This is a genomic window from Peribacillus sp. Hz7, from assembly GCF_042136355.1.
Taxonomy (GTDB): domain Bacteria; phylum Bacillota; class Bacilli; order Bacillales; family DSM-1321; genus Peribacillus; species Peribacillus asahii_A.
This window is the reverse complement of record NZ_JBHHJV010000021.1, coordinates 1-55,818: the sequence shown is the minus strand read 5'-3', so window position 1 is coordinate 55,818 and position 55,818 is coordinate 1. Positions and strand designations below refer to the sequence as shown.

General features: G+C 37.0%; 60 protein-coding genes. 27 read left to right on the top strand and 33 right to left on the bottom strand.

Annotated elements, in window-relative coordinates; all coding sequences use genetic code 11:
- Positions 1-296 precede the first annotated feature (296 nt).
- A complete protein-coding gene (locus ACE199_RS19765) occupies positions 297-2,042 on the top strand; it encodes a multicopper oxidase family protein (protein WP_375351282.1) in 1,746 nt (581 codons plus the stop codon).
- Between the two features lie 333 nt (positions 2,043-2,375).
- On the opposite strand, the gene ACE199_RS19760 is transcribed toward ACE199_RS19765, so the two are convergent.
- On the bottom strand, positions 2,376-3,371 hold the full coding sequence (locus tag ACE199_RS19760) for an LLM class flavin-dependent oxidoreductase (RefSeq protein WP_375351278.1): 996 nt from the start codon (positions 3,369-3,371) through the stop codon (positions 2,376-2,378).
- Positions 3,372-3,510: 139 nt separating this feature from the next.
- Here ACE199_RS19760 and ACE199_RS19755 point away from each other — a divergent pair, with 139 nt between their 5' ends.
- On the top strand, positions 3,511-3,669 hold the full coding sequence (locus ACE199_RS19755) for a hypothetical protein (protein ID WP_375351277.1): 159 nt from the start codon (positions 3,511-3,513) through the stop codon (positions 3,667-3,669).
- A 168-nt stretch (positions 3,670-3,837) separates the two neighbouring features.
- Here the strand turns inward: ACE199_RS19755 and ACE199_RS19750 are convergent, their stop codons facing one another.
- The 5 genes from ACE199_RS19750 to ACE199_RS19730 form a co-directional block, all read right to left on the bottom strand.
- Positions 3,838-4,158: an AMP-binding enzyme gene (locus tag ACE199_RS19750; RefSeq protein ID WP_252282635.1), complete on the bottom strand. Its 321-nt coding sequence runs from the start codon at positions 4,156-4,158 to the stop codon at positions 3,838-3,840.
- 280 nt (positions 4,159-4,438) lie between these two features.
- The gene (locus tag ACE199_RS19745) at positions 4,439-5,221 is read right to left on the bottom strand and encodes a dioxygenase family protein (RefSeq protein WP_375351276.1); all 783 of its coding nucleotides are present in this window, start codon (positions 5,219-5,221) and stop codon (positions 4,439-4,441) included.
- Between the two features lie 2 nt (positions 5,222-5,223).
- Positions 5,224-5,877 carry an alpha/beta hydrolase gene (locus ACE199_RS19740; protein WP_375351275.1) on the bottom strand — a complete coding sequence of 218 codons (654 nt, stop codon included), beginning with the start codon at positions 5,875-5,877 and terminating at the stop codon, positions 5,224-5,226.
- A gap of 209 nt (positions 5,878-6,086) precedes the next feature.
- Positions 6,087-7,298, bottom strand: coding sequence for an L-2-hydroxyglutarate oxidase (lhgO, locus tag ACE199_RS19735; RefSeq protein WP_375351274.1), 1,212 nt, complete (start codon positions 7,296-7,298; stop codon positions 6,087-6,089).
- A 15-nt stretch (positions 7,299-7,313) separates the two neighbouring features.
- Positions 7,314-7,985 (bottom strand): GntR family transcriptional regulator, encoded by a 672-nt coding sequence (locus ACE199_RS19730; RefSeq protein ID WP_375351273.1) that lies wholly within the window; start codon positions 7,983-7,985, stop codon positions 7,314-7,316.
- Positions 7,986-8,236: 251 nt separating this feature from the next.
- Between ACE199_RS19730 and ACE199_RS19725 the strand changes: the two genes are divergently transcribed.
- The 7 genes from ACE199_RS19725 to ACE199_RS19695 all read left to right on the top strand — a co-directional run bounded on the left by ACE199_RS19725 (position 8,237) and on the right by ACE199_RS19695 (position 14,195).
- Positions 8,237-8,731, top strand: a complete 495-nt coding sequence (locus ACE199_RS19725) for a MogA/MoaB family molybdenum cofactor biosynthesis protein (RefSeq protein WP_375351272.1) — start codon at positions 8,237-8,239, stop codon at positions 8,729-8,731.
- On the top strand, positions 8,728-9,342 hold the full coding sequence (gene mobA / locus ACE199_RS19720; protein ID WP_375351271.1) for a molybdenum cofactor guanylyltransferase: 615 nt from the start codon (positions 8,728-8,730) through the stop codon (positions 9,340-9,342). Before ACE199_RS19725 ends, mobA begins: the two co-directional genes overlap by 4 nt.
- Positions 9,339-10,136 (top strand): molybdate ABC transporter substrate-binding protein, encoded by a 798-nt coding sequence (gene modA, locus ACE199_RS19715; protein WP_375351270.1) that lies wholly within the window; start codon positions 9,339-9,341, stop codon positions 10,134-10,136. The genes mobA and modA overlap by 4 nt, the downstream gene beginning before the upstream one ends.
- 5 nt (positions 10,137-10,141) lie before the next feature.
- Complete coding sequence (gene modB / locus ACE199_RS19710) at positions 10,142-10,798, top strand: molybdate ABC transporter permease subunit (RefSeq protein WP_375351269.1); 657 nt, start codon at positions 10,142-10,144, stop codon at positions 10,796-10,798.
- A gap of 28 nt (positions 10,799-10,826) precedes the next feature.
- Entirely contained in the window at positions 10,827-11,945 is a 1,119-nt protein-coding gene (locus ACE199_RS19705) for an ABC transporter ATP-binding protein (RefSeq protein ID WP_375351268.1), read from the top strand.
- A gap of 246 nt (positions 11,946-12,191) precedes the next feature.
- On the top strand, positions 12,192-13,316 hold the full coding sequence (locus tag ACE199_RS19700) for a histidine kinase N-terminal domain-containing protein (RefSeq protein ID WP_252291387.1): 1,125 nt from the start codon (positions 12,192-12,194) through the stop codon (positions 13,314-13,316).
- 36 nt (positions 13,317-13,352) lie between these two features.
- Positions 13,353-14,195: a sulfurtransferase gene (locus tag ACE199_RS19695; RefSeq protein ID WP_375351267.1), complete on the top strand. Its 843-nt coding sequence runs from the start codon at positions 13,353-13,355 to the stop codon at positions 14,193-14,195.
- A 77-nt stretch (positions 14,196-14,272) separates the two neighbouring features.
- Here the strand turns inward: ACE199_RS19695 and moaD are convergent, their stop codons facing one another.
- The 5 genes from moaD to ACE199_RS19670 are packed head-to-tail and all read right to left on the bottom strand — an operon-like array spanning position 14,273 to position 17,774.
- Positions 14,273-14,506, bottom strand: coding sequence for a molybdopterin converting factor subunit 1 (gene moaD / locus ACE199_RS19690; protein WP_127761795.1), 234 nt, complete (start codon positions 14,504-14,506; stop codon positions 14,273-14,275).
- Complete coding sequence (locus ACE199_RS19685; RefSeq protein ID WP_252295527.1) at positions 14,503-14,973, bottom strand: molybdenum cofactor biosynthesis protein MoaE; 471 nt, start codon at positions 14,971-14,973, stop codon at positions 14,503-14,505. The genes moaD and ACE199_RS19685 overlap by 4 nt, the downstream gene beginning before the upstream one ends.
- A complete protein-coding gene (gene mobB / locus ACE199_RS19680; protein WP_375351266.1) occupies positions 14,954-15,487 on the bottom strand; it encodes a molybdopterin-guanine dinucleotide biosynthesis protein B in 534 nt (177 codons plus the stop codon). Before mobB ends, ACE199_RS19685 begins: the two co-directional genes overlap by 20 nt.
- Positions 15,448-16,740: a molybdopterin molybdotransferase MoeA gene (locus ACE199_RS19675; protein ID WP_375351265.1), complete on the bottom strand. Its 1,293-nt coding sequence runs from the start codon at positions 16,738-16,740 to the stop codon at positions 15,448-15,450. The genes mobB and ACE199_RS19675 overlap by 40 nt, the downstream gene beginning before the upstream one ends.
- A gap of 17 nt (positions 16,741-16,757) precedes the next feature.
- The gene (locus ACE199_RS19670) at positions 16,758-17,774 is read right to left on the bottom strand and encodes a molybdopterin-synthase adenylyltransferase MoeB (protein ID WP_375351264.1); all 1,017 of its coding nucleotides are present in this window, start codon (positions 17,772-17,774) and stop codon (positions 16,758-16,760) included.
- Positions 17,775-17,911: 137 nt separating this feature from the next.
- Between ACE199_RS19670 and moaC the strand changes: the two genes are divergently transcribed.
- On the top strand, positions 17,912-18,397 hold the full coding sequence (moaC, locus tag ACE199_RS19665; protein WP_375351263.1) for a cyclic pyranopterin monophosphate synthase MoaC: 486 nt from the start codon (positions 17,912-17,914) through the stop codon (positions 18,395-18,397).
- Between the two features lie 198 nt (positions 18,398-18,595).
- Here moaC and moaA read toward each other — a convergent pair whose 3' ends face one another.
- The 3 genes from moaA to ACE199_RS19650 form a co-directional block, all read right to left on the bottom strand.
- Positions 18,596-19,606, bottom strand: coding sequence for a GTP 3',8-cyclase MoaA (gene moaA / locus ACE199_RS19660; protein WP_375351262.1), 1,011 nt, complete (start codon positions 19,604-19,606; stop codon positions 18,596-18,598).
- A 67-nt stretch (positions 19,607-19,673) separates the two neighbouring features.
- Complete coding sequence (gene fdhD, locus ACE199_RS19655) at positions 19,674-20,480, bottom strand: formate dehydrogenase accessory sulfurtransferase FdhD (protein ID WP_375351261.1); 807 nt, start codon at positions 20,478-20,480, stop codon at positions 19,674-19,676.
- Positions 20,481-20,493: 13 nt separating this feature from the next.
- The gene (locus ACE199_RS19650; RefSeq protein ID WP_127761803.1) at positions 20,494-20,838 is read right to left on the bottom strand and encodes a Na-translocating system protein MpsC family protein; all 345 of its coding nucleotides are present in this window, start codon (positions 20,836-20,838) and stop codon (positions 20,494-20,496) included.
- Positions 20,839-21,158: 320 nt separating this feature from the next.
- Between ACE199_RS19650 and fdhF the strand changes: the two genes are divergently transcribed.
- Positions 21,159-24,098, top strand: a complete 2,940-nt coding sequence (gene fdhF, locus ACE199_RS19645; RefSeq protein ID WP_375351260.1) for a formate dehydrogenase subunit alpha — start codon at positions 21,159-21,161, stop codon at positions 24,096-24,098.
- Positions 24,099-24,113: 15 nt separating this feature from the next.
- Positions 24,114-24,593 (top strand): helical membrane plugin domain-containing protein, encoded by a 480-nt coding sequence (locus ACE199_RS19640; RefSeq protein WP_127761805.1) that lies wholly within the window; start codon positions 24,114-24,116, stop codon positions 24,591-24,593.
- Positions 24,594-24,916: 323 nt separating this feature from the next.
- On the opposite strand, the gene ACE199_RS19635 is transcribed toward ACE199_RS19640, so the two are convergent.
- On the bottom strand, positions 24,917-25,330 hold the full coding sequence (locus ACE199_RS19635) for a hypothetical protein (RefSeq protein WP_375351259.1): 414 nt from the start codon (positions 25,328-25,330) through the stop codon (positions 24,917-24,919).
- A gap of 196 nt (positions 25,331-25,526) precedes the next feature.
- Between ACE199_RS19635 and ACE199_RS19630 the strand changes: the two genes are divergently transcribed.
- Positions 25,527-25,877: an ASCH domain-containing protein gene (locus ACE199_RS19630; RefSeq protein ID WP_375351258.1), complete on the top strand. Its 351-nt coding sequence runs from the start codon at positions 25,527-25,529 to the stop codon at positions 25,875-25,877.
- 12 nt (positions 25,878-25,889) lie between these two features.
- Entirely contained in the window at positions 25,890-26,333 is a 444-nt protein-coding gene (locus ACE199_RS19625) for a hypothetical protein (RefSeq protein WP_375351257.1), read from the top strand.
- Positions 26,334-26,526: 193 nt separating this feature from the next.
- Here the strand turns inward: ACE199_RS19625 and ACE199_RS19620 are convergent, their stop codons facing one another.
- The 5 genes from ACE199_RS19620 to ACE199_RS19600 form a co-directional block, all read right to left on the bottom strand.
- Positions 26,527-26,910, bottom strand: coding sequence for a hotdog domain-containing protein (locus ACE199_RS19620; protein WP_127761808.1), 384 nt, complete (start codon positions 26,908-26,910; stop codon positions 26,527-26,529).
- 93 nt (positions 26,911-27,003) lie between these two features.
- Complete coding sequence (locus ACE199_RS19615) at positions 27,004-27,987, bottom strand: MBL fold metallo-hydrolase (protein ID WP_375351256.1); 984 nt, start codon at positions 27,985-27,987, stop codon at positions 27,004-27,006.
- Positions 27,988-28,292: 305 nt separating this feature from the next.
- Positions 28,293-29,069, bottom strand: a complete 777-nt coding sequence (locus tag ACE199_RS19610; RefSeq protein ID WP_375351255.1) for an AraC family transcriptional regulator — start codon at positions 29,067-29,069, stop codon at positions 28,293-28,295.
- 25 nt (positions 29,070-29,094) lie between these two features.
- Positions 29,095-29,670: a LysE family translocator gene (locus ACE199_RS19605; RefSeq protein ID WP_375351254.1), complete on the bottom strand. Its 576-nt coding sequence runs from the start codon at positions 29,668-29,670 to the stop codon at positions 29,095-29,097.
- Between the two features lie 223 nt (positions 29,671-29,893).
- The gene (locus ACE199_RS19600; protein WP_375351253.1) at positions 29,894-30,010 is read right to left on the bottom strand and encodes a peptide-methionine (R)-S-oxide reductase; all 117 of its coding nucleotides are present in this window, start codon (positions 30,008-30,010) and stop codon (positions 29,894-29,896) included.
- 110 nt (positions 30,011-30,120) lie between these two features.
- Between ACE199_RS19600 and ACE199_RS19595 the strand changes: the two genes are divergently transcribed.
- Entirely contained in the window at positions 30,121-32,247 is a 2,127-nt protein-coding gene (locus ACE199_RS19595; protein WP_375351252.1) for an RNA degradosome polyphosphate kinase, read from the top strand.
- A 119-nt stretch (positions 32,248-32,366) separates the two neighbouring features.
- Here ACE199_RS19595 and ACE199_RS19590 read toward each other — a convergent pair whose 3' ends face one another.
- Together ACE199_RS19590 and ACE199_RS19585 are read right to left on the bottom strand one after the other, a co-directional pair.
- A complete protein-coding gene (locus ACE199_RS19590) occupies positions 32,367-33,101 on the bottom strand; it encodes a polysaccharide deacetylase family protein (protein WP_375351251.1) in 735 nt (244 codons plus the stop codon).
- Between the two features lie 20 nt (positions 33,102-33,121).
- On the bottom strand, positions 33,122-33,304 hold the full coding sequence (locus ACE199_RS19585) for a hypothetical protein (protein WP_127761811.1): 183 nt from the start codon (positions 33,302-33,304) through the stop codon (positions 33,122-33,124).
- A 110-nt stretch (positions 33,305-33,414) separates the two neighbouring features.
- Between ACE199_RS19585 and ACE199_RS19580 the strand changes: the two genes are divergently transcribed.
- Positions 33,415-34,230, top strand: coding sequence for a hypothetical protein (locus tag ACE199_RS19580; protein ID WP_375351250.1), 816 nt, complete (start codon positions 33,415-33,417; stop codon positions 34,228-34,230).
- Between the two features lie 129 nt (positions 34,231-34,359).
- On the opposite strand, the gene ACE199_RS19575 is transcribed toward ACE199_RS19580, so the two are convergent.
- From ACE199_RS19575 to ACE199_RS19565, 3 genes are all read right to left on the bottom strand, one after another.
- A complete protein-coding gene (locus ACE199_RS19575; protein WP_252291420.1) occupies positions 34,360-35,157 on the bottom strand; it encodes an enoyl-CoA hydratase/isomerase family protein in 798 nt (265 codons plus the stop codon).
- Between the two features lie 255 nt (positions 35,158-35,412).
- Entirely contained in the window at positions 35,413-36,729 is a 1,317-nt protein-coding gene (nagZ, locus tag ACE199_RS19570) for a beta-N-acetylhexosaminidase (protein WP_375351249.1), read from the bottom strand.
- On the bottom strand, positions 36,726-38,120 hold the full coding sequence (locus ACE199_RS19565; RefSeq protein WP_375351248.1) for a zinc ribbon domain-containing protein: 1,395 nt from the start codon (positions 38,118-38,120) through the stop codon (positions 36,726-36,728). The genes nagZ and ACE199_RS19565 overlap by 4 nt, the downstream gene beginning before the upstream one ends.
- Before the next feature lie 194 nt (positions 38,121-38,314).
- Here ACE199_RS19565 and ACE199_RS19560 point away from each other — a divergent pair, with 194 nt between their 5' ends.
- The 3 genes from ACE199_RS19560 to ACE199_RS19550 all read left to right on the top strand — a co-directional run bounded on the left by ACE199_RS19560 (position 38,315) and on the right by ACE199_RS19550 (position 42,616).
- Positions 38,315-38,803: a zinc ribbon domain-containing protein gene (locus ACE199_RS19560; protein WP_252291426.1), complete on the top strand. Its 489-nt coding sequence runs from the start codon at positions 38,315-38,317 to the stop codon at positions 38,801-38,803.
- Positions 38,804-38,826: 23 nt separating this feature from the next.
- Complete coding sequence (locus ACE199_RS19555; RefSeq protein WP_375351247.1) at positions 38,827-40,470, top strand: zinc ribbon domain-containing protein; 1,644 nt, start codon at positions 38,827-38,829, stop codon at positions 40,468-40,470.
- A gap of 175 nt (positions 40,471-40,645) precedes the next feature.
- Positions 40,646-42,616: a methyl-accepting chemotaxis protein gene (locus ACE199_RS19550; RefSeq protein WP_375351246.1), complete on the top strand. Its 1,971-nt coding sequence runs from the start codon at positions 40,646-40,648 to the stop codon at positions 42,614-42,616.
- Positions 42,617-42,681: 65 nt separating this feature from the next.
- Here ACE199_RS19550 and ACE199_RS19545 read toward each other — a convergent pair whose 3' ends face one another.
- The 4 genes from ACE199_RS19545 to ACE199_RS19530 form a co-directional block, all read right to left on the bottom strand.
- Positions 42,682-43,092, bottom strand: a complete 411-nt coding sequence (locus ACE199_RS19545) for a VOC family protein (RefSeq protein ID WP_375351245.1) — start codon at positions 43,090-43,092, stop codon at positions 42,682-42,684.
- A gap of 123 nt (positions 43,093-43,215) precedes the next feature.
- Positions 43,216-43,845 carry a LysE family translocator gene (locus ACE199_RS19540; RefSeq protein ID WP_375351244.1) on the bottom strand — a complete coding sequence of 210 codons (630 nt, stop codon included), beginning with the start codon at positions 43,843-43,845 and terminating at the stop codon, positions 43,216-43,218.
- Between the two features lie 74 nt (positions 43,846-43,919).
- Positions 43,920-44,867, bottom strand: a complete 948-nt coding sequence (gene lipA / locus ACE199_RS19535) for a lipoyl synthase (protein WP_119117320.1) — start codon at positions 44,865-44,867, stop codon at positions 43,920-43,922.
- Between the two features lie 12 nt (positions 44,868-44,879).
- Positions 44,880-45,698: a lipoate--protein ligase family protein gene (locus tag ACE199_RS19530; RefSeq protein ID WP_375351243.1), complete on the bottom strand. Its 819-nt coding sequence runs from the start codon at positions 45,696-45,698 to the stop codon at positions 44,880-44,882.
- Positions 45,699-46,031: 333 nt separating this feature from the next.
- Here ACE199_RS19530 and ACE199_RS19525 point away from each other — a divergent pair, with 333 nt between their 5' ends.
- Positions 46,032-46,544 carry a GNAT family N-acetyltransferase gene (locus tag ACE199_RS19525; RefSeq protein ID WP_375351242.1) on the top strand — a complete coding sequence of 171 codons (513 nt, stop codon included), beginning with the start codon at positions 46,032-46,034 and terminating at the stop codon, positions 46,542-46,544.
- 92 nt (positions 46,545-46,636) lie between these two features.
- Here the strand turns inward: ACE199_RS19525 and ACE199_RS19520 are convergent, their stop codons facing one another.
- A complete protein-coding gene (locus ACE199_RS19520) occupies positions 46,637-47,515 on the bottom strand; it encodes a LysR family transcriptional regulator (RefSeq protein ID WP_375351241.1) in 879 nt (292 codons plus the stop codon).
- Between the two features lie 171 nt (positions 47,516-47,686).
- On the opposite strand from ACE199_RS19520, the gene ACE199_RS19515 reads away from it, so the two are divergent.
- Positions 47,687-47,866 (top strand): hypothetical protein, encoded by a 180-nt coding sequence (locus tag ACE199_RS19515; RefSeq protein WP_375351240.1) that lies wholly within the window; start codon positions 47,687-47,689, stop codon positions 47,864-47,866.
- 154 nt (positions 47,867-48,020) lie between these two features.
- Here the strand turns inward: ACE199_RS19515 and ACE199_RS19510 are convergent, their stop codons facing one another.
- Both ACE199_RS19510 and ACE199_RS19505 read right to left on the bottom strand, forming a co-directional pair.
- Positions 48,021-48,887 (bottom strand): DMT family transporter, encoded by an 867-nt coding sequence (locus ACE199_RS19510; RefSeq protein WP_375351281.1) that lies wholly within the window; start codon positions 48,885-48,887, stop codon positions 48,021-48,023.
- A gap of 381 nt (positions 48,888-49,268) precedes the next feature.
- Complete coding sequence (locus ACE199_RS19505) at positions 49,269-49,535, bottom strand: DUF1292 domain-containing protein (protein WP_127761824.1); 267 nt, start codon at positions 49,533-49,535, stop codon at positions 49,269-49,271.
- Between the two features lie 334 nt (positions 49,536-49,869).
- Between ACE199_RS19505 and ACE199_RS19500 the strand changes: the two genes are divergently transcribed.
- The 6 genes from ACE199_RS19500 (at position 49,870) to bioB (ending at position 55,353) form a co-directional block, all read left to right on the top strand.
- Positions 49,870-50,880, top strand: a complete 1,011-nt coding sequence (locus ACE199_RS19500) for a sulfate ABC transporter substrate-binding protein (RefSeq protein WP_375351280.1) — start codon at positions 49,870-49,872, stop codon at positions 50,878-50,880.
- Positions 50,881-50,969: 89 nt separating this feature from the next.
- Positions 50,970-51,803, top strand: coding sequence for a sulfate ABC transporter permease subunit CysT (gene cysT, locus ACE199_RS19495; RefSeq protein WP_375351279.1), 834 nt, complete (start codon positions 50,970-50,972; stop codon positions 51,801-51,803).
- Between the two features lie 12 nt (positions 51,804-51,815).
- On the top strand, positions 51,816-52,679 hold the full coding sequence (gene cysW, locus ACE199_RS19490) for a sulfate ABC transporter permease subunit CysW (protein WP_375351239.1): 864 nt from the start codon (positions 51,816-51,818) through the stop codon (positions 52,677-52,679).
- Between the two features lie 20 nt (positions 52,680-52,699).
- The gene (locus ACE199_RS19485; protein WP_127761827.1) at positions 52,700-53,773 is read left to right on the top strand and encodes a sulfate/molybdate ABC transporter ATP-binding protein; all 1,074 of its coding nucleotides are present in this window, start codon (positions 52,700-52,702) and stop codon (positions 53,771-53,773) included.
- A gap of 167 nt (positions 53,774-53,940) precedes the next feature.
- Entirely contained in the window at positions 53,941-54,171 is a 231-nt protein-coding gene (locus tag ACE199_RS19480; protein ID WP_252291454.1) for a hypothetical protein, read from the top strand.
- A gap of 186 nt (positions 54,172-54,357) precedes the next feature.
- Positions 54,358-55,353 (top strand): biotin synthase BioB, encoded by a 996-nt coding sequence (bioB, locus tag ACE199_RS19475; RefSeq protein ID WP_375351238.1) that lies wholly within the window; start codon positions 54,358-54,360, stop codon positions 55,351-55,353.
- 274 nt (positions 55,354-55,627) lie between these two features.
- Here the strand turns inward: bioB and ACE199_RS19470 are convergent.
- Positions 55,628-55,818 (bottom strand): hypothetical protein (locus ACE199_RS19470; protein WP_375351237.1); only part of this gene is annotated, 191 nt, incomplete at its 5' end.

The window sequence follows — 55,818 nt, the reverse complement described above, 5'->3', positions numbered from 1 at the left end:
TTTCAAATAAAGCAAAAACCTTCCAAACTAAGTTCAGAGGGTTATTTGAGTTGTGCATTTTTAGTATAGCATGAAGTTATTTTTAATTTAAAAGATTTTTATTGACAAACTATTAGCTGGTTTTGTTTAAGTACATCTCTTCACAATCTTGCATTCAGATCATACGCCTGCCAATGCTCGACTTTTTTATTCCTTTTATACTCTTGCCTCTTACATATCCCTTTTCTCCCCCATATACTGCTAGTACAACTTAATATAAATTGCTCCATAAAAAAAGGAGGAATTAATTGAATATTATGGTATTAACTAAGTTTGTTGATGCTTTACCTCTCCCTTCAGTGATACAACCTGTTGGACATCGAAATGGAATTCCATACTATGAGGTGACGATGAAGCAGGTGAAACAACAGCTACACAGAGACTTACCGCCCACAACTGTTTGGGGGTACAATGGAACCTATCCTGGTCCAACTTTTGAAACAAGACGGGACCATCCTATCTTGGTTAAATGGATAAACAAGCTGCCATTTGAACACCTTTTACCTATTGATCGAACGATTGAAGGGGCGGAACCAAACCAGCCTTCCGTTCGAACGGTTGTGCATTTACATGGAGGACGTGTTCGTCCAGAAAATGATGGTTTTCCAGAAGCTTGGTTCACACGAAATTTTGAAAAAAGAGGTCCCAAATTCCTTCATGAAGTATATTATTATCCCAACTGTCAACGCCCAGCCCCGCTTTGGTACCATGACCATGCTTTAGGTATCACAAGACTGAATGTATACGCAGGTCTTGCTGGATTATATTTTATTCGTGATTCACAAGAAGAGAGCTTGAACCTTCCGAGTGGCAAGTTTGAAATTCCTTTGGTAATTCAAGACCGTTCATTTTACCCGAATGGGGAGTTGTTCTATCCGTCACAGCCTGATCCAGTACCCCCTCCAACACCAGAAGTCCCATTTTTACCAAATCCTTCCATTGTACCAGAATTTTTCGGTGACACCATCTTGGTGAATGGTAAAGTCTGGCCATTCCTTGAAGTAGAACCTCGTAAGTATCGTTTTAGGATTTATAATGGATCTAATGCAAGGTTCTATAAAATCCGCTTAAGCTCAGGCCAGCCATTTATCCAAATAGGTGCAGAAGGTGGTTTATTTGATCATCCTGTAGTCATCGAAGAGATTCTCCTTGCCCCTGCGGAAAGGGCTGATGTAATTGTTGACTTTTCACAACATAAAGGCGAAAGAATTATTATGACCAATAGTGCTAACTCACCATTCCCAGGTGGGACCCCACCTACACCAGATACCGCCCAAATTATGGAGTTTCGAGTTAAAAAACATCTCTCTCATCAAGATAAGAGCGTAATACCAACTACATTAAGCTGTTTAGAACGATTGAGCTCAGGTGAAGCTGCTGTGACACGCACAAACACTTTGGATGAATCAGTGGACGAGTTTGGACGTCTGCTTCTTTTACTAAACAATATGGGATTTAGAGACTTACCTATTACAGAAACACCTAAAAACGGGACAATTGAAATATGGCAATTATTTAATAGAACAAATGACACACATCCTATTCACTTGCATCTTGTTCAATTCCAAATCCTTGATCGGGCACCTTTCACTGGAGATCCTTTGGATCCTGACAATCCAAACAATCCACTTATTATTGGTCCTGCTATTCCTCCTGATGAAAATGAAAGAGGCTGGAAGGACACAGTACGTGCTAACCCAGGTGAAGTCACCCGAATCATCGCACGTTTTGGACCGTTTACTGGAATCTATCCATGGCATTGCCATATCCTTGAACACGAGGACCATGATATGATGCGACCGTTCGAAGTTCTCCAAAACCACGATTTTAACCCATGCATCCCGATTCCAGACGTATGCCCAGATGATTCATTTGCCCAATGCTGTCATGAGGACAACGAACATTGTGGATGCAAAGAAGACCATGACCATGATGAGTCTAGCTCTCATCACCATGATGAATCCAGTTCTTATCACCATCCTCCTCATCCTCACCGTCCTTAAAATTAAGGAAATGGTAAAAAGAAAGACTAGCTTAAAATCAAAAGCTAGTCTTTTAATATTTCTTATTCTGTTAACCTGTCCTTTAGCTTAAGTACATTTATTCACAATATCCATTTACCCCATTAAGCATTACTAAACAATCTGGCCCTTTTGTTGAATAAGAGGTCTACTAAATAAAAAAATACACCACTAATATATAAGTGATGTAATAATTATCATATAATGTGTGACATTAAAGACAAGTTACTATTCTTATAATAAAAATATACATTCACTTATCTTTAATTTTACAAAGTAGAGCTGCTCTTTTTACAACATTCTAGTTCATTAGATTTAAAATAAAATCGCTTCAGCTAATAACCGATAGGAATTAATTTTGTCTTCAAAACGATGTGTTGTCGTAGTAATCATTATTTCATCTGTTTCATATTCGTTTTGCAGAGCTTGAAACCTTTCTTGTATTTGTTCTGGAGTGCCAATTAACATTTTTTGTTCCATTTGCTTTTTAACTTGTTTTTCTTCGGAAGATAATATTTCTTTCTTTGCTTCTTCACCAGATGGAATGTATGCTCCTTTTCCTTTGGCGCTCCGAATTTTCCAAATAGACGAACTTAAAGCTAGCTCCCTTGCTCTCTCTTCTGTTTCCGCACAAATAGCTGTCACTGTGAGCAATGTTTTCGGAGAGGCCAACATACGCGACTTTTTAAAATTCTCTCTGTAGCTTTTCATACTCGCTTTACCATCCGCTTCACTCATAAATTCCCCAAACGCATACGCCACTCCATTTTCAGCTGCAAGCATGGCACTTTTTTTACTCGTTCCAAGCATCCATATTTCAGGCGGGACATCTGGAACTGGTGCTGGTTTGACGTTGGAAAATGCATGCGAGTCAGGAAAATCATCATGGAGAAATTGAATTAATTCAGCAACTAGCTCCGGCATTTTCCATACATTTTCAAGAAAGTTATTCGCTAGCGCCATTGATGCTTCTGCTGCTCCTCCAGGTGCTCGTCCAATTCCAAGGTCAATTCGATTCGGAAAAAGCGTAGCTAATGTATTAAACGTTTCTGCCACTTTATACGGCCTATAGTAAGGTAATAAAAGCGCTCCGCTGCCAAGCTTTATTTTTTCAGTATGAGCACCAATCACTCCTAACAAAATCTCTGGGGCAGAACTCGCGAGCCCGCCTAAATCATGATGCTCTGTCAACCAATAACGAGTGTAACCAAATGCTTCACCTGCTTTGGCTAATTGAATCGATTGCTGCAAAGCTTCTTTCGCAGAAAGTCCTTCAGAAATTGGGGATTGATCAAGAATACTGAGCTTCAAACTACATCCCTTCCTTCATCATTATGTAATAACTATGCTATAGTATTCGGACCCATCTGTCGCTTGATTCGCTTGAACATGCATGAAAAATGCTTTTCGAGAAAAACTAGAGAGGAATTATAGAAAGGAGCGAAGAAATATGAGTCGAGGTCAGCATTATAATCATAAGAAAAAAGGGCACCCTGGAAATCTTCCTAAAAATAGTGTAACCGAAGGAAAAGATCATATCCAATACGGTAAACCGATTGAAAATATTATTCCGGAAGAAGTATTTAAAAATCGAGTGAATGAAGAGTAGCCCGTTCTGTTTTCACAGGGAGCATCAGAAATCGCAAAAAGCTTGAGGAAATTTCACTCAAGCTTTTTAAACATTTTTCAAATAGAAAATTCACGAATTTATGCTTCCAATTTCAGTAACAGCTGCTGCTACCATCGGAATCCAGCTCATCCTTATTCTTATGTCCCTTTAAAAAAAGTCTCTATATTCTTCTACATGCATTTGTTGTAAAGCATGCTTTTGAACTTCTCCAATTGAAGTACGAGGAAATTCATCAATAATTTCAATAATATCTGGAACTTTAAATTTAGCTAATCGTAAACGGCAGTAGTGCATAAGCTCTTCTTTTAATACCTCATGATTCTGCTGCAAAACAACATAGGCTTTCATCCCTTCATCACGAATCTTATCAGGAATACCAACTACTGCAGCTTCATATACACTTGGATGTTCTTCAATAACACTTTCTACCTCGCTTGCAGAAACATTTTGTCCAGAACGTTTAATCATGTCTTTTTCCTCCTTCATATAGTTTCACCTTCACTAAATAAAGTGCTTATATTTTTAAACTAAGCCTCTTTAATAAACTGAAAATTCCAAAAATAAGTCCTTTAAACTATTTTAATTCACATATAAATAACAGTCAATTTTTGGATTCCATGTATGTATGTATCTATACTATTTCAAGAAGAAGATTAGAATAACTCGTTCTGTGTATTAAAAGTACAAATAGCTTAAAAAGACTGTCGAGAAACTCGACAGTCCAAAATTCATATAACATTCTCTTCAATTACTCACCAAACTGCCACACACTATGACTCAAATTTCCATAACGATAGCTTCGATGGAGTAATGTAGCTTTTTGTTGATTATGAGCGGCCCCCATGGCATAAAAAAGCGGAATAAAGTGTTCACTGCCATACAACGGCACAGCAAGCTTTGTTGCCGGAGCTAACGAACGATACTGAAAAAGAGACTCAACATCCCAATTATTCAAATGCTCTTCCAGCCACTTGTCGAAATCGAGGGCCCATTGATCAATTTGACCTTCTCCCGCCATATTAACCATTCCTAAATTATGTACGGTACCTCCACTCCCAATAATTAAAATATCTTTTTCTCTCAATGCAGACAGAGAATGACCAATTTTATATTGCTCCTCTGGTGAAAGATGTGGATTAACAGACATAGAAATAACCGGTATATCAGCATCTGGATAAAGCATTCTAAGGACAACCCAAGCCCCATGATCTAATCCACGGCTTGTTTCTACTTCATAAGATATACCATGGTCCGTAAACAGTTCTTTAATTTCCTCTGAAAGCTGCTCGTTCCCTTTTGCAGGATATTTAATACGATATAGCGCTTCAGGAAAGCCGCCGAAATCATAGATTGTTTCATATTCGCCTACTTGGCTTACCTGTTGTATCGAAGCCTCCCAATGAGCTGAAAATAAAACAACGGCTTTTGGCCTTGGTAATGTACGACCTAGTTGTGTTAAAAATTGTGTATACTCATTATCCTCAATCGCTAACAACGGTGCCCCGTGAGCGATAAAAAAAGCTGGGAACATATTTATTCCTCCTTATTTCCTAATTCATGATGTAACCATTGCATAAAGTCTTGATAATTTTGCTGAGATACAGTATGACCTTCTGGATAAGCATAAAAAGCTACATTTGCACCTAACTGTTTAAAATACTCATCATTCGCTTTTCCCCATTCAAATGGTAACACTTGATCAAATTCACCATGCGAAATAAAAATAGATAACTGCTTAACAGACTGAATTGAATACTCATTCTTTACGAATTCAGGAATGTATCCACTAAGTGCCACAATCCCTTTAATGTGATCTCCAAGTGTCAAACCTAATGTCATGGAAAGAATGGCTCCTTGACTAAAGCCTAATAAGTACAATTGACTTCGATCTATCGGGTACTTGTCACAGGCATAATCAATGAAATTGGTAATGCGCTTAACTGCGTCATCAAAAACAGATCGATGCGGTCTGCCAAATCCCTCAATTGTAAAAAATGCATAACCTGGCGGCTGTGTTAGATGACCTCGAATACTAAAGATATAACATGAGTTTTCCAAGCCACCCGTAAGTGACAGTAAATCTTGTTCATTACTTCCCATTCCATGCATTAAAAATAAAGCAGGATATCTTTTGCCTGGCTCAACCTGTTTTGGTTTACGAAGTTCATATATTATTGACGTTTGCATAACTTTATCATTCCTTTATTATATTTTTTCTATTATATATTGTCTCATTATACTACTATTTATTTTCAACTTAATATATAAAAGTTAGTTAATTAACAAATAAAATAAAGTAACTGAATATATTTTCGAAAACATAACCAATAAAAAAACCCATCCAATCGGCTAGTAATTGGGATGGATTCAATGGGAAATTGTACACAATTATTACATTATAAAATAGCTTGAAGTAAATGAGACTGATTTGGAATATGACTAGCTACTTCTTTTCCAATTTCAATTGAAGCTGTCGCAGCAGGTGATGGTGCATTACATACGTGAATCGTACGTTTCCCCACAATAATATGGAAGTCGTCTACCATATTGCCGTCATCTCTTAAAGCCTGGGCACGAACGCCTGCGGGTGCTGGAATTAAATCCTCTTCTTGAATTTCAGGAATCAATTCTTGCAAGCTCTTTGTAAATTGCTTTTTGCTAAAGGAGCGGACATATTCATCTAATCCTTCTTTCATGAACTTACCAGCTAACTTCCAAAAGCCTCCGTAACGAAGTACCTCAGCTAAATCTCTTACATTAAAATCTGTTTTTTTATAGCCTTCACGTTTAAAACTAAGCACTGCATTGGGTCCAGCGTCTACTTCCCCACTAATCATCCTTGTAAAATGCACACCTAGAAACGGAAATTTAGGGTTGGGTACAGGATAAATTAAATTTTTGACAAGATATCGTTTTTCTGGCTTTAATTTATAATATTCTCCACGAAACGGTACAATTTTCATATCTGTTTTGTAGCCAGCTGACGCTGCCACGCGATCACTGTGGAGACCAGCGCAGTTAATCACCATTCGCGCTTTAAATGTGCCGCGACTCGTTTCAATCGTTACATTATCCGATTCCTCATGGATTTTTTCTACTTTTGTATTAAGTTGAATCTCTCCCCCTTGTTCACGAATAATATCAGCAAATTTTTCGCTGACTTGTCGATAATTCACAATACCTGCCTGGGGAACACGAATCGCACTCAGTCCATTTACATGCGGTTCAATTTCTTTTAATTCATCGATAGAAATTTTTTGGATGTTTAATTTATTTTCCAGACCACGTTTATATAAGTTATCAAGAAGAGGTAATTCCTCCTCTTTTGTCGCAACAATCACTTTTCCACAAATATCATGTTGAATTCCATGAGTCTGGCAAAACTTCGTCATGGATTGACTTCCCTGTTTCGCAAATCTTGCTTTAAAACTTCCTGGTTGATAATAGATGCCAGAGTGAATGACACCACTATTATGACCTGTTTGATGTTCTGCTACAGCTGATTCCTTCTCAATAACCATCACCTTCGAATTTGGAAACCTCTCATAAATAGCCATTCCTGTTGATAAACCAACAATACCGCCACCTACAATTGCAAAATCATACATAGTCAATACCCCCATTTATTCTGGCTTTGTACTATTCAACCTCTCCATATATTCAATTAAATTATTTTTTGTTCGTAAAATATGATACTCAACTGCAGCCCGTAGCTCTTTTGGGTCTCCGCGTCGTACAGCTTCGTAAATCAATCGATGTTCACGTTGTGTTTCCTTGTGATAATCGATTAACAGATTGGGTGCAATCGGTGAAATGCCAAGCGTTTCAACCATTTTATGAACCCGTAACCACGGACACCCCTTCCTAAGGGTCTCATGAAACAATGCATTCAATTGAATGTACTGATCATTTGTTTCATCGCATAATTCAATTCCTTCCATTTGCAATAGAATCTCTTCCAACTCATTTTTATCCTGTTCAGTTAAAAATGACAATGACTTCTCAATGGCTAATCCCTCTAGCATGGCACGAGTATCATAGATTTCTTCAATATGATCTCGCGTAATAGGCGTGACCACTGCTCCTTTATGCGGGACCATTTCAACAAGTCCTTCCATTTGTAACCGTGTTAACGCTTCTCGAATCGGCATCCGGCTGACATTTAGCCGCTCTGCCCACTCTTCCTGAATAAGCCGGTCCCCTTCTTTCAGTGTTCCTACTAAAATAGCTTGCCTCAGCTTTTTGGTTACTTCATTAACAACTGTGGACTTATCTTTCTTTTTACTTTCTAACAAAGAAATCCACCTCGCATTAAATTGGATACAATTTACATATTATCATGTTTATTACATCACGTAAACCTCAAAAAATCCAAAAATTGGATACAAATCAATTTGAATTGGATACAACCAATTAGAAAAATCCGACATTGATGCTCCCCCTCTTGCCTATCTATTAGTAAGTTCACTAACAAGTTACACCGTACTGTGTTACTATATTGATACAAAACTTCCTATCTTCCTTATAAAGGAGAGTGTAAAAAACAATGCATCGTCATAATCCATCTATATCTGTTTGTACAGCGATATTAACGGTTAGCGATACAAGAACAAAAGAAAATGATACAAGCGGAAAAGAAATTTCTAACCTTTTAACAGAGCAACAGCATACTGTACATGACTATCAAATTGTAAAAGATGAATTGTCATTGATTACTTCTACCATTCAAGACTGGTGTAAAAATCCACTGATTCAGATGATTATTATTACTGGGGGAACAGGCTTTACGCCTCGCGATGTTACATATGAAGCTGTTTCCAGTCTTCTTGATAAAGAAATGCAAGGGTTTGGAGAACTGTTTCGCTCTTTAAGTTACATAGAAATCGGTCCTAAATCGATGTTCAGCAGAGCCGTGGCTGGAAGTCTAGACGGGAAAGCCATTTATGCTCTTCCCGGCTCTACAAATGCGGTTAAGCTCGCCTTGAACAAGTTAATTTTACCGACATGTCAACATTTCGTGGAGGAATTAAACCGACAATGAAAATAGCAGGTGTCATTTTAGCTGGCGGTAAGTCCTCACGTTATGGTAAGCCGAAAATGTTTGAAACCTATAAAGGCAAATGTTTTTATGAACATAGTGTCGATGCGCTCAAAGCCCATTCTCTTTCTCCCATTGTTATTGTCACTAATGACGCTCTATTTCCTTCTTTCAAACAAGATGATGTGGAGTTTATCATTGAACATGATACAAACGCTTATCAAGGCCCATTATTCGCTATGTATCAGGCCTTATCTAGCATAGCTGATGCTGACTGGTTTTTTGTCCTATCATGTGATATTCCTTTTGTAAATGCTGCTTTTGTTGAATATATGATTCATTTAACTAAGGATAGTGAGTATGACGCCATTGTCCCTGCTCAAGCTGATCGAATCCATCCGCTTTTGGCTTTATACCATCGCCGAAGCCTCGTTACGATGAAACAATTAGTAGATCAAAATGAAAGAAAAATCCGCTTATTTCTAGACCAAATTCGGGTACAAACGATCCCCTTCTCTAAGGAAGATCCAGTGTTTACTAATATTAATCACCGGGAAGATTGGCTTACATATAAACGAGTTTCTCAACATAGCAAGGAGGAAAAGGACAGATGAAAAAATTATGTTTCTTATTTTTCTCAATTTTGTTGTTATCGCTCGTTATGTCTGGCTGTTCGAACAACGAGCCAAGTAAACAAACACAAGAAGCCGCTAATGAAGAAGTCACATTAACAATTTCAGCAGCTGCAAGTTTACAAGACGCATTAACTGATATAACAGCTACTTTTGAGAAGGAACATCCCAATGTGCACATTACCTATAATTTCGGAGCTTCTGGGTCTCTTCAACAACAAATTTCTCAAGGAGCACCTGTTGATCTTTTCTTCTCTGCTGCTGAGGACAAATTCGATACGTTAGTAGAAGAAGGGCTCATAGAAAAGGATAAAGGAATCGACCTTGTTGGAAATGAAATTGTGTTGGTCGTTCCAAAGGAGTCAGATAAAGAAATTAAAGCATTCGAAGATCTCACCAAAGCTGAGAAAGTTTCCATCGGTACCCCTGAGACTGTACCGGCAGGGAAATATGCTCAAGAAACATTAGAACATTTAAAGATCTGGACAGCTGTTGAAAAGAAAGTTGTATATGCCAAAGATGTTCGCCAAGTGCTTACATATATTGAAACAAACAATGTAGATGCAGGAATCGTCTATAAAACGGATGCCTTAATTTCTCCAAAAGTTGAAATTGTTGCAACGGCTAAAGAAAATACTCACGCACCTATTATTTATCCAGTCGGTGTGATTAAGAATAGTTCCCACCCAAAAGAAGCCCAACTTTTCTATGAATATCTTCAAAATGAACAATCTATAATAACATTTAAAAAATATGGCTTTAAAGGTCTACAGTAACTAAAATGGCTTCAGATTTTTGGTCACCAGTCAGACTCTCCCTTGAGGTAGCGTCTGTATCTAGTGTAATAGTTGTCATTTTAGGAGTAATATGTGGGAGCGTAATGGCTAAGGCTGCATTCAAAGGGAAAGCCATCGTTGAAACGGTTTTCCTTTTACCTTTAGTTTTACCTCCTACTGTTGTGGGCTTTTTATTGATTGTACTATTTGGAAGGAATAGTCCAGTCGGACAATTGATTGAGTGGATTTTTAAACAACCGGTTATGTTTACATGGTGGGCGGCCGTTATTGCCGCTGTTGTTGTATCCTTTCCACTTATGTATCAATCGGCTAAGGCGGGCTTTGAAGCAATTGATCAAGATATTGAAAATGCAGCTCGTGTCGATGGAGCAAATGAATATAAAATATTTCTTTTTATTTCTATTCCTCTTGCACTTAAATCGATTATTTCCGGTGCAATCTTGAGTTTTACACGAGCGTTAGGGGAATTCGGAGCGACTTTAATGTTTGCTGGAAATCTCCCTGGACAAACACAAACAACTTCTACAGCGATTTATATCGCTATTGACTCAGGGAATATGGGAATGGCTTGGTTATGGGTTACAAGTATGATTGTGATTTCATTTTTTATGTTAATCTGCGTACGCTTAGTGAAACCTTAATCAGAAAATATAGGAGATGTCGCCTCTGATGGCTGAATTAAAATTAGTCAATGTTTATAAAATGTATGATCAGACCGTAACAGCTGTAGAAAATTTTAATCTGCATGTGAAAGATAAGGAGTTCATCGTTTTTGTTGGCCCTTCCGGTTGTGGAAAATCAACAACTCTTCGTATGATTGCCGGCCTAGAAGAACTATCACAAGGTGATTTTTATATCGATGAAAAGAAAGTAAATGATGTGCCATCTAAAGATCGTGATATCGCAATGGTTTTTCAAAACTATGCCTTATATCCGCATATGTCTGTATATGACAATATAGCGTTTGGTCTGAAGCTTCGTAAACTTCCTAAAAACGAAATCAATCGTCGGGTAAACGAAATAGCTGCCATACTCGGAGTTCAATCCTGTCTAAATCGTAAACCTAAAGCTTTATCCGGAGGTCAGCGTCAGCGTGTAGCTTTAGGACGTGCGATTGTCCGTGACGCAAAGGTGTTCTTGATGGATGAACCTTTATCAAACCTTGATGCGAAGCTCCGTGTACAAATGCGTACAGAAATTATTAAACTCCATCAACGTTTACAGACAACTACCATTTATGTCACGCATGATCAGACGGAAGCAATGACAATGGCTACTCGCCTTGTTGTGATGAAAGATGGCAGGATTCAACAGGTCGGAGTTCCAAAAGACGTCTATGAAAAGCCTGAAAATGTGTTTGTAGGCGGTTTTATCGGTTCACCAGCCATGAATTTCTTAAATGGAAAGCTAGAAGAAAACAAATTTATAATCGGCAGTATACAGATAACGGTCCCAGAACACAAAATGAACATGCTGCGTGACCAAGGGTATGTTGGAAAAGAGATTATTCTTGGTATTAGACCGGAAGATATTCATCATGAATCTACGTTTACCAACGCTGCAAAAGGGACTGCAATCCATACCAAAGTGGAAGTCTCTGAATTCACAGGCGCTGAAACGATTATCTATTTTCAGATTGAGGGGCAAAATTTTGCAGCTCGTGTCCATTCACATATAAGCATTTCCTCTGGACAAATATGTAATCTTGTATTCGATATGGATAAAGCCCATTTCTTTGATTGTCATACAGAATTAAGAATTCGTTTCAATCATGATTTTACGATATAATGCGTAAGCCCCTTCTATACTTCATCTTGTATACACCTGTAGCTGCTCTGTTATTTCGTCTTCCACAATTGGATACTTTTATATCTTTTATCTTAATAATCATAGACGATAATGACAGCTTTTAACGCGTCTGCTGTATAATATAATGACATAGTCAGATAAGTAGATGAAATTGAAGCATTTTGGCGTATAATTTTATTAATATAAGAACCTAAAATATCGCAGTAGGAAGAGGTGATCAATAAAATGGAATCGACAACGGAACAAATGAGGTATAAAAAAGTATTTTTAAAATATATGGTAGAGCAACAATCTTTGTTTTTAAATGAATGGTATGAGACCAAAATAATGGATGAAAACGACCTCTACAAAGAAAAGATAAAAGAAAACGGAATTATGTTGTATTCATTCATCCTGAATGCCATTAAAGGCTCTTTGTCCGACGACGAGCTGAAGCAATTGGCTTATGAGGTTGCAAATGAACGTATTGAAGCAAATATTAATATTGGTGATTTTATATACAATATTAACTTAGGAAGAAATATCATTGTCAGGAATGTTTTTGGAGCAAATATCCCCTTAAATGATATACAACTGATAATCAATGACATCATCAATCTATTCGATACATTTAGCTTCCATGCCGTGACGAGATATACACATCTAAAAAATAAAGTGATAGAAGAAAAGAACACTTTCATAAGTGAAAATCACAGAGATAAATTGGCAGTACTAGGACAAATATCATCCAGTTTTGTTCACGAATTCAGAAATCCCCTAACCGCAGTTATGGGCTTTAATAAACTCTTGAAAAAGGAAAATCCCAATCTGAAATATCTAGATATCATGGATTATGAACTAAATCAGCTGAATTTCAGGATAACGCAATTCCTTCACACTTCCAAAGCTGATTTTAACGAGGGAAAAAGGGAAAAGTTTTTCATCCGGGACCTATTTGATGAAATTCAACAACTAACTTATGCAAGTATAGTCGATGAAAGCATAAATGTAGATATAGAAATCCCCCCTGATTTTTCTATAATAGCGAGCAGAGATGCGCTAAAACAAGTATTACTAAACCTTTTTATAAATTCCATTGATGCATTAAAGCATAAAGATCAGCCTAGGACTTTGAAAGTACTTTCTTTCACTGAGTCAGATGAACAGATAATCAGCATATCAAACAACGGACCTGCCATTGCAAGTGAATACATCGAATCAATTTTCGAGCCTTTTTTCACAACGAAAGAATTAGGAACAGGTATCGGCTTGTACGTTTGTAAGAAGATTGTAGAATGTTATGGCGGTTATATGAGTTGTGTATCTAACGATAATTTAACAACATTCAATATACATTTCCCAAATAGTTGAGTGTTTATCGACTAACTGTCCAAAGGAGTGAAAATCATGTCTTATCTGAAAAGTGTAGATTGGTTAAAAAATCTAATGGATCAAAAGGTCATTCATTTTGTAATCGTGGATGTCCGATTTAGCTTAGGTGATCCAAATGCAGGCAGAAAATCTTATCTGAACGGGCATATCCCAGGCGCAGTTTATTTGGATTTGGATCAAGATTTATCTAGCGTAGTAGGCAAACATGGCGGGAGGCACCCATTACCCAATATAGATGAACTATGTATTAAATTAGGAGAGATAGGGATTGATCAATCCACTTATGTGATTATTTATGATGATCAAGATGGGATGTTTGCCGCTCGTTTATGGTGGCAATTGCGTTATCTAGGCCATACAAATACATACATCTTAAATGGAGGTTACTCTAAATGGGTGCAAGCTGGATTGGATCAAACAATAGACATTCCGCAATATGAGACAAGAGCATTTCATCCCGCTTTGCTTTCAGATGAGATTATGTATATGGAAGATGTAAAAAACAGACTTCACCATGAAAATGTTCTTTTAATCGACTCACGAGAAAGAGCGAGATACCTTGGAGAAGAAGAACCGATAGATAAAAAAGCTGGGCATATTCCTGGTGCCATCAACTATTTCTGGAAAGAGGTCATTACTGAATCCGGAGAATGGAAGACAAAGAATGATTTACAGAAGCACTTTTCTTCTGTACCCAAAGAAAAAGAAATTATCGTGTATTGCGGTTCTGGCGTTTCTGCCTGTCCTAATATCTTGGCATTACATGAGGCTGGCTATCAAAATGTAAAACTGTATGCTGGTAGCTGGAGTGACTGGATTAGCTATCCTGAAAATGCAATCGCTTTGGGAGAAGAATAAACCTCCTTATAATGAAAAACGGATTAAGGGAATCGAGCAGCTCATGATTGCTCTCGATTCCCTCATTTCAATATCTCTTACCCACCACTGACTGGAGGAATGAATGCAACCGTATCTTGATCCTTTAGCGTTTCATCCTCTGTCACGAAGCTTTCATTAACAGCGACCATCACTTGCTGAAGCGAAGAAAGCTGATATTCCGTTTGAAGATACTCTTTTAATTGTGAAACGGTGATATCTTGTTTCTCTACTTGCAGCTGGTCCATTCCAACTTCTTCACGTATTCCTGCAAAAAATAAAACCGTGATCACATCGATTCCCCCTTGCTTGGTTTTCCTTCAGGATATTCAACCGTCTCTAGTTGATCTCCTATCCACTTCGTTCCATCTTCCCAAAACTCTTTTTTCCAAATAGGGACAATTTGTTTAATCCGTTCAATGGCATACTCATTTGCTTCATATGCCGTTTTTCGATGCGGGGAGGAGACCGCAATAACTACAGCAACTTCTGTTATATCTAATTTACCTACACGATGAGTAATAGCTGTTAAGGCATCTGGCCATTTTTGCTGAATTTCATCTCCAATTTGACTAAGCATTTTAACAGCCATTGGTTCATACGCTTGATATTCAAGAGATAATGTCTTTTTCCCTTTTGTAAATTCTCTAACCGTCCCAATAAAAGTCGTAATCGCACCTGCCTCTCTTCGGGAAACCTTGCTGATTAATGCTTCTACCGAAATGGGACTATGCGTAATTTCAAATAACTCCATCCTTATTCACCACTTCCATTATGAAATCTATATATAAGTGATCTTCATTTAATTGAAACACTTTATAGTTCTGAACTAGTTTTTGATTTACCTGCACATGGCTAATGATGCACTGTACATTAGTTAAAGAATCCAGAATGGAAAGATCCTGTTCATCTCGAATCAAGGCTACTTTCGGATAACTTTCCCTTTTATATCCTTCAACGAAGATGACATCTATTGAAAAAAATTGGTAAAATCGTAACATTTCCTCCAGACTCAAATCATCCACCTTAGCGCGCAGCTGTAAGGTGCCTCCCCCTTCTACACTAGACACAACAGCCCCTGCCTCATAATGACGGATACTATCTTTAGACGGTGATTCATAAGAGGGTGCTCCGCCATGCCCATGATGCTTAATGGATGCTGCTCTTAATCCGACTTGTGCCGCTCTGCTAATTAATTTTTCCATCAATGTCGTCTTACCGCTATTTTGATACCCTACGACCTGTAAGATGGGACAATATTTTCCCAAGGCCACTCACTTCCTTGAACATCTTCTAATAAGAGAACATCAACCATCATTCCTTGTTTATATCCTCGTGTTCCTCCAGGAAGAACAATGAAAACATCCGCTGCCGCTAAAGAGGAGACAGCACTAGATTTATTGAAGCCAGAAGGAGAAGCAATCATCTTACCTTCCTCAAAAGAAATATGCCCTCTAATAAAACGAGTAAATGGATTCGGTTTAGAAAAATCCTCTCCTAACCACGCACTTTCTCTTTTCAAATGGGGCTTGTCGTTAAATAAATACGTACGAATAATAGGTCGTACCAATAATTCAAAACCCACATAGCAAGCAGAAGGATTCCCAGACAACCCAAATAGAAGCTTGCCATTCAGCTCTGCAACCGTTGTGACACTTCCTGGTCTCATTGCCACTTTATTAAACAGAACCGATGCGCCTAATTTCTCATAAATCGCTGGTAAATAATCATAATCGCCTACAGAAACACCGCCCGTTGTAATTAATATATCTACTTCTGATAAGGCTTGCTTAACAGCTAGGAAGCACTGTTCTAAATCATCACTTAGCTTGCCAAAGTATTTAACCTGTCCACCCGCTCTTTCAATTTGAGCCAAAATCATATATGCATTACTATTGCGGATTTTTCCAGGTTCAAGCGGTTCTTCTACTTCAAGAAGTTCACTTCCAGTTGCAATTACTCCAACGATCGGCTTTTTAGCAACAGGCACCTCTTTGTATCCAAAAGTTGCAAGCAATGCTGAAACTCCAGGATTGATATATGTACCTTCTTGTACTAAAACCGTGCCCTTTTGTGTATCCTCACCTTGAAAGGAGATATTATCACCCTTTTTATAAGAGCGTTTAATTTCAATGAACTTTTGATCATTGTCTGTATATTCTCGCGTTAATTCCAGCATGACAACAGCATTGCATCCTTCAGGAATTTGCGCTCCCGTCATAATTCGAACAGCTTCAAACGCTTGAACAGTTCCACCAAAGACAGAACCCGCACCAATTTCCCCTACTACTTTTAATGATAAAGGATGATTGGAAGAAGCAGATTTTGTATCTTCTGCTCTAATAGCAAATCCATCATACGGTGATCGGTCAAAGAAAGGTACATCATGATCAGCTTTTAAATCCTGTGCCAAAAAACGGCCGTGAGCCTGTTCAATGGCTACTGTTTCTATTACTCCCCTTTGGGCAAATTCCATCACTTTGCGAACACAATTTTCTACTGAAATAGGGGTTCGTTTCTCTACCATAATGCTCACTCCTTCTACTATCCTAATAAACGATAATAAAGATTTTTGGCCGCTTGGATATCATTTGTTCCATGAATAAAAACGCGACCATCACGAAAAACAACCATACGATAATCCTGAAGCTGACAAGACAACAGGTAAGGGTTTTGCTCAACTGTTCCATGATTTTGCAATTGTTTTTGCAACTGATCGAAATTAGGCTGACTACGTCTATTCGGCCTAATTTGAACTGTGTTTCTTCCGCATAATACTTCCGTCTTTGTTTGGTTTTCATAAGACAAATAAGGATACGTTCTAATCGTTCCACAGGATGGACAGTCCGCCGTTTCTATTTTGTCTAATTTAATAGAATAATGCTGATTGCTCCATACATCGAAAGTCAAAAAAGTATTTCGAAGTGATGAAAAATCCTCTACAAGAATTTTAAATGCTTCAGCCACTTGATAAGCCGCTACGATTTGTACTGATGGGCTAATAATTCCGACAGTATCGCACGTAGCTCCACCGACTGGAACGTACTTTAATAGACAATGTAGACATGGTGTTTTTCCTGGAAGAATCGTATGAGTCGCTCCATAGCTTCCAACGCAAGACCCATAAATCCAAGGTATATTATGTTTATGAGATAAGTCATTTAAAATAAAACGAATATCAAAATTGTCTGTAGCATCGATGATTACGTTCACATTATGCAGCAAACGCTCTAAATTCGTTGCACTTGCATCCATCACAAGCGCTTCAATTTCAACCTCTGAATTAATCTTGTGTAAATGTTCTTTAGCAGCAATTGCTTTTGGCGTCTTCAATCTAGCATCTTGTTCATTGTATAATTGTTGACGCTGTAAATTACTCCATTCAACATAATCGCGGTCAATCAGAGTAAGCTTGCCAATGCCTGCTCGGACAAATGCTTCAGCACTGGCACTTCCTAATGCCCCTGCTCCAACAATTAATACATGCTTTTGGGTGATTTTCTCTTGCCCTTCCATACCAATCTGGTTGAATAGCTGCTGCCTTGAATAGCGATTTGACATTGACATTCCCTCCTTTCGTACTCTATTGTAAGTTCATAAATCAAGCTGCTAAAGGTTGATTAGAACAAGGTAACAAGCCCTCTAATTCGCTTGAGCTACCTACAGAAACATGTTAAAAAACAGCAAGGAGGCAAAGAATGAGTAATTTCTCACACTGGAATGAAGAAGGAAGACCTAAAATGGTAGATATCTCTCAAAAAGATGTCACAACACGTACAGCAATCGCTCAAAGTACAATCTCTTTTTCTAATGAATTATATGAAGCCATTCAAAATGGATTAATTAAAAAAGGAGATCCCCTTCAAGTAGCCCAAATTGCTGGAATTATGGGTGCCAAAAAAACGGCTGACATCATTCCGATGTGTCATCCCATTATGTTACAAGGAGTAGATTTCACCTTTGATTATCAACAACAAGCGGCTGGATATGATTTAATCATCCAAGCTACTGTTAAATGCAGTGGAAAAACAGGAGTCGAAATGGAAGCATTAACTGCCGCATCCATCGCTGCTCTCACGTTTTACGATATGTGTAAAGCCGTTGATAAAACAATGGTTATTAAAGAAACCTTGCTCGTCCAAAAAACAGGAGGAAAAAGCGGCGACTTCTTTCATGAAAAGTAATGACCTATTTTAAGAAAAGCGCTTAACTAGACTATAGAGCCAATGACGCCTGAGACTAGACACCGAAACGTGTTGAAAATTTTATAGTTTCTTATTTTCCAAAAACAATCCATGAAACAAGGGACTAGCTACTAAGAGCAGATGCTTTGAAGTGCAGTCCCTTTTTCATAGACAACTTGTTTCATACTCTTCGGGATACTAACCACCAATATGAGACATTTCTACTTTTGAACGTTTCTTCTTTCCATTTCCTCTTTCATCTGAATACCGATCGCCACGATGATTCCAAATATCTGTAATAACCTTAGCAACCTCTTCGTCCGCTTTATCTGAACGTAATAAATCACGCAAATCAAAGCCCTTCGATGCAAATAAGCACGTATATAGCTTTCCTTCAGCTGAAACACGCACTCTTGAACAGCTTGAGCAAAAAGAATCGGTAACTGATGAAATAATTCCAATTTCTTGATTACTGTCTACATATCGATATCTAGTTGCTACTTCACCTGGATAATTCGGCTGAATCTGTTCTAGAGGCATTACTTCGCCAATTTTATTTAGAATCTGCTGTTTCGTAACGACATCATTCATTCTCCAGCCATTTGAATTTCCTACATCCATATATTCAATAAAACGAAGCGTATGCTTTTTTTCCTTAAAATATTCAGCCATTGAAACAATATCTTGATCATTCTGTCCTTTCTGAACAACCATGTTTACTTTCACTTCTAATCCTGCATTAGATGCGGCTTCAATACCTTCTAAAACACTTGCTACCGTACCTCTATGACCATTTAATTGATGAAATCGTTCCTCATCCAATGAATCAAGACTGACGGTTACTCGTGATAATCCTGCATTAAATAGCTTAGATGCAAATTTTTTCAACAGGGATCCATTCGTTGTCACTGCAATATCTTTTATTCCCTTTATTGATTTCAACCGATAAATCAGCTCAGGAAGATTCTTTCTTAATAATGGCTCTCCTCCTGTAATACGCACTTTCTGGACGCCTAAAGAAGCAAATATAGAGGTTAATCGTTCCATTTCATCAAAGGATAAAATTTTTTCCGAAGATAAAAATGGATAATCACTTCCGAATATTTCTTCCGGCATGCAATATCGACAGCGAAAGTTGCAACGATCTGTCACAGATAAACGCAAATCTCTTAGGGGGCGCTGCAATGTATCAGCTATACTAGCTTGCATGTTTTCTCACCTCTCATCTCTGATAGCGAACCTTACTTATCATGTTATATATAATAACATGTTTTATTTATAATTTCTTACTATTTGAGCAAATCCTTTTCGGACAAGTATATATATTCAAAGATTGATTTCTAATAAACCCTACCGTTGTGATTCCTAATTCTTCTGCTAGATTTAATGCCAATTCGGTAGGTGCAGATTTAGAAAGGACAATCTCACATCCTATTTTCGCTACTTTTAATAAAATCTCTGAAGATATTCGCCCGCTAAACACAATGATTTTATCTTCAATCGGAATATTATTTTTCAAACAATACCCATATATTTTATCTAATGCATTATGTCTCCCAATATCCATACGACTTAATAAAAATCCATTTTTATTACATAATGCTGCGTTATGGACTCCCCCTGTCTCATGAAAAGTAGTCGCTGAATTTTGCATATTATTCATGAGACGGAAACAATCATCAGGAGAGATTGTCACTCGAATGTCATTCATTTTCTTAGCGGTAAGAGCATCATTAGCGAAAACAAAGCCTTGTCTGCTCATTCCACAACACGAAGTGATATACCGTTTATTTTGAAGGTTTTGATAATACGGATTCAACTTATCAATCTTCACATGCGCATACCCTTCTTTTTCTTGAATCCAAATATCTTTAATGTCTTCATACTTTCGAATAATACCTTCAGATGCTAAATAACCAATTACCATATCTTCAATGTACTCGGGAGTACAAACCATCGTAACAAATTCTTGTTCATTGATTTTAACCGTAATAGGAAATTCGGTCACAATTGTATCTTCAGCATCAATTAGTTGTCCATCGCTGAACTTGAGAATTTCCCTTTTCTTCACGATCGTCTTCATTTCAACTTCCCCTTCAAGTGATATTTTTATCAAAAACAAAGACGGAAACTGCAATATTCTCTTCAATTTTGATATCTGAAAACAGATGGACAAATTTGGCTCCTACTAGTTCCTCCAGTCCTTCAGGAGGGCCCTCACTATACACATCTTGAATCATTTTTGTTCTAGCTAAATGAACCATTTCACGTCCTTCTGAAGTTTTTGCTATAAAAGTTTCTGTAGGAGTGAGGTTTCCGTATAACGTTGAAATAGCCATATTTTCAACAAAAACCGTATGAATTCTTTCTGGTCCTTTTCCAAAAAGATCTTTACGAAGCTTTCGGATGATATCATTAAATTCATGAACTTTTTTTGACATAAATAAACATCCTCCTATAGTTTTCTAATCATAAAGCAACAAATAAAAAAATAAAAGTGGAAAAGCATTTACAGCATTTTTTAAATCTTGTATATTTCTAAAGTCAACGATATAATCATAATAAGATTTGATGGAACGATAATAATGAGTTTGTTACCGCTCTATCAATTATTAAACTACATTTTAAATGGATCGGATTGGTCTATTAGTAAGTTCTGCTAATACTCTATTCCACCATGATTACACATCATTTTTTCTGAAAATCAAGATGTGTATTCGTGGTGGTTTTTTTTGTTTAACAGGCAAGAGGGGGGAAGAAAATGACACATTCTAAAATTAATATAAAAATCAATGATGTCGAATATGAAGCAGGCTTCGGCTCAACCATATTGGAAATTATTAATCAAGAAAAAATCGCTCATCCGCAAATTTGTTATGTACCTGAAGTTGATCCTATCCAAACATGTGATACTTGTATTGTAGAGGTTGACGGGAAACTTGTACGCTCCTGTTCAACGGTCGCTTTAGACGGAATGAACATAGAATTAGATTCAACTAGTGCAAAAGCTGCACAAACAGAAGCAATGGATCGCCTACTAGAAAACCATCTGCTGTATTGTACTGTTTGCGATAATAATAATGGCAACTGTAAATTACATAATACTGCCGAATTGATGGAAATCGAACATCAAAAATATCCTTACACACCTAAAGTGGACGTAAATGCTGTCGACATGTCCCATCCGTTCTACCGTTATGATCCAAACCAATGTATTGCCTGCGGACAATGTGTAGAAGTTTGTCAAAACCTTCAAGTAAACGAGACAATATCTATCGACTGGGAAGCTAAGCGCCCTCGTGTTATTTGGGATGATGGGGTCTCTATTAACGACTCATCTTGTGTAGGCTGTGGTCAATGTGTAACGATTTGTCCTTGCAACGCTTTGATGGAAAAGTCTATGCTTGGCGAAGCTGGATTTATGACAGGTCTCCAAAACGAGATGCTTAGTCCGATGATTGATTTAGTAAAAGAAGTAGAACCAGGGTATAGCGGTATTTTTGCTATTTCGGAAGTAGAAGCAGCTATGCGTGACACACGTACGAAAAAGACGAAAACCGTTTGTACCTTCTGCGGCGTAGGCTGTTCATTTGAAGTATGGACAAAAGGAAGAAAGATTCTTAAAGTTCAACCTGTCTCCGATGCTCCAGTTAACGCAATATCTACTTGTGTAAAAGGAAAGTTCGGCTGGGATTTTGTTAACTCGGAGGAACGAATTACAAAACCATTGATCCGTAAAGATGGTGCATTCGTAGAATCAACTTGGGAAGAAGCACTTGATTTAGTTGCTAGTAAACTAGGCTCCATTAAGCAGCAATACGGAAAAGGTTCTGTAGGATTTATTTCGTCTTCAAAAATTACAAATGAAGAAAACTATGTGATACAAAAACTCGCACGACAAGTATTTGAAACAAACAATGTCGATAACTGTTCTCGTTACTGTCAATCTCCTGCAACTGACGGCTTGTTCCGTACAGTTGGAATGGGTGGAGATGCCGGTACAATCAAAGATATTGCTCAAGCGGGACTTGTTATTATCGTTGGAGCAAATCCAGCAGAAGGACATCCCGTATTAGCCACTCGTGTTAAACGAGCACATAAACTTCATGGTCAAAAACTTATCGTAGCAGACCTTCGTAAAAATGAAATGGCTGAGCGTTCCGACATCTTTATTAGCCCCAAACAAGGAACGGACCAAGTGTGGTTGATGGCTGTGACAAAGTATATCATCGACCAAGGGTGGCATGATCAAACATTTATCGAAGAAAACGTAAACTTCTTTGAAGATTTCAAAACAGTACTTGAGAAATACACACTTAACTACGCAGAACAAGTGACAGGTATTTCAAAAGAAACGCTTATTCAAATCGCTGAAATGATTCGTGATGCTGATGGGACTTGTGTTCTATGGGGAATGGGCGTTACACAAAATACCGGTGGTTCTGATACTTCCGCAGCCATTTCTAATTTACTTCTTGCTACAGGAAACTACCGTCGTCCAGGTGCAGGTGCTTATCCTCTTCGTGGTCATAACAATGTACAAGGTGCTTGTGATATGGGAACTCTTCCTGGCTGGCTTCCAGGATATCAACATATTACCGATGATACCGCACGTGCAAAATTTGAAAAGGCTTATGGTGTAGAAATTGACGGAAAACCAGGCCTCGATAACATTCAAATGCTTCATGCTATTGAAGAAGGAAAGATCAAGGCGATGTACCTTGTTGGTGAAGATATGGCTCTCGTAGACTCCGACGCAAATCATGTTCACGAAGTTTTATCACAACTTGATTTCTTTGTTGTCCAAGATATCTTCTTATCGAGAACGGCTCAATATGCGGACGTCGTATTACCGGGAGCTCCATCTCTTGAGAAAGATGGTACATTTACAAACACAGAGCGTCGTGTTCAACGATTATATCAAGCACTCCCAACACTCGGTGATGCTAAGCCGGACTGGTGGATTACTCAAGAAATTGCAAACCGTCTAGGCGCAAATTGGAATTACAATCATCCAAGTGACATCTATGATGAAATGGCCAGCCTATCTCCATTATTCAGCGGAGCCAATTATGAAGTACTAGAAGGTTGGAACAGCTTCCTATGGGGCAGCTTCGAAGGAGTAAGCACACCACTTCTCTATGTGGATGGATTTAACTTTCCAGATAAGAAAGCACGCTTTGCCTTATCGGACTGGGTAGAGCCTGCAGAATTCCCTGAAGAATATGATTTGCATATTAACAATGGACGTATGCTAGAGCATTTCCATGAAGGGAATATGACAAACAAATCCAAAGGTATCCAATCGAAAGTGCCAGAGATTTTTGTTGAAGTTTCACCAGAACTTGCCGAAGAGCGCGGAATTAATGATGGTGCAATTGTACGATTAGTCTCTCCTTTTGGAGCCGTTAAATTAAATGCACTTGTTACAGATCGTGTCAAAGCAAACGAGCTTTTCCTTCCGATGAACTCGGTAGATAAAGAGTCCGCTATTAACTTTTTAACAGGTCCTATATTCGATCAACGAACAAATACACCTGCTTATAAACAAACAAAAGTTCGTATGGAAGTGCTCAGTGAAGGCGGAACAGTTCCACTGCCATCTACGAATCCACGGAATAAAAAACGTTATCCTCAAAATGGAGTTGAGGTTAATCGGAAATGGGCTCGTCCGGGCTATGTCCATCTAACAAATCAATAGGAAGGAGAAATAAATATGGCTCAACCTATTACAGAAATCAAAAAAAACCTTCTCACCGAGGAGGAACAGAAACAAAAAAAGCTAGAAGCCTTAACAACACTTCTTGCCAATAACGATGAAGCCTTAAACAAAGTACTGACCATTGTGGGCGAGCTAAACGATATTGGTGTTCTAGAGGCAGCTGATTCCATGCTTCAAGCTAAAGAAAAGATTGCCCAAATTGCGCTTCACCAAGTCTCTCGAGAACCGGTGACCAATTTAATTAACACACTTATGGGGGCAACAGGTGCCCTCATGAAGACTGATCCTGAATTAATAACAAAGCTTGTAAATAGTGCCATGAAAGGTATGGATGAAGCCAATGACTATTTGCAAACTGATAAAAAAGTTAAAGTAATGGACCTAGTTAAACTATTAAATGATCCTGATATTAATCGAGCACTTGGCTTTGGTATCCATTTCCTAAAAGGAATGGGTAAAGAATTAAAGCATTAAGATAACCTCTTTTATAATAGGAAAAAACTCGTACTGGAATAATCTTATCCCCATAAGAAACCAGAAGTTCTATTTAAAATTGAACATATTCTTGATTGACCTCCAGAATCTTGATTTCACCATTCTGGAGGTGTTCTTTTCTTCCGATAATAGCTCTGTTATACAGTGTGGCCCTATGCTAAACAAATGGACTCGAAACTTTCAAGCTACATCCTTTTTTAAATTTTAGATATAAAAAATGCCCTAAAGAGAAATTATTTTCTCTTTAGGGCGTTCATGATTGACAATCCCTATCAATATTAGGTACAACTGGCACACACTTTCTATGAATCTATTTGTTTAACATATATCGCCTGTGAAGAACTTGTAATCACACAGCCTTCTAAATCATTCTCTTTTAATAGCCCTAAATTTAGTGCTGACTTTATCTTCTCCTCATCAGGCTTTTTTTGAATTAAATCCTTTAAATTCAATTCTTCTAATCGATTGACCGTTATCTCTCGATCAAATTTCTCCATTTTCCTTACTTGTCTTTGCAATTTATAATCACTAATAGTTACTTCACCCTTGCTATGCTTTCCAACTAAATAATCGAAATATTTATTAAAGTCCTTCTTTAAAGCCTCCAATTGCATTTCTACTTCTTTTTTCTTGCGACTTAGCTCAACATATTGTACCAACTTGTCCCTTGTAATCAAAGAATCATCCATTTGCAATCCAATCGCCCCATTTCTCATATAGATATTCCATCATATTATGAGATTAAATGAGATATTCCCTTTACTTAAACAAGCCTGGAATTTTGGAAAATTCCACATAATACTTCGAGATAAAGAGAAGATAAAAGAATCCGAAGCAACAAAGATTAGTCTTTTCTCACATCAAAAATATGGTACATTTAAAGGGAAACTAGATATGAAGGGAGATTTTTCAATGTCAAATCATGAAGAACTGAATACACTGCCTCCAAAAACATGTACAATTGAAAGACTTGTCACTATGCCTGAAGATGTTAATAAAGTAATCGAAGGCCGCAAAACAGCAACGCGCCGAAATGGAAGATATGCTGATGTAGGTGAAATAATGGTGCTAAACGATAAAAAGTTCATCGTAAATCGTGTATATTCTCAATCATTAGGTGAATTAACAGATGAACATGCGCGTCAGGAGGGATATAAGACGGTAGAAGAATACAAACAATCTATCCTCTCGATTCATCCAGGAATGCCATGGCTTCCACAAATGAGAGTTTGGGTGCATGAGTTTAGCCCAGTTACCGATTAATAGGCAAAAGAAATGGATTTATTGTACAAACTCTTACTATATATTCATGTTCTAAGCGTAATCGTATCCATCGGTCCTTTCTTTATTCTCCTGCCGATTTCTAAAAAAATGCACTTAGTAGGAAAAGAAGAAGTGGATGCCTATCTGGGCACATTCCGATTTGTCGTTCGACTTGCGATGCATTCAGGTCATGTTCTAGTAATATCAGGTATATTACTCGTTATGTCCGGTCCATGGACATGGAATACATCATGGATTATCATGACGCTTTTGATTTTATTCTGTTCATTATTCTTTCTTGCGCGTGCCTTCTCTCCAACACTTAGGAAGTTTCAAGAAAAAGACGCGAATAAAGAGAAACTAGCTGCTAAACTTCAGCGAACTATTTGGATATATATTATCCTTCTCATTACGATGCTTTGGTTTATGGTTGTAAAGCCGGCTTTGTGGGCATAACAAGTAAAAAATCTTCATAGCCTTGGTCTTTCGATCTAAATTATTATTTTCTCTAACAAAGAAGTGAGGTTCCTAAGCTTATCAAAAGCTAAGTTTTTAAAATAAAAGGCATTACATATTTTATCTGACCTAATATGTAATGCCCTTTCTTATTGAATTAACGCCTTCGTTAGTTGAAGAAAATATAAGCAATTTAAAGGATTACACCTGCAAAGTCCCCTTTTAGTATTTCTTTTTCATTCTGATTTGTACATAAAAAGGATGCCATAATAGCTGTTCTATTATTTTTATTTTCTTGCCTTTCGTATTTTTCAATTTTTACTTCACAGATGATTGTATCCCCTGTAAACACAGGTCTTAAAAACTCAAAATTCATAGTACGAGCCAGTACGTTATGATCTCCACCTACTTTTGTTGGTAGAGTTGCGGTTAATAACCCTTGAACAACAAGTCTTCCCTGTTCATCCGGGGTCATATGATGAATTCCTTCATCACCTGAAATCTCTGTAAATAATTCAACATCCCTTACTGTAAAAGTTCGTTCAAATGTAATGATATCTCCTACTTTTAATGACATATAGATTTCCCTCCTGAAGGTTTTATGCTGTATAGTCAATAATCAAAATATTCAAATAATATAGAGCGGTATTCGACACTTTCCACTTCTTTTTTATGTAAGAATATCTTGAGGCTTCCAATCTTTCGGCTTTATGTTCTTATTCATCCATTTCTCTTGTGGTACTTGGTATGGAGTCGTAGCGATTAAATAATTATTGTTCCAGCTCGCTGCTTTGGAACGAATCATTTCATCAAGCAGGATTGGAATAAATTCTTCAGGTTGCAGCTGGAAAGAATAGCGTGCAAAATCCTGAAACCAACCACACTTTAGTAGGTAGCTATCGATTTCTTCTCTTGCCAATCCATTTTTAATGATTAATGTGAATGCAAAAATCCTTTTGATGGCATGCCATGAAACTTTTTCTGGCGTCATAAGCCACTTTTCAAACCGCTCCCTTGCTGCATCAATCGCAGCACTAGGATTCTCTATTTGAGGTCCATGTCCTGAATAGGCCCGCCCAATCCGGAGCCTGGACAACCGATCCAAACTTTCTATCGATCGCTGGATAGATGAAACACCCTCTCGAAAGATATTTAACCATCCGATATCATTGTTGTGAAAGAGATCTCCGCAAATTAATACCTCTTCTTCAGGTTCATATAAAGAAATATGTCCTAACGTATGTCCCGGTGTGTGTATGACTTTCAGAGTTCTACTTCCTGTATAAATCTCATCGTTATCTGAGAGCTTTTTATCGACTCGATAAGGCTCTACAGGCTGATCTAACCATTCTGCACTACAGGCTTCAGGGTCACAAGAATTAATTAAATTGGCATCCCATTTATGAGCAGCAATCGTAACATCATAGTTTTTTTGAAAATAAGAATTGCCGCCTACATGGTCACTATGATAGTGCGTGTTCACAATAAGGTGTAATTCCTCTGGTGAAACGCCCGCTTCTTTAATCAATTGTTCTGTATCTTTCGCCTCACTCCCAAAACCAGTATCAATAAGGATTGGGAGCTTATCCTTAATAAGGATCATGTTTGCACTGGGAAATTTTCTTTCAAAGAAAATAATACTAGATTTTTTCATAAGCTATTCCTCCTTACATTTAATGACTGAACGTTCAATCAATTATATCACTCATATTTACATAATAGTAAAAATAAGGTTATTGGTTCTTCGTTTGGAGTTACAACTGTTGGTTTATGTTTTTTGCTATATCTATCGATTTTGTATAAACCTTATCTACACGCCGACTTCAAATTGCTCCTTCCAACAATATGCTTCCTGTGTAGTAAGGATTTCAACATCCTTTGGTGTAGGTGGTTTTGTACTAAACCGTTCAAAAACAAAAATCCTTCTAACGATTAATTCAATAATAAAAAAGCTTTTCCTTAATTTAAATGTGATAGATATTCAAATGCTGTTGTTCCATATACGCCTTTAAAGTGTCTATTTAAATGGGTTAAATCAACAAAACCACACTCAGCTACTGCTGAATAAATATCTCTATTTTTTTCTATTAACTGCTTTGCATGTTCTATCTTGCAGTTAAGAAAGTATTGATACGGTGAAATTCCAGTATGAGCCTTGAATAATCTAATAAACTGAAACTTCGATAAATCAAGCTCCTTACAAATCTCGTCAAGTTTAAGTACACTTTGTAAGTTAGTATGAAGCATATCCTTTGCTTTTCTAACTAGAGCGTTATCTTTCTTATTTTCTGTAGAAAGATTCGGTTGAATAAGACTATCTGTGAGGGATAAGAGTAATTCATTGCACAAAGCCTCATCTTTCTCGCTTAATATTGCATTGGAGAGACTTAATATTCTTTGTTGGAGTCTAGCATCATACACGATTGGGGTTGAAAAACGTATTATATCCTTTTGCCGGGTAGCCTCTAAAAGCAATTGCGGCTCAATATACAGCATAACATAATCAAGTCCTGTCTCATCATGTGCCATTCCGTCATGTGCCTGTTCTGGATTAAAAAGCATAACACCATTTTGGTAGGATAATTGTAAACTGCCATCCAAGTTATAATGTTGAATACCACGCAATGTTACACCTATTGCATATTCCTTGTGAGAGTGCTTTTTATATGTAAAATCAGTAATACTTGCTGATAATGCGGTAACACCTGCTGATTTCTTATAGGTAAATCTATCCATTAAGTTCACCTCTTATTTGACCTCGCTACAACCATATCATTATTCCAGAGTAAGCTAAAAACAACGCCATCATTACATTAACAATCTTACTATGACTCTGTAAAAACTTCTTGAAGATTGAACCAAAAAGAATCCATGTAATAAATGCCAAAAATCCAATAAGAATTATTGCGAAAACACTTATAGTCACCGCAGGCATTGCGGTATAGTGTGGGGTAATAAAGCTCGGAATTACAGTCATTGTAAATAGGACCACCTTGGGATTTAAAAACTGCATAAGGAAGCCTGATTTAAATGTACCAGATTGGTTTACATTTGGTTTTGATGTATCCGCCTTGTAAATTTGATAAGCGAGATAGAACATATAAAAGCTTCCGATTATCTGCATAACAATTAAAATCTTTGGTATGATCGTTATAAGCAAAGTATTCAACATAGCAGAAATAACAAGTAGTAAACCAAAAGCAGTTGTTGCTCCATACGTATATTCCATTGCCTTTTTTGTTCCAAAATGATGCACAGTAGATAATATGACGATATTAGTAGGCCCTGGTGTAAAAGTAACAATAATACAGTAAATTAAAAAAGACGTAATATTCATGAGGAAAACTCCTTTCAAAGTATTCTCATATAAATATACATCTTAAAATTAAATGCTTTATAGTACATTATTGCAGGATTGCTCTGTAAAGTTAGCTCTACAAATTTACGGTGCTGATACGTATTAAACAACTCTTACCTATATTAAACTAAACTCCGTTCGTTGAAGTAGAATCAAATTTTTAGTAAAATAGATTTTCTTGCCTTTGTATGTAAATACTATTTTAGGGAACAAACCGAAGATTTATGCAATAGCGTGCCCTATCAGGATTAGGACCATTATCAAAAATATGCCCAAGATGAACATTTGATGCTTTTACCCGAACTTCCATTCTCCTCATTCCATGAGTTTACAAAAAATTCACACGATTAATATACAATCTTTACATTTTTCTTCATCATATATCTTACAATATGACTAGATAGTAACATATAAGGAGTTGTACACAGCTTGAAAGTACTAGATAGAACCATTAATATTGCAGATCCTTCTTTTTATAATAATCGTGAATTAAGTTGGTTGGCCTTTAACCTACGGGTATTGGAAGAAGCAATGGATAGCCAAAATGCCTTACTAGAAAGATACAAATTTTTAGCTATTACAAGTTCCAACTTAGACGAATTTTTCATGGTTCGTGTAGCTGGGTTGCTCGATCAAGTAAAAGCAGGGTTTAATCGTCCTGAAAATAAGGCAGGATTAACACCGGTACAACAGCTGGAATCAATCTCTGAAATTACACATGAGTTGATCGAAAAACAGGACCATATCTACAAGAAACATCTTGCTCCTCTTCTAGCAAACGAACAAATAAACATCATTCCAATTACGGAAATATCCAAGACAGATTTAGTTTTTTTAGAAAATCATTTTGATGAGCACATCTTTCCCGTATTAACACCGATGGCAATCGATGCCTACCGACCATTTCCAATGTTAGCAAACAAATCGCTAAACTTAGCGATTATCATTGGAGACAAGGAAGAAAATATCGATATTGAATCTGTTTCAGGAAAGCTTGCCATTGTCCAAGTTCCTTCTGTCATTAAACGTTATATTGAATTGCCTTCAGAAAACGATACACGAACGTTTGTATTATTAGAACAAGTCATCGCTCGTTTTATTCATAAATTATTCAGCGGCTATGAAATAAAATCTGTAACAGCCTTTCGCATCACGCGTAACGCTGATTTAACAATTCACGAAGATGAAGCGGAGGACTTGCTGCAAGAAATTGAAGAAGAACTAAAAAAACGCAAATGGGGAGCACCTGTCCGATTAGAGGTACAAAATCCTGAGCACGACAAACAGGTCGTAAATTATTTAATCGACGAACTAGAGATTCATTTAAAAGATGTGTATTTTGTCCAAGCTCCTCTTGACTTAACATTTTTATTTTCTTTTTGTAATGAGATTCAATCCACTCATGGATATTTAAGCGAGCCAACATACATTCCACACATTCCAAAAGATTTAGTAGGAAAACAAGATATTTTTGACGCTGCTCTTCAGGAAGATATTTTGCTGCACCATCCATATGAATCATTTGAACCGGTCATTGAGTTTATTTCACAGGCAGCCTGTGACCCGGATGTTTTGGCGATTAAGCAGACCCTTTATCGAGTAAGCGGGAACTCTCCGATTATTAAAAGCCTTAAACGAGCCGCCGAAAATGGCAAGCAGGTCACTGTTTTAGTAGAGTTAAAGGCTCGATTTGATGAGGAAAACAATGTCCATTGGGCAAAGGAACTAGAAAAAGCAGGCTGTCATGTTATTTACGGAATGACCCATTTAAAAACCCACAGCAAAATTACCCTTGTGGTGCGTCGTAGAAAAAATAAAATCGAGCGATTTGTTCATTTAGGTACAGGCAATTATAATGATGCAACAGCTAGATTTTATACAGATATGGGATTAATTACTTCTAATAAGAAAATTGGAATTGATGCTACGAACTTTTTTAATTATTTAAGCGGGCATATGGAGAAGCCACACTACCATCACTTAATTGTTGCTCCATTTGATATTAGAGATCAATTTATTGAATTAATCGATAAAGAAATCCAATTCCATAAACAATTTGGAAACGGCTATATTGTCGCCAAAATGAATTCTTTATCTGATAAAAACCTTATTATGAAGCTATATGAAGCATCTAATGCTGGTGTAAAAATCGATTTAATTGTGCGTGGAATCTGTTGTTTGCGCCCAGGAATTAAAGGAGTCAGTGAAAATATCAAAGTGCGAAGCATAGTGGGTGTTTTTTTAGAACATACTCGTATCTACTATTTCCATCATAACGGAGAAGAAAAAGTCTATTTATCTTCAGCCGATTTGATGACACGAAATATGGAAAACCGTGTAGAAATCCTATTTCCTATCTTAAAAGGTCATTTAAAACAACGAATTAGAACATGGGTAAAGCTCATGTTAGCCGATAATGTAAAAGCACGGGAACAAAATAATTCAGGCTATTATCATTATGTTGAAAAAGCAGCGGATGAAAGAGAAGTAAATAGTCAACTCATCTTATATGAAATGGCCCAACATGCAAGAGAACTAGAGGAAATCAACAGATAAAGTTAGAGTGATTTCATTTTAATATAGGCTATGTGAATGAATATTGTTGATTTATACGTTATGTAACAGAACCTTAATAGAAAAACGGGAAGATATTTTCTTCCCGTTTTCCAATGTATTCATTCTCCTTCCACGATTTTGGCAAAATCATCAAGTGTCGTTGAATACTTGATATAGATTCGCGGTAAGAGGTAGAGTTCATCTTTTATACCCTTTTTAGAAAATAGTTCGGGCGTTGTTGTCAGTCCAAATAAGTAGTACTTCTTCGTTTCTGCAACAACCTTGTCATTGAAAATTCCATACGGATATGCAAGAGCAATAACTGGTTTTCCTGTTATTCGCTGAATTTTATCTTTGGACTCTTTCAGTTCATACCCATAATTTTTTATTTGTGTCAAATAAGGATGTGTAGCCGTATGAGACTGAATGGAGATTAAGCCTGAATCGGCCATCATTTTTAAATCCGACTGTGACAACCGGTTCGAACGACCGATAAAATCAGAAATAACGAAGATTGTACCAGTTGGTTTAAAGCGCTCAGTTTTTAACTTTTGAAAAGCAGCAAATGCATTCAGATTATTTTTATATCCGTCATCAAATGTAATGAAAATCGGTTTATTTACTTTATCGATATCTTGCCATCGCTCAAAAGTTAATAATGTGTAACCATGATCTCGTAAATACACCATCTGTTGCTCGAAATTATTTGGCGTTACATACAACTCTTTAGAGCCATGCCCCTTAAACTCATCAATCGAATGATAAAGTAAAATCGGTACCTTTCGCTCCGCAAACACTTGTAGTGGAAGAAATAAAATCAGTATACATAGAACAAATATCGCAATCTTTTTCATAAAACGCTAACAAGGGCACATCAATGCATGCCTTTCCATTCACCTTGATTTTTGGATGCTTTTTCTTTTTTTGCTTTCTGTTTGTGTGCTCGATTAGCATTAGCACTCCCAAATTCCTGAGAGAATTCTGAATCTGTTTTGCTTGAATCAAATCCTTGTTTATTCTTTTGATCCGCGTCATTCTTTTTTGTACGTTTAGCCATGGATATCCCTCCTTCTTACCTTCTAGTATGAGATTAGTAAGAAGAATTATGCTCGTTTGAACAATCCCTTCATGAACTATATAATGGAACTAAAAACAGGGAGTATACATATGGAGATTTTTTCATTAAGTGGACCTAGCGGGACTGGTAAAAGTACAAGTGCCCTTGCATTTGCTGACCAGCATAAAATTCCTGCTATTATTGATGATGGGCTATTAATTTTACATGGCCAAAAGATAGCCGGTACATCAGCAAAGTTTGAGAAAAACACGGTAACTGCAGTAAGACGGGCCATTTTTTCCGATGATTTACATGCAAAAGAAGTACAGGAAGCTTTAAAAATTTACGTAATCAATAAGATGCTTATTATTGGTACATCAGACAAAATGACCAAGTTAATTGCTAAACGGCTCGAATTAGGAGATATCAATCATTATTATTATGTAGAAGAGATTCGCTCTTCCAGTGAAATCAAGATGGCGCAATTTATTAGAAAAACAGAAGGAAAACATATTATGCCGATTCCACATAGACAAGTGGGGCAAAACTTCTTCAAAAGATTAGTTTATAAAGGGATGGATATCTTTTCCCCTAAAAAAGAGAAAATTGGGGAAACAACTATTGTTCGTCCAGACTTTCATAAAGGATATATCCGAATCGAGAAAAAGGCATTTATCGATATTATTGAGCATACATGTTCAAACAATCCGTATATAGACCATCTTGATTCTATTCACGTACAGGTAGAAGGACTACCGACAGCAAGCTTAAACGTCTCTGTCGTCTCTCCTATCTCATATCATTTACCAAACATGCTCGAACAGCTTCAACTAGAAATTCAGCACAATTTTCTTCACCACTTTAATATCGAATTTGCTTCTATTGACGTTCATGTTTCCTCAGTTGGCAAGACCAAAGTAAATTAGAGTATATTTCATCAATTGACGGGGTATTCATAAAGATTCGCGGGATTTCCTTTTAATTCAAAATCAACAATGAGCTAAAAAAGACGACTTCACAAATTCAAGATGAATGTGAGTCGTCTTTTTAGCTCATTACTGTGTACGACGAGTAAATCGAGGTAAGCGTTTCTCTACAAATGCTCCAACGCCTTCAGGGAAATCATTCTGATCAACAAACGGTGTAGACCCTTTCCAAAGAACTGGTGCACTGTCGATACATTCTTGTACAGACGTCTTAACCGCTAGCAATGATGCAGGAGACATAGAAGCGACTAATTTTCCCATTTTGATAGCATAACGGTTCAAATCTTTTTCCGTTACCAAATAATTCAGCATCCCTACTCGATATGCTTCTTCCGCTTTTAACATCCGACCTGTATATACTAAATCCTTCGTTAAACTTGGACCGACTAAATTCACAAGTCTTTGCGCAAATTTATTATTTAATGTAATCCCTAACTTCCCTACAGGAATCCCTAGTTTAGACTTCTCTGATCCAATTCGAATATCACAAGCTAAGGCTAATTCAAGTCCAGCTCCCATCGCAGGACCGTTAATTACTCCAATCGTTGGAATCGGTAAGCGTTCAATTGTCGAAATCGTTTTTTCCATATGCACAAACGCCTCTTCTGCTTTTTCTAAAGATAATTGATTAAATTCTTTAATATCTGATCCAGCCGTAAACTGCTCACCCGATCCTCTTAACAACAGCACTTTATTTTTCGGATTTTCAAGTACTTTCAAAGCAACATCCGCTAATTGATCCCACATATTCGCTGTTAAGGCATTTTTTAAATGCGGGCGATGGATTGTAATAATCGCTAACCCTGCTGTTTCTTGAAGAATAATTTTGGCTTGTTCCTCTTCCATTCGAGTCGTTTGTACTTGCATGCTGCATTTCCTCCCTAATTTCTTTTCTTGTTGATGACTACCCTTTTCCTTTATACCAATTATAGTGCAAAATAGTATAAAAAGGATGGAATCTGTAGTTATTTTTATCTCTATATATGTTATTGTACTACAACAGCAATTCTAATTTATCGAATTTTATAAAAAATTAGCGAATTATTATAGATTTATTTTACTCTACAAAGTGATTATCTAAAGCAAAAGCCCTTCCGTTTCAGAAAGGGCTTTTGCAATCATTCAATTCAACTGAAGGTTTCTTATATAATTGACATGTTCTGTACTTTTGACAACTTTTTCTGCTTGTTCCGGATTGACCACAGTTCCGTGAATCGCGTTTAATTTATACGTCAAAACGCGCCCGACCGCTTCATCAATGCGCTCCATTGGAATCTCACCTTTTTGAACGGCTTCAATAATGCCGTTATACACTTCAAGCTGATTCTCATATTGGTGACATACAAGCAAAATATCCGCCCCAGCTAATAGTGCCTCTTTTCCCATATCTTTATAGGAAAAATATTTATTCACAGCTCCCATCTCTAGATCATCGGTAATGACGATTCCTTCATATCCAAGCTTTTCACGAAGCAAATCTTCAATAATGGCATGTGAAAGGCTCGCTGGCTTTTCCTGGTCATAGGCTGGATATTTAATATGCGTGACCATCACGAAAAACTTCTGATTATCCATTTCCTTAATAATCTGTTTAAATGGATAAATATCTGAATTTTCGAGATCAAGCTGTGTTGATTCTACAGAAGACGTTTCAATATGCGGGTCAATATTACTGCGACCATTCCCAGGAAAATGCTTTAATGCCCCTGTAATAGAGGAATCATTTAAGCCTTGGATGGCCTTTCTTCCATATTGATATACCTTTTCTGGATCTTTCCCAAACGAACGACTATCTGTTGTCGATAAATCAAGTACTGGCGCAAAATTAATATGAATCCCCATTGATTCAAGCTCTGCTCCGTTTAATTTAGCTACCTCATAAACTTGTTTGGCATTGGCATGATTGCCCAGCTTTTGCTGCGAAGGAATCGGTGAGACTTGCTCTCGCATCCGCACAATATCCCCGCCTTCTTGATCGACCGCAAGCATAAGCGGCAGCTGAGTAGAGCTATTGCCCGTTGACTGCTGCAAGGAGTTGGACAGCTCAGCTACTTGCTTCGGTGACGACATATTACGGTCAAAGTAAATTACTCCGCCGATGTTTTTCTCCTCAATGAGTTCGCTGATATGATTATTCTTTTCTGTTCCATCAAAACCAACAATCATTAACTGCCCGACCTTCTCTTCAAGCGTCATCGTTTCGATCAGCTGCTCTACTTTGTCCTTTGGATCCGTACTTGTAGCAGGTACTTTCTCCTCATCATTCTCTTTTTCCACCACTTCGGCATCTTCAGTCACTGCTTTTTCCTTATGCTCTACTGGATTCTCATCAGGAGCTTCTGTTCGATTCGAGCTGTTATTGAATTGAAACCACACAACAGCCAGAGCCAGTACAAGTGCAATCAAAGAAAATAGTTTATATTTTTTACTAATCATCATTCTGTTCTGGAATCTAATAATTTAATCTCTGGCTTCGAAAGCTTCCATCCAGAGAATTCTTTTACTAGATGCCATTTTCCTCTCCAAGTTTGTACCAGTGTTCCATCCTCCGTTGAATCACGAGAGACCATTTCAAAAGAGGCAGTCGCTGTATCTCCACTTACAGAATCTACCACTACCTTTTTCACATCATTATAATCATTTTCGAGCAAGCCCTTCTCCCAATTTGAATAGCTATTTTTATCTTTACGGCTTTTGCTGAATAAATCATACGCTGCGGAATAGTTATCATACGAAATATAGCTGTAATGATCATAAATAACCGATTCAATTTCTGATATGGCATCTTGCTTCGCTTCTTCTGCCGCTGCTGCTTGTTCTGCTTTCTTTTCAGCCGCTTCGCGAATAGCACTATCATCAATAAAGAGATCTAGTTCTTCATCAGATTCCGTTACAGCGATTGTCTCACTTTTCAACGTCTTTCCTTCCACTTTCGCTTCAACATGAATTTTCAGAGATCCATCTGTAGAAACTGGACCGATAGTATTAAGTTCTGCTACCGTTTTTCCTGTACTTTTTCCATTGATAAATACAGTTGCCTGATCCATATTGGAATAGAGACTCACTTCATCCCCAGTTAAATCCAACTCAACAGAAATTTTATGAGTATCTTCTTCTATTGGATCTACCTCGACTACATCTTTTACTGTCGCATATTGGCCTTTGTAAGCCCCCTTCACCTCATGTTCAATCGGTAACAACGGTCCCACTGTTTTCTCGTCACTTTCCTTCAATTCTCCTTGCTCTTTATCATTAATGGAAAGCATTGTTTTATCTTGATTAGTATACACCTTAATATAAACAGGTTGAAAGCTTAAACCATATTGTTCAATCATGCCCCATTTTTTCTTTGATTCTACTAGTGTTAAAAGACCTTCGCTGTTAGAACGAAGAATATTTGTATTTTCAAGTAGCTGTGATTCTTTACGTAAACTCGATTTTGTCTCTGCCAATATATCCGGATTTTCCTCAAAATAATGAAGAAGCATTGTAGCGTCCGCTTCCTTCACTTCCATCAATTCTTGACCACTATTTAATAAATCTGCTAATTCTTTCGCATTCTTTGTTTCCACAGCTTTTTCAAATTTCTGCACAGTTTTAACTGGTTTATTCAATGCTTGAAGTGTTGTATAGCCACCAAAGCCTAGTACAACTACAAGCAAGCCAATAATTGCTAGAACCTTAGATTTCTTGGACTTTAGAAAGGAAACAGGTACCCGAATGTCAGACCTCTGTTGAGCCATTGGCTCCAACTGTTGGATAGTCACCCCACAATTAGTACAAAATGTCTGTTCCTTTTTTACTTTTTCACCACAATTATTACAATGCACTATGTTTGCCTCACTTTTCTTTTGATTAAATTTGGTATAACATGAAAAAACCACATATATTTGATAATTTTATAGTATATAATACTGTCATACAACTAGATTTAAGGAATAAAAAACTATTTTTCTCACTATCTATATATGACTTATAAACTATATAATCAATTTTATTTAAAGTAAATGAAGGAGTAAAAAACATGAACGATTTGCATGAAAAATTAGGAAGCGGGCTTAATAAAATTCAAGATAGCCTTCAAACGAATAAGCAAAAGTTTCAAAATGCTCAAGGTATTAACCAGCATAAAAGAATCATTCAAGAAGCAAGCCTAAAGCGTAATGAAATTCTTTTACAATTAGGAGAAGAATTATACAAAAAACTACGGTGCAATGAAATCCAATCTGATGAACTTTCCAATAAAGTAGCTTCATTAATTGATTTAGATCGTAGCATTTTTAAAGCACAACAAGCGATTACCGAACTAAATGCATACTCAACAGCGGACCATTCTTGTACTTCCTGCGGTGCAACCATTACAAGTGATGATAAGTTTTGTGGAAGTTGCGGTACAAAAGTGGAACTACCTGAGCAAGCAGTCGTCACTGAAACAGTTCCTTGCCAAATTTGTGAAGAACAAATTTCTGTACACGCAGTATTTTGTAACTGTTGTGGCACAAAAGTAGTGTAAATAACGAAAGGAGAAAATCATCTATGTACTGTAAAACATGCGGAGAATCAAATCCAGATTGGAGTAATTATTGCTCTCACGATGGAACCGCACTTAGTAAACCTCAATCTTTACAGCAATTGCAAGTAGTAAGACAAGACGCCACTTTCTGTTCAGATTGCGGTGCTGAAACGAAGGGTGCTGATAATTATTGTATAAGCTGTGGTCACACACTACTAAAATTTGAAAAAGCGACAGAAGGAAAACTTTTAGTACAACCTGCAAGTACACCTATTCAGTTTGGCTCGTTCTCTTTTTCTTCATTGCTTTCAAAGAATGTCTTGAAGAAAGCGCTCATTCCAGCCATCACAGCGTTTCTTTTAATGCTCGTTCTAAACTACATATCTTATGTATCTATTAATAATTTCTATGAAGAATTATTTAAAGAATCTATGATGGACAGTCCCTTAAGTCTTTTAGAAGATTTCTCAGAAGGGACAGATACTACTATTAAACCGCTAGGCAATCTATTTGGTTTTACGGATAGTGTGATGTTATCACATATCATTTCTCCAAGTTATGAAGCGCAAATGGAAAGTAATTTTATATCTGACGAGACATTCACTGGCAAATTAAGTGTTCATTTTACTTATATATTATTTATGGTATTCCCAATGTTAGCTCTATTTATTGGCGGTATTTTATATAGAAGAAAGAATACAACCATTTCTATCCAATCTTTTCTTTCAGGAGCTATTGGGATCGGACTTATTTATAGCATACTCCTTACTGTTTTTTCATTGTTCAGTGGATTCAATTATGATTTTCAAATGAATGATGAGGGAACAAACATTAAATTCAATATCGATACTTCATATTCGTTCTTTGCAGCTATTTTTAAAGGTTTTATGATGGGAGCAGTATTCAGTTTACTAGGTATGCTGTTTAGTATTAATTTCCGTCAAATGACAAAGCATTTAGAAAACCTCATTCCGTACGGCGGGGCTATCCACCAAGGTTTCGCTTCCTTTACACGAGGATTCCTAACGCTTTCAGTTATTATGGTCATCATCCTTGCTAGTAAATTGAATGAATGGAAAAGTAATTTCATTTTTGAATGGATTGATGTCCCAGGACTTAGTCAACTATTAGAAAAGACAACAGTGTTTGCTACGTATATAGGTATACAACTATCATCCATTCTATACAGTATGCTTCATTTCGCGCCTCTTTCTCTCAAAGTAGATGCTGAAGGGGAAAGTGGAGAAATCGGTTACTCTATTTTCTCTGGTTTTCATTATTCTGGTAGCGCGCTAAACGAAGATATGTCTGGTTTGGAATACTTTCTATCCTTTACTAATCTTGATCTTTACCTAAAGCTTGCTGTTTTAATTCCAGTATTATTGCTGTTATTTGCGGGTTATTCACTAGCGAAATCCAATCAAGCTTCTTTCCAATCTCTTGCTGTCTTCAGCCTAGTCTACAGTCTATTCACTGCTACATTGGCTGCTGCTTGTGCGATTCATATTGAAGGAATGATGGATATTATGAATGAAGGAAAGACCGCTTTTAACTTTTCACTCGCTGTTGGTACCATTAGGGTTTTTATCACTAGTTTCCTTTTTGCTTATGTGATTGGATTCATCGGGAGCTATTTAACGAAACTTCTCCCTAACACTAGTAAATAATCTACAATCCCCCTATTCCTACTGTCTAAAAACAGGAAATGAATAGGGGGTTTTTCTGTAACATATATGTCAAAAATAATTTCCAATTTATCCACATTTAATTATCTGTATTTTGTAAAATAGGTAGATAGTAGCTATTAATAGTTAATTTGGCACAGAAAGGAGTTAGTAGCGTATGGCATTTTCTATAAAATGGAAGATTCTACTTCCTATTATTCTATCACTTATTGTAGTATTTGGAGGTTTTTCATTCTTTTTAACAAAGCAAGTGGAACAGTCTTTGACACAAAAAGGTGAGGCGATTGTGTCAACCATTCAATTGAATATAGAAGATTCCATTATTTCACGCGAGAAAGCAGAATCCATTTTAGAGCAGGAAATGATTGGACAGGCTGTAATGACTGCTTCTTTATTTGAAAAAGGAACAAGTTATGAAGAGTTGGTTGAGTTATCTGAAAAATCTGGAATCGATGAGTTTTGGATTACAGACCAACATGGTAATACGATTTTAACAAATATGGCGAAGAAGGTTGACTTTAATTTCAGCAGTGATCCCGACGGGCAAGCCTATGAATTTATGAAATTGATTTCTGGTGAAGAATCTGTGGTCACTCAAAAAGCAACTGAACGTTCCGTTGACGGTAAATTATATAAATTTGTTGGTGTAACAGGTTGGAATGATGAACGTATTGTACAAGTCGGACGCGACGGAGCAACGCTGCAAGAATTAGATCAACAAATCGGCATAACCCCAATGATTGCAAGCTTAAAAGATGAACTAGGCGATACGGTAAAATATGCAGCTATTTTAAGTAAATCTGGTGAGGTCATCGTTTCAACAAATGAAAAATTATCACTTGATTCCAATATTGAAACCAATAAACAGTGGAATGGTGAAGTCAATAATCAACGTGTTATGTATTTTTCCAAATCATTATCCAATGGGCAACTGCTAGTTGTCGGCCTGTCTAATGAAGTGATGGACACTGTGCAATTGTATACAATGCTTGCAGCCTTAATAAGTATTATTCTTGTCATACTAGCCATTTATTTCATTGTTAGAAAATTATTAAAACCGCTTGAGATGATGACAAAGTCACTTGAAGAGATTAGTCATGGAGAAGGAGATTTAACGATGCGTCTGGATGTTCATAGAAAAGATGAAATTGGCCAGCTTGCATCTGCTTTCAATCAGACATTATCGCAAATTCAAGAAATTATTATCGGGGTCAAGCAAACGGCAGCCAATGTTTTAGATTCGTCTTCTTCATTGTCAACGCTTACGGAAGAAACCGCTAAGCAAACACATTTAGTATCAGAATCAGTAGAACAAATTGAACAAGGAGCTGCTACACAGTCAGCAATGACAGATGAATGCGTACATACGACAACTGGGCTTGCCCTTAATATTCAACAGGTCACTGAAGTGTCTAGTGAATTATTTAAACAATCAGAACGAACAAAAGAAGCTGCTGAAACAGGATACCGTGTTATTAATGACGCAGTGAACCAAATGAAAACAATTGATGAATCCGTCCACATCCTATCGGAAACAATCGGGATGATTCAATCTAATACAGTAGAAATTAATTCATTCTTATCAACTATTTCAGCTATTTCGGAACAAACTAATTTATTAGCATTAAACGCAGCCATTGAAGCGGCTCGCGCTGGTGAGCATGGAAGAGGATTCTCCATTGTAGCTGAAGAAGTTCGTAAACTCGCAGAACAAACTAATACAGCTACAGAGCAAATTCAAGCATTGATTGGAAGAATGCAGCATGAGGTAGAACGTTCAGCCAACCACATGCACATTAGCAGTGATTATGTAGATACTGGAAAGGAAATTACCGAAGAAGCAGGACAATCATTTTTACATGTGCTGAAGGAAATAAGCGGTATAACTGAGAAACTTCAATCTATTACACAAGCAACTGAAGAAGTATCAGCCGGTACAGAAGAAATGAATGCCGCTATTGAAACGATTGCGGGTGCGTCTCATGAAGCACAACATCATATCCAGAGCATCTCTGATAACTGTGACATCCAAAATGAACGTATGAACAATATGACCGACAGTATTTATCAGCTTCGTGAAAACTCTAAACAATTACATAGTAAGGTAAATCACTTTAAAACAAACTAATATAAAAGCAATCATCTTGTCATAAGAAATAGAACTCCTTTTCTTATGACAAGATTCCCCATTAATTAGCTTTTTGCTAGATTCAATTGCCATGAAACACCATATTTATCTTGAACCCATCCAAACTTTTCACTCACAGGGGAAGGGGCTAACGGCATTAAAACAATTCCATCTTGGGATAAAGCTTCAAAAGTTCGATAAATTTCGTCCTCCGTATCACATGTGACAAATAATGATATAGAAGGTGTAAAGGTGAATTCATGCTTCACACTGCTATCTATACACATAAAATTTTGTCCCTTTAATGAGAATGTAGCATGCAGCACACTTCCCTCCTCACCAGCCTCATTTGCACCATATCGAAGAATATCAATGATCTCTGAGTCGTCAAAGATAGATGTATAATAGTTCATTGCCTCTTCGGCCGTTCCAGAGAACATTAAAAACGTCGTAACTTTTTGATTTGACTTTTCCACGTAAAAGCCCTCCTCATACAAACCAAACATACGTTTCTATTTTTATTTTCTCTAATTAACTTCATATTGTCAATTATTATTGTTAAGTCTTTTAATTAGAATAACGCATAAAAGTCAATAACATTATTGCTTCTCTAACACCATCCGTATCCCAAATCCTAAAAAAACAGTTCCTGTAATTACTTCCATCGCTTTGCTTACTTTTTCGGTTTGCATAAAGGCATGCAAGCGTTTAATAAGCGAAATATAAAAGAAATACCATATGACAGAAAGAGCAATAAATATCACTCCAAGTGCTAAAAATTGCAAAAAGTGATGTTCACCTTTTGAGATAAATTGAGGTAAAAAACTTAAGAAAAAAACCGCTACTTTTGGATTAAAGATGTTTGTTAGAAATCCTTCTTTGAAGTTTTTCGGTTTTGTCTTACGTTGGTGAGCCCGCTCTTCTTTTATTAATTGAGAGCGTTGACGCTTCAAAGCACTACGAAAAGAATGAATAGCAAGATAAATAAGATAGATTGCGCCAATTAACTTAAGTATGGAAAAGAGCACCGCCGATTTCATAATAAGAGCGGAAAGACCACATGTTGCAAGTAACGTGTGAATGAAGAGCGCTATAACAATACCTGCAACCGTTTTAAATCCCCCTTCCTTTCCATAAGTAATTGTATTTTTTGTCACTAAAGCAAAGTCAGGACCTGGAACGATAATAATGAGCAATGCTGTGATGATAAATAGCAAATAATTTTCCAAACAAATCTTCCTTTCTTGTCAAAAACCATGCAAAAAAGAAGAAGGGAATCCGTCAGGCCCCTCCTTCCTCTTTATTAATTCGAAAACTGTGCTTTATATTGTTGAATAACCTGTTCCGGCTCTTTGTTTTCGCCTTCTAATTGTCTTTGACGTGCCGCTTGGTTTACTTGCTCGTCAGCATGGTAGCTAGAACGAACGAGCGGGCCTGCTTCACAATGTTTAAAACCTTTTTGAAGAGCGATTTCTTTTAGCTCAGCAAACTCATCTGGATGCACATAGCGTTCAACCGGCAAATGCTTTTTCGTTGGTTGTAAATATTGACCGATTGTCATAATATCTACATCATGCGCACGTAAATCATCCATCGCTTGTAAAATTTCTTCTTTTGTTTCGCCAAGACCAACCATTAAGCTAGATTTCGTTGGTGTATCAGGGCTGATCTCCTTTACCCTTTTTAACAATTGTAAAGAGCGCTGATAAGTAGCTTTCGAACGAACACGCGGAGTTAAACGTTCTACCGTTTCAATATTATGGTTAAAAATATCCGGCTTCGCATCCATCAGCATGTGCAAACTTTCATAGTCACCTTTCATATCTGATGGCAGAACCTCAACTGTACATGAAGGCACTCTACGATGAATCGCACGAACCGTTTCCGCAAAAATTTCAGCACCGCCGTCCGCTAAATCATCGCGAGCAACAGCCGTAACAACACAATGGCGTAAGCCCATAACCTCCACAGAGCGTGCTACACGTTCTGGTTCTTCACGATCTAATTCAGTTGGCATTCCTGTTGTAACAGCACAAAAGCGGCAACCACGTGTACAGATGCTTCCTAGAATCATAAATGTCGCTGTTTTTCTAACAGCCCAGCATTCATGAATATTCGGACATTTCGCTTCCTCACATACTGTATGCAGCTTTTCTTCACGCATCATTTTTTTCAAGTCTGTATAGGTTTCATTTGTGTTTAATTTAATTTTTAACCATTCAGGTTTTCGCAAGTATTCCTTGTTCGCCACGCTCTCTACCCCTTACCTTTGAAAAGTATAATCATCATTTGTATATTTGGATTTCATCAATTCTTCGACTTCTTCTAACATTTCTTCATTTGGTTCAAATGCAGCTAACTCAATATCAAGTCCTTTTTGGAACCCGTCTTTAAAAGCTGCCTTTAACTCTTCCATTGTTACTTCTCGTTCTAAAATATCATGAATGAAAACAGCCTTTTGTGCAAACGCTTCTCTTGCTCTCTCTTTCACTTTTTCATTTGCAAATATAAACAAATCATATAAGGTTTCTGTATTCATTTCAATAGGAATCGAACCATGCTGTAAAATAACGCCCTTCTGACGATTTTGGGCACTTCCAGCTGCTTTCTTCCCATCAATCTCCAATTCATACCAGGAAGCTTCTTCAAAACAAACCGCTGTCCCTGTTCTCCCAACCGGCGCATCTGGAATTGCTAGTTCTGCTTGAATCCCTAGATTTCTATATCCTTCTAAAATCCCTTGCGATAACACTCGATACGCCTCAACAACAGAAGCTGGCATCTTCTCATGCGCTTCACTCACAATCACACTGTACGTAAGCTCATTATCATGAAGCACCGCAAGCCCTCCTGTTGGACGTCTTACAATTTCAATCCCCTTTGCTTTAGTAGCCTCGATATCAATTCGACCGACTGTTTTTTGAAAATGACCAAGTGTCAATGCAGCTGGTTTCCAACCATAGAATCGAAGAACAGGCGGAATAAGACCGCGACTGTGCCAGTTAAGAAGCGTTTCATCCAATGCCATATTATAAGCAGGACTTTGTAACCCGGAATCAATAAAATACCATGTCTCCACCATGTTGTTTTCACCGCCTGTATTTTAGTTTATTCTACTCTTCTTCCTCATTATATATAGAAAAAATGAGCATAAATAATATTATTCAAAAATAGTATAAATTCGTAATCACCGTAACGAATTTACATAGCTTACAGTTAATTCAATCATAATCAATTTTATGATAGCATTATCACTATTTTTGTCAATTAATTGAGATTCGATTTTCTTCAACAACTGCCTCTAGCATTTCGCCCGCTTTAGGAATAGAATCGATATCAGACAGATGCATATACTGATATACATTCAGGATGATAATATAATAAGAAAAACTAAACGAAGAGAAGGGTAAAATCGATGATTAGATATGCTCAAGAGAAAGATTTACACACCATTTTAGAAATTTATAATGATGCAATTGTAAACAGCACAGCGGTTTACGACTATACACCACACACCATTGAAGATAGAAGAACATGGTATAAACAAAAGCTCGAAGCGGGATACCCTATAATTGTTTTTGAAGAAGATGATCAAATAATGGGCTTTGCCACTTTTGGCCCTTTTAGAGCTTGGCCTGCCTATAAATATACGATTGAGCATTCTGTTTATGTACATAAAGACCATCGAAGAAAAGGCATCGGATTACACTTATTAAAGGAAATAATAATGATTGCCAATGAACAGAAATATGCGACACTTGTCGCTGGCATTGATGCCGCTAACGAGGCCAGCATCAAAATCCACGAAGGATTAGGCTTTATCCATTCTGGCACAATAAAAAAAGCAGGCTATAAATTCAGCAGATGGCTGGATCTTGCCTTTTATCAATTAGATTTACAAGGACCAGATCACCCTACTGAACCTTGATACATATAGTTTCAAGCCCCCTCATAAGTGCGGGGGCTTGAATTTATCATTGGAAATATAGGTGAAATCCAAATTTTATGTAAATCATCTGATTAATCTGCAAAATAATTCAAGAAATGCTCTGCAGCTTTAGTCAAACGATTTCTTTTTAAGGATACTATGGCTGGTTCGATAAATAATGGAAAATCCTCAATTTCAAGTGTACTAATATTCTGATGAGAGATATCATGAATTTCCGATTTCGGAATGATTGAAATACCTATTTCTAACGCAACAAAATTCAATACCGTAAATATATCGTTGCATTCTAGAACAATATTAGGGGAAAAATCACGTTTATTGAATTCATTCAAAATGTCCCTATAAATAGATGAACCTTCCATAGGGCCTAACATAAGAAATGGATAGTTAATGATTTCTTTTAAACTAATTGAACTTTTATTAAGCCCGTTTGCCCATGCAGCAGGAAGCGTCACTACAAAAGGTTCTCTCTTAAGTCTTTGCACTTGATACTCTTCTAAATTAGCTGGAGGAAGCATAAATGAAAGTTCGATTTTTCGTTCAATTAATAGTTTTTGCAGGTAAGATGAATCCTCTTTCCAAATATTAACGAATACATTGGGATATTCCCTTCTAAACTCTTTGACCTTTTTAGGAAGTAAGTTAACACAACTCGATGATATACCAATCGATAATGTTCCCCGAGTTCCTTCTTCTATTTCTTGTATTTCTTGCTTAACCTCTTTTATATCTTGCAGCATATGCACAGCATGGTTATATAAGACCCTCCCAGTTTCCGTTAACTCCCACTGTTGTCTATAGCGTTTAATTAAAACCGTTCCTAATTCCTTTTCCAATTGTTTAAGCTGTTGACTCAATGGCGGCTGTGCCATATGCAAGATTTCCGCCGCCTTCGTTATATTCCCTTCGTCAACGATTGTTTTAAAATACTTTAATTGCCTAAGATCCATTCATACACTCCCTAATCATATTTTTTTCATATAATATCATTATTATAAATATATTTTTCATATCACGAAAAGTTTGTTACAGTATTTATATCGCTAGCGTACAGTATTTGAAAAAACCATCTCTTTAAATAAAAGAATCTATATAGCAACATCATTAAAGGGGACATTACTATGGAACACACAGCAAAAAATATTAAAGACCAAATGACATTTGAATTACTTATCGAAATCTTAAAAGAACACGGTATTACAACTGATAAAGAGATACAAGATCGTCTAACAAACCAGGTTAAGCTTTCTTCAATGGATGAAGAGCTAAAACAACGTGTAATCGAACAAATTAAACATTAATTCTTTTAGTTGATAAACAGAAAAGAACGCTTAGAATGCCCTTATAAGGGTGATTTTAAGCGTTCTTTTTTCCATACATTCATTTTAACAAAACTCCGCATCATCAATGCATTCATGTTTCATTACATTCTATACAAACCTTAAGCATGGCCGTTTAAGTCACCTTCTTTGGCTCCACTAATGTATACAACATTCCGCTAAAAATAAGGATCATTCCAATAACCTGTAAAGTCGAAGGTCGAAATCCTATTATAATGGTATCCAACAAGATAGCGACAGCTGGATCAACAAAAACTAGAGCAGATATAACAGGTGTAGATAGTTGTCTAAGACTGTCAAAAAATAAATAATAGACAATCCCCGTATGAATCAATCCTGTCCCTAAAATAAATAGCCAATTCGTTGAACTCAAATGATGAAACACGTTAAAGTCCATAAATGGCAATAAAATAACAATTCCAACCGAAGTTTGAACAAATGTCATCGCATAGGCACTTAACCCTTGAATGCCTTTCCCTATAATCATCGTCATTGCATAACATATGGCTGCAAGTAAAGCCCATATAAAGCCTGAGCTTACGAAGTCTGAAAATGATGTTTGACCAGTAATGCCTATTATAAGGACACTTCCAAGGAAACACACAAAAACAGCCAACAAAGACCATACATTCATTTTTTCCTTTAGAAAGATACTTCCGAAAATCAATACTAATATAGGAGCTAAATGATAGATAGAGATGGCAATGGTTATAGACATTTCCTCAAATGCTTTAAATAGAAATACCCAATTTAATACTAAAAACACACCGCATAGCATTGTAACTAGTACATCTTTCTTTCTCCAAACCTCTACTTTATGCTGTCCTGTAACAAACCAGCACAAACCCAAAAATAGCGTGGCACAAATACAACGAACGAATACTAGCTCAGATGCCGGAACACCCGTTTTTACAGTAAAAAATCCAATTGATCCAAAAATAGACATGGCTAATATCATTTTAATCATAGCTGCTGATTTCATATACAATAGAACCTTTCCTTTATACTAATCTAGCATTTATCATAGCATATTTTTCCTAACTTCTTGTTAATTAAATGGTATCATCTAACGCCGGACTTCCAATCAAAGAATTTAAAAAATCCTCCTGCGCCCCCTACCTTGCTCAAAGGTGAAGCACGCAGAAGAATTATTGTGAAATGATAAAGTGAAACTTCCATCAGTGGGGGTTTTCCTTCATCCCCCACTGATGGTTAGTTGAACCAATCGGACCTTTACGGGCAGTTGTCCCCCACCTGTCTTCTTTGACTCCTCATAAGCTTGAGGTGGGGGTCTTACTGCCCGTTAAGAGTGGGATAAATAAAACGAGCTCTTTGATTATCTGAAAATCAAAGAGCTCGTTGTTTATTTTGAGGACGTAACACCTTCAAAAGCCATCGATACTTTTGCAAATTCTTCATCACTTACAATTTCAGACAACTCTTCTCCCTCTTCCACTCGCAGAAAGAAAATATCCACATCTTCTTCTGTTTGCTGCTCTAATTCTTCTACAAAACCAACCGCAACATATTCATTTCCTTCTACACTTAGCGTACCTAAGACTTCGATGTCTTGTTCTTCATCATTTTCGTCAAATAGGGTGAAAATATCGCCAACTTCAATTTTATCCATATGACCGTGCTCCTTTATTAAAAAAATAAGTTCAGAATATCTATATTACCTTATCTTCTCCTAAAAAATAATAAAATATTCTAAAAACCTCAAATTCACAGTTGACTAATAAGAAAAATAAGTTTAAATTAGAAACAAGAATTTATTGCCTTTATTAAAAAGAATATCCAAATGCATATGCTGATCAGACAAACTGAAGGCTGCATCTTATTACGTGTGTGACATGTAATGAAGATTGCAGTCTTTTTGTATTTTTAGAGAAAAAAAGGGGGAGCTCACAGTGGTAAAAGCTAAAAAAGGCGCATTTCATTTTTTATTAATTCTTTCAGCATTAATGATGATTCTAGCAGGTTGCAGTAACAGTCAATCCAGCAGCAATGAGGAGAAGGATGGTTCTTCAGACTCTAAAAAAACTGTGGAATTATTAAACGTCTCTTATGACCCAACTCGTGAATTATATCAAGAATTTAATGAAGATTTTATCGCTTACTGGAAAGAAGAAACAGGTCAGGATGTCACGATTCAACAATCACATGGTGGATCTGGAAAACAAGGGCGTGCCGTTATTGATGGACTTGAAGCGGATGTTGTCACACTTGCTTTAGCCTATGATATCGATGAAATTGCTCAAGCAAGACAATTATTAAATGAAGATTGGGAAACAGAATTTGAAGACAACTCAACACCATACACATCAACAATTGTTTTCTTAGTTCGTAAAGGCAATCCTAAAGGCATTAAAGATTGGAACGATTTAACGAAAAAAGGTGTTTCCGTTATTACACCAAATCCAAAAACGTCAGGTGGTGCTAGATGGAATTACTTAGCAGCATGGGCCTATGCGAAGCAGCAATATAGCGGGGATGAAGCTAAGATTAAAGCATTTATGAAAGACTTGTATGGAAACGTTGAAGTTTTAGATTCAGGTGCTCGCGGTTCAACAACAACATTTGTAGAGCGCGGTATTGGTGATGTATTAATCGCTTGGGAAAATGAAGCGTACCTTTCTTTAAATGAATTAGGTAAAGATGAATTTGAAATTGTCACACCGCCTCTAAGTATTTTAGCTGAACCGCCAGTAGCCGTTGTTGATAAAATCGTCGATAAAAAAGGAACACGCGAAGTAGCTGAAGCTTACTTAAAACACTTATACACAGAAAAAGGGCAAGAAATCGCAGCGAAAAACTACTATCGTCCACGAAGCGAAGCTGTATTAGAAAAATATAAAGATCAATTTCCATCCCTTGATTTAGTGACCATTAAAGATTTTGGCGGCTGGAAAAAAGCACAAGAAACTCATTTTAATGATGGAGGAACATTTGACGAAATTTATCAACCTAAATAATAACTCCACAAAATGATTAGTGAAAGATACATATCTTTGTATGTATCTTTTCACGTTATCTAGCGAAATAGAGGTGTAACTCCGTGAACATATTACCGGTACGAAAAAAGAAAAGGCGTAATATAATACCTGGCTTTGGCTTATCTCTTGGCTATACGATGCTCTATGTTAGCATTCTAGTTTTACTGCCCTTATCAATGGTTTTTATTAACACGACCACAATGACTTGGAGTCAATTTATTGAAACCATTACCGATGAAAGAGTCGTTGCTTCCTATAAATTAAGCTTTGGTACTGCTTTAGCAGCAGGCATTCTAAATGTTATTTTTGGAACCATTATTGCTTGGGTGCTCGTTCGTTATCATTTTCCTGGAAAAAGGATTGTCGATGGTTTAGTCGATCTGCCCTTTGCCCTGCCTACCGCTGTTGCTGGAATTGCCTTAACGACACTCTACGCCCCTCAAGGATGGGTTGGTCAGTTTTTCAATTTTAAAATTGCCTTTACTCCACTTGGCATTATTATCGCATTAACGTTTATCGGTTTACCATTTGTCGTTCGTACCGTGCAGCCTGTTCTCCAAAACTTTAATGGAGAAGTAGAAGAAGCATCTGCAAGCCTCGGTGCCAATCGACTTCAAACCTTTATAAAAGTTATTTTGCCAGAATTAATTCCAGCCATTTTAACAGGCTTCTCTCTTGCATTTGCTCGTGCCCTCGGGGAATATGGGTCAGTCGTTTTTATCGCTGGAAATATGCCGATGAAAACAGAAATTACCCCGCTCATCATTATGACGAAGCTAGAGCAATATGATTATGCAGGTGCTACCGCGATTGCAACAGTCATGCTCGTTGTATCCTTTTTATTATTATTCATCATTAATATGATTCAATGGGTGACCAATCGAAAGTTTTTACATAGTTAAGGAGGAGAATCTATGGCTGGACATGTACCACTGCAACAAACGCCGACTACAATCAAAGTAGCTTCCGTCTCGCAAGAACCGAAGGCAATCAGATGGACTTTAACCTTCATCGCCCTCGCTTTTTTAGCTTTATTTCTTGTTTTACCGCTCGTTACTATTTTTATTACGGCTTTTCAAAAAGGGTGGGAAACTTATGTGGCGGCGATCACACATCCCGATGCACTCTCAGCCATTAAATTAACCTTGCTCGTCGTTCTTATTACCGTACCGTTAAACGCTATTTTTGGCGTCATGGCGGCTTGGGCGATTACGAAATTCCAATTCAAAGGCAAGAACATTTTAATTACAATCATTGATTTGCCTTTTGCTATTTCACCTGTTATTGCCGGTCTTGTTTTTATTCTTCTTTTCGGTGCACAAGGTTTATTGGGAGAATGGCTGTTCGAGCATGATCTAAAAATTGTCTTTGCGTTACCAGGAATTATGTTAGCAACGATTTTCGTGACCCTGCCCTTTGTAGCACGCGAGCTGATTCCACTTATGCAAGCTCAAGGAACAGCCGAAGAAGAAGCGTCTCTCACATTAGGAGCAAGCGGCTTTAAAACCTTCCTTTTAGTTACGCTTCCTAATATTAAATGGGGGTTATTATACGGCCTCATTTTATGTAACGCTCGAGCAATTGGCGAGTTTGGCGCAGTATCCGTTGTATCAGGACATATTCGCGGCATGACCAATACGATGCCGCTTCACATTGAAATTTTATATAATGAATATCAATTTTCAGCCGCATTTGCAGTCGCATCACTTATGTCTGTTCTCGCCATTATTACACTAATTGTGAAAAATCTAATTGAATGGAAAGCAAAACATATTTAAATAGAAGGAGCTTCTTACAGATGAGTATACAAATTCAAAATGTCTCAAAAGCGTTCGGCTCATTTCAGGCGCTCGATCGGATTAACATCGACATTCAAACCGGAGAACTAATTGCTTTACTTGGTCCATCCGGTTCAGGAAAAACCTCACTTCTACGCATCATTGCTGGATTAGAAGGATTAGATCAAGGAGCGATTTTATTTGATGGAAAAGATATCACAGATGTAAATCCGAAAGAACGAAATGTTGGATTTGTATTTCAACATTATGCTTTATTTCGACATATGACCGTTTTTGACAATGTCGCCTACGGTTTAAAAGTGCGACCGAGGAAAACTAGACCATCTAAAGCGGACATTCAAAAGAAAGTAATGGAATTATTACAATTGGTCAAATTAGAAAATTTCGCGGACAGATATCCTTCGCAATTATCAGGCGGGCAACGTCAACGAGTTGCGCTCGCTCGTGCTTTAGCCGTTGAACCTAAAGTATTATTGCTCGACGAACCATTCGGTGCGCTCGATGCAAAAGTACGAAAAGACTTACGCCGCTGGTTACGGAAATTGCATGATGACTTTCATATTACTAGTATATTTGTAACCCATGACCAAGAAGAGGCACTCGATGTAGCGGATCGAATCGTTGTCATGAATAACGGAAAAATTGAACAAATTGGCAGCCCTGAAGAAGTATATGATCATCCAAATAGTCCATTTGTGTATGACTTTTTAGGCAATGTCAATTTATTCAAAGGACGGATCCAAAACGGAAAATTAAAACATGGAAGCTTTGAAGCAGATATCCCAGAATTATTTAGTCAAAATCATCCTGAAGCCATTGGCTACGTTCGCCCGCATGATATTCAAATCGAGAAAACCAAAACAAGTGAAGATGCTGTTCATACGACAATTAGCCACATCCATGTAATTGGTCCAATTGTCCAAATCGAATTAAAACGTACAGACGCGGAAGAATTTTTAGAAGCTGAAGTAACGAAAGAGCATTATCACTCTCTCCAGCTAAAGGTCGGCGAACAAGTTTATGTACGACCAAAACAATTAAAAGTATTTATTCCTGAAGATTTTTCGATTTAAACAAAATAAGAATCGCCTTTCACATTCATCGTGAAAGGCGATTCTTTCTTTACTAAACGCTTTCTATTTCCTAACTTTTTAAGAATCTAAACATAATATAGTAAAGTTTCTACTTTAAAAGTATTGTATACTTAAATTAACAAAAATTCCATAAAGAGGTGAGTTTGATGACAGGCACAATCGCTGTAATTATGATTTTTTCCATCCCTATCATCGCAATCATCACAGGTCATTTTCAAAAACAATCGAAAATCAAACGGGATATGCTAAAAGATGAGTTAGAACTAGAAAAACTAAAGCACGAAAACTATCTCATAGAAACAGAAAAAATCAAGCTTGAACTTGAACAAATGCAAATTAGAAGAACTATAGAAGATACGAAATGGCCTATTAAATAGAGAATCCTTCCTCCTCATTAATATATGAAATTGTTGATTCATTATAACAGAACGGAAATACTCATCAACTCCTCCGTTCTTTTTTTATTTCTCACAAAATTGTAAACTTTAAATAAATAAAAGTTGACATATATCCCCACCTATTGTTAACTTATAATATAAATAGTTAACAAAGAGGGGATACATATGACTACTGCAAAGCAAATCAATTGGCAACAAATTGCCCAAAATGTTCTTAACGGAGAAAGTATTACAAAAGAAGATGCCCTACATATTTTAAACGTACCAGATGAACAAGTATTAGAAGTACTGAATGCCGCTTATCTTATTCGTCATCATTATTATGGAAAAAAAGTAAAGCTTAATATGATTATCAATACAAAGTCTGGACTTTGTCCTGAAGACTGCGGATACTGTTCACAATCGATTGTGTCTGAAGCACCGATTGATAAATATGCATGGTTAACGAAAGATAAAATTGTTGAAGGTGCGTTTGAAGCAAAACGCCGTAAAGCAGGTACATATTGTATTGTCGCATCAGGTCGCCGTCCAACGGATAAAGAAGTAGAGCACGTCATTGGTGCCGTAAAGGAAATCCGTGAAAAAACAGATTTAAAAATTTGCGCATGTTTAGGTTTTCTAAATGAAAACCAAGCCGAAAGACTTGTCGATGCAGGGGTTCACCGCTACAACCATAACTTAAATACCCATGCTGATAACTATGATTCTATTTGTTCGACTCATGGATATGACGATCGTGTAGATACAGTTAGTACATCTAAAAAAGCAGGATTATCTCCTTGTTCAGGTGCGATTTTTGGTATGGGCGAAACGAAGGAACAAGCGGTAGAAATCGCCTTTCAATTGAATGTATTGGATGCAGATTCAATTCCATGTAACTTCCTTGTTGCCGTTCCTGGTACACCGCTTGAAAATCAAGATGCCTTAACACCGATGCAATGCTTAAAGATTTTAGCAATGATGCGTTTTGTTAATCCAACAAAAGAAATCCGTATTTCAGGCGGTCGTGAAGTAAACTTACGCTCTCTGCAACCTCTTGGTTTATTTGCTGCTAACTCTATCTTCGTTGGAGATTACTTAACAACGGAAGGACAAGAACCAACAAATGACTGGGGATTAATTGAAGACTTAGGTTTTGAAATTGAAGAATGTGCACTTTAAAAAAGTAAACTCATCTTGGTAATCTCTTGTTTAATGAAATAGGAGCGTCTCAAAGACGCTCCTTTCTTTATGGGGAACTCAGAAATTTATACATCATTACCAAGATTATTGTAACGATGGGGTATCATACTAGAGAAAGAAATACTATCACCTTCATTTAAGTGAAATTGTTGATCTCCTAAATATACCTTCCATGTCCGCTCTACAAAACTTACCTAATCTTCCTTATAAATTACTCATAAGTAGATTTCCGATAAACGTTTTGCTCCTTCGGTCAAGCCGTAGGATTTAATTTCTTTGTACCATTATTTCTAATGCGTACAATCGGTTTCTTGTGACTTGTTGTAAACAAATCATACCTTACCGCATAGGTGGTTGTATCGAGAATCCACTCTGCCACCCAGTCTGAGCCAGACAATATAGATGTTTTTTTAGCGATATTAATGGCGCTATTTACATCGCGAA

Coding starts and splice junctions, on each gene's coding strand:
- ACE199_RS19765 (WP_375351282.1), top strand. CDS start 297: ATGGTATTAACTAAGTTTGTTGATGCTTTACCTCTCCCTTCAGTGATA.
- ACE199_RS19755 (WP_375351277.1), top strand. CDS start 3,511: ATGAGTCGAGGTCAGCATTATAATCATAAGAAAAAAGGGCACCCTGGA.
- ACE199_RS19750 (WP_252282635.1), bottom strand. CDS start 4,158: ATGATTAAACGTTCTGGACAAAATGTTTCTGCAAGCGAGGTAGAAAGT.
- ACE199_RS19745 (WP_375351276.1), bottom strand. CDS start 5,221: ATGTTCCCAGCTTTTTTTATCGCTCACGGGGCACCGTTGTTAGCGATT.
- ACE199_RS19740 (WP_375351275.1), bottom strand. CDS start 5,877: ATGCAAACGTCAATAATATATGAACTTCGTAAACCAAAACAGGTTGAG.
- lhgO (WP_375351274.1), bottom strand. CDS start 7,298: ATGTATGATTTTGCAATTGTAGGTGGCGGTATTGTTGGTTTATCAACA.
- ACE199_RS19725 (WP_375351272.1), top strand. CDS start 8,237: ATGCATCGTCATAATCCATCTATATCTGTTTGTACAGCGATATTAACG.
- mobA (WP_375351271.1), top strand. CDS start 8,728: ATGAAAATAGCAGGTGTCATTTTAGCTGGCGGTAAGTCCTCACGTTAT.
- modA (WP_375351270.1), top strand. CDS start 9,339: ATGAAAAAATTATGTTTCTTATTTTTCTCAATTTTGTTGTTATCGCTC.
- modB (WP_375351269.1), top strand. CDS start 10,142: ATGGCTTCAGATTTTTGGTCACCAGTCAGACTCTCCCTTGAGGTAGCG.
- ACE199_RS19705 (WP_375351268.1), top strand. CDS start 10,827: ATGGCTGAATTAAAATTAGTCAATGTTTATAAAATGTATGATCAGACC.
- ACE199_RS19700 (WP_252291387.1), top strand. CDS start 12,192: ATGGAATCGACAACGGAACAAATGAGGTATAAAAAAGTATTTTTAAAA.
- ACE199_RS19695 (WP_375351267.1), top strand. CDS start 13,353: ATGTCTTATCTGAAAAGTGTAGATTGGTTAAAAAATCTAATGGATCAA.
- ACE199_RS19675 (WP_375351265.1), bottom strand. CDS start 16,740: ATGGTAGAGAAACGAACCCCTATTTCAGTAGAAAATTGTGTTCGCAAA.
- ACE199_RS19670 (WP_375351264.1), bottom strand. CDS start 17,774: ATGTCAAATCGCTATTCAAGGCAGCAGCTATTCAACCAGATTGGTATG.
- moaC (WP_375351263.1), top strand. CDS start 17,912: ATGAGTAATTTCTCACACTGGAATGAAGAAGGAAGACCTAAAATGGTA.
- moaA (WP_375351262.1), bottom strand. CDS start 19,606: ATGCAAGCTAGTATAGCTGATACATTGCAGCGCCCCCTAAGAGATTTG.
- fdhD (WP_375351261.1), bottom strand. CDS start 20,480: ATGAAGACGATCGTGAAGAAAAGGGAAATTCTCAAGTTCAGCGATGGA.
- ACE199_RS19650 (WP_127761803.1), bottom strand. CDS start 20,838: ATGTCAAAAAAAGTTCATGAATTTAATGATATCATCCGAAAGCTTCGT.
- fdhF (WP_375351260.1), top strand. CDS start 21,159: ATGACACATTCTAAAATTAATATAAAAATCAATGATGTCGAATATGAA.
- ACE199_RS19640 (WP_127761805.1), top strand. CDS start 24,114: ATGGCTCAACCTATTACAGAAATCAAAAAAAACCTTCTCACCGAGGAG.
- ACE199_RS19635 (WP_375351259.1), bottom strand. CDS start 25,330: ATGAGAAATGGGGCGATTGGATTGCAAATGGATGATTCTTTGATTACA.
- ACE199_RS19630 (WP_375351258.1), top strand. CDS start 25,527: ATGTCAAATCATGAAGAACTGAATACACTGCCTCCAAAAACATGTACA.
- ACE199_RS19625 (WP_375351257.1), top strand. CDS start 25,890: ATGGATTTATTGTACAAACTCTTACTATATATTCATGTTCTAAGCGTA.
- ACE199_RS19620 (WP_127761808.1), bottom strand. CDS start 26,910: ATGTCATTAAAAGTAGGAGATATCATTACATTTGAACGAACTTTTACA.
- ACE199_RS19615 (WP_375351256.1), bottom strand. CDS start 27,987: ATGAAAAAATCTAGTATTATTTTCTTTGAAAGAAAATTTCCCAGTGCA.
- ACE199_RS19610 (WP_375351255.1), bottom strand. CDS start 29,069: ATGGATAGATTTACCTATAAGAAATCAGCAGGTGTTACCGCATTATCA.
- ACE199_RS19605 (WP_375351254.1), bottom strand. CDS start 29,670: ATGAATATTACGTCTTTTTTAATTTACTGTATTATTGTTACTTTTACA.
- ACE199_RS19600 (WP_375351253.1), bottom strand. CDS start 30,010: ATGAGGAGAATGGAAGTTCGGGTAAAAGCATCAAATGTTCATCTTGGG.
- ACE199_RS19590 (WP_375351251.1), bottom strand. CDS start 33,101: ATGAAAAAGATTGCGATATTTGTTCTATGTATACTGATTTTATTTCTT.
- ACE199_RS19585 (WP_127761811.1), bottom strand. CDS start 33,304: ATGGCTAAACGTACAAAAAAGAATGACGCGGATCAAAAGAATAAACAA.
- ACE199_RS19580 (WP_375351250.1), top strand. CDS start 33,415: ATGGAGATTTTTTCATTAAGTGGACCTAGCGGGACTGGTAAAAGTACA.
- ACE199_RS19575 (WP_252291420.1), bottom strand. CDS start 35,157: ATGCAAGTACAAACGACTCGAATGGAAGAGGAACAAGCCAAAATTATT.
- nagZ (WP_375351249.1), bottom strand. CDS start 36,729: ATGATGATTAGTAAAAAATATAAACTATTTTCTTTGATTGCACTTGTA.
- ACE199_RS19560 (WP_252291426.1), top strand. CDS start 38,315: ATGAACGATTTGCATGAAAAATTAGGAAGCGGGCTTAATAAAATTCAA.
- ACE199_RS19555 (WP_375351247.1), top strand. CDS start 38,827: ATGTACTGTAAAACATGCGGAGAATCAAATCCAGATTGGAGTAATTAT.
- ACE199_RS19550 (WP_375351246.1), top strand. CDS start 40,646: ATGGCATTTTCTATAAAATGGAAGATTCTACTTCCTATTATTCTATCA.
- ACE199_RS19530 (WP_375351243.1), bottom strand. CDS start 45,698: ATGGTGGAGACATGGTATTTTATTGATTCCGGGTTACAAAGTCCTGCT.
- ACE199_RS19525 (WP_375351242.1), top strand. CDS start 46,032: ATGATTAGATATGCTCAAGAGAAAGATTTACACACCATTTTAGAAATT.
- ACE199_RS19520 (WP_375351241.1), bottom strand. CDS start 47,515: ATGGATCTTAGGCAATTAAAGTATTTTAAAACAATCGTTGACGAAGGG.
- ACE199_RS19515 (WP_375351240.1), top strand. CDS start 47,687: ATGGAACACACAGCAAAAAATATTAAAGACCAAATGACATTTGAATTA.
- ACE199_RS19510 (WP_375351281.1), bottom strand. CDS start 48,887: ATGAAATCAGCAGCTATGATTAAAATGATATTAGCCATGTCTATTTTT.
- ACE199_RS19505 (WP_127761824.1), bottom strand. CDS start 49,535: ATGGATAAAATTGAAGTTGGCGATATTTTCACCCTATTTGACGAAAAT.
- ACE199_RS19500 (WP_375351280.1), top strand. CDS start 49,870: ATGATGATTCTAGCAGGTTGCAGTAACAGTCAATCCAGCAGCAATGAG.
- cysW (WP_375351239.1), top strand. CDS start 51,816: ATGGCTGGACATGTACCACTGCAACAAACGCCGACTACAATCAAAGTA.
- ACE199_RS19485 (WP_127761827.1), top strand. CDS start 52,700: ATGAGTATACAAATTCAAAATGTCTCAAAAGCGTTCGGCTCATTTCAG.
- ACE199_RS19480 (WP_252291454.1), top strand. CDS start 53,941: ATGACAGGCACAATCGCTGTAATTATGATTTTTTCCATCCCTATCATC.
- bioB (WP_375351238.1), top strand. CDS start 54,358: ATGACTACTGCAAAGCAAATCAATTGGCAACAAATTGCCCAAAATGTT.